Annotated in this window: 53 protein-coding genes and 1 pseudogene (1 of these 54 only partly in view); 26 read left to right on the top strand and 28 right to left on the bottom strand. The window is 64.2% G+C overall.

Annotated elements, in window-relative coordinates:
* The 4 genes in view from FJ417_RS25625 to FJ417_RS25610 are tightly spaced (at most 49 nt apart) and all read right to left on the bottom strand, a layout consistent with a single transcriptional unit that may run on beyond the window.
* Positions 1–730: the 5' portion of an APC family permease gene (locus tag FJ417_RS25625; RefSeq protein WP_140657749.1), read on the bottom strand. Its footprint begins 677 nt before the window's first position; 730 of the gene's 1,407 nt are visible here — the first part of the coding sequence; its start codon is at positions 728–730; the stop codon falls past the left edge of the window.
* Positions 731–742: 12 nt separating this feature from the next.
* On the bottom strand, positions 743–904 hold the full coding sequence (locus tag FJ417_RS25620) for a hypothetical protein (RefSeq protein ID WP_140657747.1): 162 nt from the start codon (positions 902–904) through the stop codon (positions 743–745).
* 49 nt (positions 905–953) lie between these two features.
* Positions 954–1,331, bottom strand: a complete 378-nt coding sequence (locus FJ417_RS25615; RefSeq protein ID WP_140785348.1) for a hypothetical protein — start codon at positions 1,329–1,331, stop codon at positions 954–956.
* An 11-nt stretch (positions 1,332–1,342) separates the two neighbouring features.
* Positions 1,343–1,630, bottom strand: a complete 288-nt coding sequence (locus FJ417_RS25610; RefSeq protein WP_095768768.1) for a hypothetical protein — start codon at positions 1,628–1,630, stop codon at positions 1,343–1,345.
* 284 nt (positions 1,631–1,914) lie between these two features.
* Between FJ417_RS25610 and FJ417_RS25605 the strand changes: the two genes are divergently transcribed.
* The 4 genes from FJ417_RS25605 to FJ417_RS25590 are packed head-to-tail and all read left to right on the top strand — an operon-like array spanning position 1,915 to position 5,699.
* Positions 1,915–3,048 carry an aminomethyltransferase family protein gene (locus FJ417_RS25605; RefSeq protein ID WP_140785347.1) on the top strand — a complete coding sequence of 378 codons (1,134 nt, stop codon included), beginning with the start codon at positions 1,915–1,917 and terminating at the stop codon, positions 3,046–3,048.
* 42 nt (positions 3,049–3,090) lie between these two features.
* Entirely contained in the window at positions 3,091–3,687 is a 597-nt protein-coding gene (locus tag FJ417_RS25600; RefSeq protein WP_140657741.1) for a dimethylamine monooxygenase subunit DmmA family protein, read from the top strand.
* The gene (locus tag FJ417_RS25595) at positions 3,684–4,649 is read left to right on the top strand and encodes a PDR/VanB family oxidoreductase (protein WP_140785346.1); all 966 of its coding nucleotides are present in this window, start codon (positions 3,684–3,686) and stop codon (positions 4,647–4,649) included. Before FJ417_RS25600 ends, FJ417_RS25595 begins: the two co-directional genes overlap by 4 nt.
* A 9-nt stretch (positions 4,650–4,658) precedes the next feature.
* Positions 4,659–5,699 carry a DUF3445 domain-containing protein gene (locus FJ417_RS25590; RefSeq protein ID WP_140785345.1) on the top strand — a complete coding sequence of 347 codons (1,041 nt, stop codon included), beginning with the start codon at positions 4,659–4,661 and terminating at the stop codon, positions 5,697–5,699.
* Between the two features lie 249 nt (positions 5,700–5,948).
* On the opposite strand, the gene FJ417_RS25585 is transcribed toward FJ417_RS25590, so the two are convergent.
* On the bottom strand, positions 5,949–6,671 hold the full coding sequence (locus FJ417_RS25585; protein WP_140657734.1) for an XRE family transcriptional regulator: 723 nt from the start codon (positions 6,669–6,671) through the stop codon (positions 5,949–5,951).
* Between the two features lie 262 nt (positions 6,672–6,933).
* Between FJ417_RS25585 and FJ417_RS25580 the strand changes: the two genes are divergently transcribed.
* Positions 6,934–8,292 carry an NAD(P)/FAD-dependent oxidoreductase gene (locus FJ417_RS25580; protein WP_140785344.1) on the top strand — a complete coding sequence of 453 codons (1,359 nt, stop codon included), beginning with the start codon at positions 6,934–6,936 and terminating at the stop codon, positions 8,290–8,292.
* 73 nt (positions 8,293–8,365) lie between these two features.
* On the opposite strand, the gene FJ417_RS25575 is transcribed toward FJ417_RS25580, so the two are convergent.
* The 3 genes from FJ417_RS25575 to FJ417_RS25565 form a co-directional block, all read right to left on the bottom strand.
* Positions 8,366–9,130, bottom strand: coding sequence for an SDR family oxidoreductase (locus tag FJ417_RS25575; protein ID WP_140785343.1), 765 nt, complete (start codon positions 9,128–9,130; stop codon positions 8,366–8,368).
* 83 nt (positions 9,131–9,213) lie between these two features.
* On the bottom strand, positions 9,214–10,104 hold the full coding sequence (locus tag FJ417_RS25570) for a DUF427 domain-containing protein (protein ID WP_140785360.1): 891 nt from the start codon (positions 10,102–10,104) through the stop codon (positions 9,214–9,216).
* A gap of 2 nt (positions 10,105–10,106) precedes the next feature.
* Positions 10,107–11,765, bottom strand: coding sequence for an ABC transporter substrate-binding protein (locus tag FJ417_RS25565; protein ID WP_140785342.1), 1,659 nt, complete (start codon positions 11,763–11,765; stop codon positions 10,107–10,109).
* A 126-nt stretch (positions 11,766–11,891) separates the two neighbouring features.
* Between FJ417_RS25565 and FJ417_RS25560 the strand changes: the two genes are divergently transcribed.
* Positions 11,892–12,800 carry a LysR family transcriptional regulator gene (locus FJ417_RS25560; RefSeq protein ID WP_140785341.1) on the top strand — a complete coding sequence of 303 codons (909 nt, stop codon included), beginning with the start codon at positions 11,892–11,894 and terminating at the stop codon, positions 12,798–12,800.
* Between the two features lie 6 nt (positions 12,801–12,806).
* Here FJ417_RS25560 and FJ417_RS25555 read toward each other — a convergent pair whose 3' ends face one another.
* From FJ417_RS25555 to FJ417_RS25515, 9 genes are all read right to left on the bottom strand, one after another.
* Positions 12,807–14,840: an ABC transporter ATP-binding protein gene (locus tag FJ417_RS25555; protein ID WP_140785340.1), complete on the bottom strand. Its 2,034-nt coding sequence runs from the start codon at positions 14,838–14,840 to the stop codon at positions 12,807–12,809.
* On the bottom strand, positions 14,833–15,714 hold the full coding sequence (locus FJ417_RS25550) for an ABC transporter permease (RefSeq protein ID WP_140785339.1): 882 nt from the start codon (positions 15,712–15,714) through the stop codon (positions 14,833–14,835). Before FJ417_RS25550 ends, FJ417_RS25555 begins: the two co-directional genes overlap by 8 nt.
* Positions 15,711–16,664: an ABC transporter permease gene (locus tag FJ417_RS25545; RefSeq protein WP_140657718.1), complete on the bottom strand. Its 954-nt coding sequence runs from the start codon at positions 16,662–16,664 to the stop codon at positions 15,711–15,713. Before FJ417_RS25545 ends, FJ417_RS25550 begins: the two co-directional genes overlap by 4 nt.
* 12 nt (positions 16,665–16,676) lie before the next feature.
* Positions 16,677–19,031, bottom strand: a complete 2,355-nt coding sequence (locus tag FJ417_RS25540; protein ID WP_140785338.1) for a molybdopterin guanine dinucleotide-containing S/N-oxide reductase — start codon at positions 19,029–19,031, stop codon at positions 16,677–16,679.
* A gap of 119 nt (positions 19,032–19,150) precedes the next feature.
* Positions 19,151–20,812 (bottom strand): ABC transporter substrate-binding protein, encoded by a 1,662-nt coding sequence (locus FJ417_RS25535; protein WP_140645107.1) that lies wholly within the window; start codon positions 20,810–20,812, stop codon positions 19,151–19,153.
* 237 nt (positions 20,813–21,049) lie between these two features.
* Positions 21,050–22,234 carry a mandelate racemase/muconate lactonizing enzyme family protein gene (locus tag FJ417_RS25530; protein ID WP_140785337.1) on the bottom strand — a complete coding sequence of 395 codons (1,185 nt, stop codon included), beginning with the start codon at positions 22,232–22,234 and terminating at the stop codon, positions 21,050–21,052.
* A 1-nt stretch (position 22,235) separates the two neighbouring features.
* Positions 22,236–23,339: a mandelate racemase/muconate lactonizing enzyme family protein gene (locus FJ417_RS25525; RefSeq protein ID WP_140785336.1), complete on the bottom strand. Its 1,104-nt coding sequence runs from the start codon at positions 23,337–23,339 to the stop codon at positions 22,236–22,238.
* A 26-nt stretch (positions 23,340–23,365) separates the two neighbouring features.
* Complete coding sequence (locus FJ417_RS25520; protein WP_140785335.1) at positions 23,366–24,055, bottom strand: GntR family transcriptional regulator; 690 nt, start codon at positions 24,053–24,055, stop codon at positions 23,366–23,368.
* 97 nt (positions 24,056–24,152) lie between these two features.
* Positions 24,153–24,944 (bottom strand): 2OG-Fe(II) oxygenase, encoded by a 792-nt coding sequence (locus FJ417_RS25515; RefSeq protein WP_246687543.1) that lies wholly within the window; start codon positions 24,942–24,944, stop codon positions 24,153–24,155.
* A 125-nt stretch (positions 24,945–25,069) separates the two neighbouring features.
* On the opposite strand from FJ417_RS25515, the pseudogene FJ417_RS33655 reads away from it, so the two are divergent.
* Together FJ417_RS33655 and FJ417_RS33650 are read left to right on the top strand one after the other, a co-directional pair.
* Positions 25,070–25,180, top strand: a pseudogene (locus tag FJ417_RS33655) (LysR family transcriptional regulator); the annotation flags it as partial.
* A gap of 179 nt (positions 25,181–25,359) precedes the next feature.
* Positions 25,360–25,935 (top strand): LysR substrate-binding domain-containing protein, encoded by a 576-nt coding sequence (locus FJ417_RS33650; RefSeq protein WP_246687545.1) that lies wholly within the window; start codon positions 25,360–25,362, stop codon positions 25,933–25,935.
* Positions 25,936–26,050: 115 nt separating this feature from the next.
* Here the strand turns inward: FJ417_RS33650 and FJ417_RS25505 are convergent, their stop codons facing one another.
* From FJ417_RS25505 to FJ417_RS25495, 3 genes are read right to left on the bottom strand one after another with little or no spacing between them, the layout of a single operon-like run.
* Positions 26,051–27,199 carry an efflux RND transporter periplasmic adaptor subunit gene (locus FJ417_RS25505; protein WP_140785334.1) on the bottom strand — a complete coding sequence of 383 codons (1,149 nt, stop codon included), beginning with the start codon at positions 27,197–27,199 and terminating at the stop codon, positions 26,051–26,053.
* A 35-nt stretch (positions 27,200–27,234) separates the two neighbouring features.
* Positions 27,235–30,432 (bottom strand): multidrug efflux RND transporter permease subunit, encoded by a 3,198-nt coding sequence (locus FJ417_RS25500; protein ID WP_140785333.1) that lies wholly within the window; start codon positions 30,430–30,432, stop codon positions 27,235–27,237.
* Positions 30,426–30,665 carry a hypothetical protein gene (locus tag FJ417_RS25495; protein WP_140705518.1) on the bottom strand — a complete coding sequence of 80 codons (240 nt, stop codon included), beginning with the start codon at positions 30,663–30,665 and terminating at the stop codon, positions 30,426–30,428. The genes FJ417_RS25500 and FJ417_RS25495 overlap by 7 nt, the downstream gene beginning before the upstream one ends.
* A 250-nt stretch (positions 30,666–30,915) precedes the next feature.
* On the opposite strand from FJ417_RS25495, the gene FJ417_RS25490 reads away from it, so the two are divergent.
* Complete coding sequence (locus tag FJ417_RS25490; protein WP_140785332.1) at positions 30,916–31,497, top strand: TetR/AcrR family transcriptional regulator; 582 nt, start codon at positions 30,916–30,918, stop codon at positions 31,495–31,497.
* On the top strand, positions 31,497–32,345 hold the full coding sequence (locus FJ417_RS25485; RefSeq protein ID WP_140785331.1) for a methyltransferase domain-containing protein: 849 nt from the start codon (positions 31,497–31,499) through the stop codon (positions 32,343–32,345). The genes FJ417_RS25490 and FJ417_RS25485 overlap by 1 nt, the downstream gene beginning before the upstream one ends.
* Positions 32,346–32,800: 455 nt before the next feature.
* Here the strand turns inward: FJ417_RS25485 and FJ417_RS25480 are convergent, their stop codons facing one another.
* From FJ417_RS25480 to FJ417_RS25460, 5 genes are all read right to left on the bottom strand, one after another.
* The gene (locus FJ417_RS25480) at positions 32,801–33,823 is read right to left on the bottom strand and encodes a LacI family DNA-binding transcriptional regulator (protein WP_140645099.1); all 1,023 of its coding nucleotides are present in this window, start codon (positions 33,821–33,823) and stop codon (positions 32,801–32,803) included.
* Between the two features lie 88 nt (positions 33,824–33,911).
* On the bottom strand, positions 33,912–34,706 hold the full coding sequence (locus FJ417_RS25475; RefSeq protein ID WP_140645098.1) for an ATP-binding cassette domain-containing protein: 795 nt from the start codon (positions 34,704–34,706) through the stop codon (positions 33,912–33,914).
* Between the two features lie 3 nt (positions 34,707–34,709).
* A complete protein-coding gene (locus FJ417_RS25470; protein WP_140705151.1) occupies positions 34,710–35,696 on the bottom strand; it encodes an ABC transporter permease in 987 nt (328 codons plus the stop codon).
* A 95-nt stretch (positions 35,697–35,791) separates the two neighbouring features.
* Positions 35,792–36,724, bottom strand: a complete 933-nt coding sequence (locus FJ417_RS25465; RefSeq protein ID WP_140657693.1) for a substrate-binding domain-containing protein — start codon at positions 36,722–36,724, stop codon at positions 35,792–35,794.
* 271 nt (positions 36,725–36,995) lie between these two features.
* Complete coding sequence (locus tag FJ417_RS25460) at positions 36,996–38,153, bottom strand: fumarylacetoacetate hydrolase family protein (protein WP_140785330.1); 1,158 nt, start codon at positions 38,151–38,153, stop codon at positions 36,996–36,998.
* Between the two features lie 194 nt (positions 38,154–38,347).
* Here FJ417_RS25460 and FJ417_RS25455 point away from each other — a divergent pair, with 194 nt between their 5' ends.
* From FJ417_RS25455 to FJ417_RS25425, 6 genes are all read left to right on the top strand, one after another.
* The gene (locus FJ417_RS25455) at positions 38,348–39,631 is read left to right on the top strand and encodes an FAD-dependent oxidoreductase (RefSeq protein WP_140785329.1); all 1,284 of its coding nucleotides are present in this window, start codon (positions 38,348–38,350) and stop codon (positions 39,629–39,631) included.
* A gap of 94 nt (positions 39,632–39,725) precedes the next feature.
* Positions 39,726–40,616, top strand: a complete 891-nt coding sequence (locus tag FJ417_RS25450; protein ID WP_140785328.1) for an ABC transporter permease — start codon at positions 39,726–39,728, stop codon at positions 40,614–40,616.
* Positions 40,613–41,431 (top strand): ABC transporter permease, encoded by an 819-nt coding sequence (locus FJ417_RS25445; protein WP_140785327.1) that lies wholly within the window; start codon positions 40,613–40,615, stop codon positions 41,429–41,431. The genes FJ417_RS25450 and FJ417_RS25445 overlap by 4 nt, the downstream gene beginning before the upstream one ends.
* 26 nt (positions 41,432–41,457) lie before the next feature.
* Entirely contained in the window at positions 41,458–42,528 is a 1,071-nt protein-coding gene (locus FJ417_RS25440; protein ID WP_140785326.1) for an ABC transporter substrate-binding protein, read from the top strand.
* A 283-nt stretch (positions 42,529–42,811) separates the two neighbouring features.
* Positions 42,812–43,420, top strand: coding sequence for a cupin domain-containing protein (locus tag FJ417_RS25430; protein ID WP_140785325.1), 609 nt, complete (start codon positions 42,812–42,814; stop codon positions 43,418–43,420).
* Positions 43,421–43,481: 61 nt separating this feature from the next.
* Positions 43,482–44,552, top strand: a complete 1,071-nt coding sequence (locus FJ417_RS25425; protein ID WP_246683131.1) for an ABC transporter ATP-binding protein — start codon at positions 43,482–43,484, stop codon at positions 44,550–44,552.
* Positions 44,553–44,567: 15 nt separating this feature from the next.
* Here the strand turns inward: FJ417_RS25425 and FJ417_RS25420 are convergent, their stop codons facing one another.
* Positions 44,568–45,266 carry a GntR family transcriptional regulator gene (locus FJ417_RS25420; protein ID WP_181167006.1) on the bottom strand — a complete coding sequence of 233 codons (699 nt, stop codon included), beginning with the start codon at positions 45,264–45,266 and terminating at the stop codon, positions 44,568–44,570.
* A gap of 236 nt (positions 45,267–45,502) precedes the next feature.
* On the opposite strand from FJ417_RS25420, the gene FJ417_RS25415 reads away from it, so the two are divergent.
* The 9 genes from FJ417_RS25415 (at position 45,503) to FJ417_RS25375 (ending at position 54,771) form a co-directional block, all read left to right on the top strand.
* Positions 45,503–46,543 carry an ABC transporter substrate-binding protein gene (locus tag FJ417_RS25415; RefSeq protein WP_140785323.1) on the top strand — a complete coding sequence of 347 codons (1,041 nt, stop codon included), beginning with the start codon at positions 45,503–45,505 and terminating at the stop codon, positions 46,541–46,543.
* A gap of 80 nt (positions 46,544–46,623) precedes the next feature.
* Positions 46,624–47,703, top strand: coding sequence for an ABC transporter ATP-binding protein (locus FJ417_RS25410; RefSeq protein ID WP_140785322.1), 1,080 nt, complete (start codon positions 46,624–46,626; stop codon positions 47,701–47,703).
* Positions 47,700–48,623 (top strand): ABC transporter permease, encoded by a 924-nt coding sequence (locus FJ417_RS25405; protein WP_140785321.1) that lies wholly within the window; start codon positions 47,700–47,702, stop codon positions 48,621–48,623. Before FJ417_RS25410 ends, FJ417_RS25405 begins: the two co-directional genes overlap by 4 nt.
* Positions 48,620–49,420, top strand: a complete 801-nt coding sequence (locus tag FJ417_RS25400) for an ABC transporter permease (protein WP_140785320.1) — start codon at positions 48,620–48,622, stop codon at positions 49,418–49,420. The genes FJ417_RS25405 and FJ417_RS25400 overlap by 4 nt, the downstream gene beginning before the upstream one ends.
* A gap of 21 nt (positions 49,421–49,441) precedes the next feature.
* Entirely contained in the window at positions 49,442–51,028 is a 1,587-nt protein-coding gene (gene ggt / locus FJ417_RS25395) for a gamma-glutamyltransferase (RefSeq protein ID WP_140785319.1), read from the top strand.
* 45 nt (positions 51,029–51,073) lie between these two features.
* Complete coding sequence (locus FJ417_RS25390; protein ID WP_140645083.1) at positions 51,074–52,603, top strand: acyl--CoA ligase; 1,530 nt, start codon at positions 51,074–51,076, stop codon at positions 52,601–52,603.
* A complete protein-coding gene (locus tag FJ417_RS25385; RefSeq protein ID WP_140645082.1) occupies positions 52,603–53,589 on the top strand; it encodes a 2-dehydropantoate 2-reductase in 987 nt (328 codons plus the stop codon). The genes FJ417_RS25390 and FJ417_RS25385 overlap by 1 nt, the downstream gene beginning before the upstream one ends.
* A gap of 57 nt (positions 53,590–53,646) precedes the next feature.
* The gene (locus tag FJ417_RS25380; protein WP_140645081.1) at positions 53,647–54,282 is read left to right on the top strand and encodes a 2'-5' RNA ligase family protein; all 636 of its coding nucleotides are present in this window, start codon (positions 53,647–53,649) and stop codon (positions 54,280–54,282) included.
* A 135-nt stretch (positions 54,283–54,417) separates the two neighbouring features.
* Positions 54,418–54,771 carry a nuclear transport factor 2 family protein gene (locus FJ417_RS25375; protein ID WP_140645080.1) on the top strand — a complete coding sequence of 118 codons (354 nt, stop codon included), beginning with the start codon at positions 54,418–54,420 and terminating at the stop codon, positions 54,769–54,771.
* A gap of 94 nt (positions 54,772–54,865) precedes the next feature.
* On the opposite strand, the gene FJ417_RS25370 is transcribed toward FJ417_RS25375, so the two are convergent.
* Together FJ417_RS25370 and FJ417_RS25365 are read right to left on the bottom strand one after the other, a co-directional pair.
* Positions 54,866–55,345, bottom strand: a complete 480-nt coding sequence (locus tag FJ417_RS25370; RefSeq protein ID WP_140785318.1) for an SRPBCC family protein — start codon at positions 55,343–55,345, stop codon at positions 54,866–54,868.
* A complete protein-coding gene (locus FJ417_RS25365) occupies positions 55,342–55,695 on the bottom strand; it encodes a metalloregulator ArsR/SmtB family transcription factor (RefSeq protein ID WP_140785317.1) in 354 nt (117 codons plus the stop codon). Before FJ417_RS25365 ends, FJ417_RS25370 begins: the two co-directional genes overlap by 4 nt.
* A gap of 151 nt (positions 55,696–55,846) precedes the next feature.
* On the opposite strand from FJ417_RS25365, the gene FJ417_RS25360 reads away from it, so the two are divergent.
* Positions 55,847–56,200: an ArsC family reductase gene (locus tag FJ417_RS25360; protein ID WP_140785316.1), complete on the top strand. Its 354-nt coding sequence runs from the start codon at positions 55,847–55,849 to the stop codon at positions 56,198–56,200.
* Positions 56,201–56,298 lie beyond the last annotated feature (98 nt).

Raw genomic sequence — 56,298 nt, 5'->3', positions numbered from 1 at the left:
CGTAGGGCAGGGAGCGCGCCGGCGAGCGCACTTCCTCGGCCGCCTGGGTCGTTCCCTCGATGCCGAGATAATACCAGATACCGAACTGGAAGGCGGCGATCACGCCGATCCAGCCATAGGGCAGCGCATTGGCGGGGGTGACCAGCTCGTTGAGCTTCAGCACCGCGCCTTGCGTCCACGGGCTGACCGAGAAGAACAGGATGACGATCGAGACATAGGCGATCGCGGTGATGACGAAATTGACATTCAGCGTCATCAGCACGCCGCGATAGTTGAGCCAGGCGAGCACGACGATGGTGGCGGCGATGAAGGAATTGTGCGTTAGTCCTTCGACGCCGGCCTTGGCGACGATGGTGTCGCCGAGCAGGATCGCGTCCGACACTTCGAGCATGGTGTAGGCGAACACCAAGAACAGCGCGACGTTGAAGGCCATCAGTGGCCCCACGATATGCTTGGCCTGCGCATATTGGCCGCCGGCGGCGGCGACCGTCGACGTCACCTCCGAGTCGATCATCGCGACCGAGGTGTAGAGCAGTCCGACGACCCAGCAGACGATCAGCGCGGCGAGCGCGCCACCCTTGTCGGCGGAGAAATTCCAGCCGGTGAACTCGCCGACCAGCACGATGCCGACGCCCAGCGCCCACACATGCGCCGGGCCGAGCACCCGAAGCAGCGAGACCCTGTCGCCGTGGATTGTCGTCGTTTGTCCCGTTTCAACCGCAGCCGTCATATCAGTCCCCACTCAGATCCGGTGTTTTTCGGAAACGGCTTCAAGCTCACCTTCACGGGAAGACGTCAAAGTCTCCTCGGAATAGGTCGTATCGACCTTGAACCAGTCGTAGAGCATCCACAGCGCAAGCACGGCCGAGATGGCCCAGCAAACGTAAGACAGTCCCATCCACATGATGTTTTCCCCGGACTCTTTGTCGTCGAAGTCTCTTTGTCGTCGAAGTTTACTTGTCGTCGAACTTCTCGTTGATGACCTCGCGATATTCCCTATCGGAGGCGCGGAACAGGAAGACGAAATAGGCGATCAGCACGATCGCCATGATGATCAGCGTCGGCCAATCGATGATGTAATGGAAGCGGTTCTGGATGATGTCGTGCGCCGTCTCCGGCGTGTAGCCCAGCTTCTCCCAGATCGAGGCCATGGTCGCGTTCTGGCCGAGCGCGTCCCAGGTCTTGGCGTCAAGCGCGTCGATCGACTTCGCCGCCCCGGCAAACCCGAGTTTCAGCGGCAGCCAGAGCGCCACGAAGATTGCGACCACCACGACCGCGATGTCGAAGACCTGTCCGGCCTTGCTTTGCTCCGGCGGGGTATAGCGGGCCATGGTTTCTCCCTTCACGATTGACGGTTGCGGGCGGCGTCGGCGTTCTTGATGTCGAGCCCGTAGATGAAGTCCTTGTCTTCCTTGTAGTGGTTGAGCATGGCGAGGATCGCGGCGGTGTTGAAGATCAGCACCGCGGCGGCTGCAACCGCCACCACGAGCTTGATGCCGCTGTGCGGAATGTATGGCCATGTCATCAGGAGGACGAAGAGGATCGTTGCCCACAGGCACACGATCAGGAGCACGGACCCACGCACGTCGGAACGGTACAGCGCTTCGATGCGCTGCTGCATGTCGGACATCGGTTTTCCCCTTCTGGCGACGTCCGGCCACGCAACCGACCGGGCGTCCACTCTTTCAACAGAGTGAAATTTTTTTCATAAATTCCGCTCGATTCCCGAAATTGTCAAGCCGGATTTACGCATCGTAAACCGTTTGTTCAGGTCAAGAAATTTGCCTGACAATGAAATTATTTGCTTTAAGGGGATTGCAGGGCTTCGCCGTTTGCGGTCAATATTCGACCAAGCTCCGCCACCAAGCAGGAGCAGGGAACGGCAACGACTTAAATCGCACGGAGGACGATCGGATGACGGCATCCTGGAGATTCTCGACCCTGGCGGATCGCCATCGCGCGCTCGGCTCGAAACTCGAGGACTGGAGCGGCATGGGCACCGCCTGGACTTACGACAAGGATGCCGACGCGGAATATGTCGCGATCCGCACCAAGGCCGGGCTCATGGATGTCTCCGGCCTTAAGAAGGTCCACATCACCGGGCCGCACGCTTCGCATCTCATCGACCTCGCCACGACGCGCGACGTCGAAAAGATCTATCCCGGCAAGTCGGCCTATGCCTGCATGTTGAACGAAGCCGGAAAATTCACGGACGACTGCATCCTCTATCGCATCAGCCCGAACTCGTGGATGGTTGTGCACGGCTCCGGCACCGGCCACGAGGAACTGCAGCGCGCGGCGATGGGCCGCGATGTCTCGCTGCGCTTCGACGACAATCTGCATGACCTGTCGCTGCAGGGACCGACCGCCGTTGACTATCTTGCCAAGCACGTGCCCGGTATCCGCGATCTCAACTACTTCCATCATATGCACACGCAGCTCTTCGGTTTCCCGGTGATGATCTCGCGCACCGGCTACACCGGCGAGCGCGGCTACGAGATCTTCTGCCGCGGCCAGGATGCCGGCACGATCTGGGACAGGATCCTCGAGGAGGGCAAGAGCGCCGGCATCATTCCGTGCCGCTTCACCACGCTCGACATGCTGCGCGTCGAGAGCTACCTGCTCTTCTACCCCTACGATAATTCCCAAAAGTATCCGTTCGAGAACGAAGGCCCCGGCGACACGCTGTGGGAACTCGGCCTCGACTTCACCGTCAGCCCCGGCAAGACCGGCTTCCGCGGTGCCGAGGAACACTACCGGCTGAAGGGCAAGGAGCGCTTCAAGATCTACGGCGTCTTGCTCGACGGCAAGGAGCCGGCCGACGAAGGCGCGCCCGTCTACCGCGACGGCAAAAAGGTCGGCGTGGTCACCTGCGCCATGTATTCGCCGCTGGTCGAGAAATCGATGGGCATCGCGCGTCTCGATGTCGACTGCGCAGTCAAGGACACCAAGCTCGAGATCCGCAACAAGAGCGGCTCGATCAAGGCGACGGCGCAGCCCTTGCCGTTCGACGATCCGAAAAAGACCAAGCGGACCGCCAAGGACTGAGGCATCATCAAGCGGGAGGGATTTCGAGGCACGAAGGAAAGAATGGCAGCCAAGACGATCATCAGCCGGCCCATTTACGGAACGCTCTCTCCGCAGCCCGGGAAGCATCACCTGTTCATCGCCGATGCCGAAGGCGCGCTGGCGATAACGGACATGGCCGGCAAGGCTCCGCCCGGCTTCTTCGACGGCGCCGAGATCGTCTTTATTCCCGACCCGGAGGGCAAGCACATCTCGGCGCTTGAGGCGCTGAAGCCGGCTCAGCTCCATCTGCCGCCGTCCTTCGCCAGCCTCCTGCCGCGGCTCAGGCAGACGCTGACCAACGCCCATATGGGGCTGCGTCTCTATCTGGCCGGCACCGAGGGCCTGATCGGCCAGGCCATGCAGGCCGCGCTCGAAGCCGGCATCGACCACACCTCGATTGAGACCGAGCATCGCGGCTCGCTGGCGCGGCGCATGCAGTGCGTGCACTGCAAGGGCATCACCGAGAATGTGACCACGCAGCCGGCCACTTGTTCGCATTGCGGCCTGCTGCTCCTGGTGCGCGATCACTATTCGCGGCGCCTCGCCGCCTTCCAGGGCGTATGCATCAACGCCGAGGATCGCTCCGAGATTCCTCCGATGGAGGAGGCCTTCCCATGAGCACGGGCACCACCAAGCTCGACGTCGTCGTCAGCGACGTCGTTCCCGTCAACGATCTCGTCACCCGCTTCCATTTCCGCCGCCGCGACGGCGAGTTGCTCCCGACCTTTTCCGGCGGCGCCCATGTCGTGGTCGAGATGCGCGACGGCGACCGCACCAGGCTCAATCCCTATTCGCTGATGGGCTCGCCGCTCGACACGCGCGAATACACGATTTCGATCCGGCGCGACGATGTCGGCCGCGGCGGCTCGCTGTTCATGCATAGGTCCGTCAAGCCTGGCCTGGAGATGGTGATAAGCTATCCCGTGAACCTGTTCTCGCTCGATCTGAGAGCAAAAAAACACCTGATGCTGGCTGGCGGCATCGGCATCACGCCCTTCATGGCGCAGACCGCGCAACTGGCAGGGGACGGCGGCAATTTCGAATTGCACTACACCTGCCGCACCGCTTCGCTCGGCACCTATGCCGATGTGCTCCGAGAGCGCTACGGCAACCGGGTCAGGCTCTATCACGACGACCGCGAGGAGCGCATCGACCTCGAGCGGCTCTTGTCCTCGCAGCCGCTCGGCACGCATCTCTATGTCTGCGGCCCAGCCGGCATGATCAACTGGGTGCGCGATCGCGCGGCAAGCCTCGGCTGGCCGCCGGAGACCGTGCATTTCGAGCATTTCGCGGCCCCGCAGCCCGGCGCGCCGTTCGACGTGACCTTGGCCGTCAGCGGCAAGACGATCCGTGTCGGCGAGCAGCAGAGCCTGCTCGAAGCCATAGAGGCAGCCGGCGTCGATCCGCCTTATCTGTGCCGCGGCGGCGTCTGCGGCCAATGCGAGACCAATGTGATCTCGTCCGACGGCAAGTTCATCCACAACGATCACTGGCTGAGCGAGGAAGATCACCGTTCAGGCTGCAAGATCATGCCTTGCGTCTCGCGCTTCGAGGGCAAGTCGCTGGTCCTGGAAAGATAGGAGGCGTCAATGGGCATCACCTTTCGCAAGGAAACTTTTCGCGACGACTTCACCTTCAAGAACAGCCCGGAGCACATCAGGCGCTTTCCGTTCCCGTTCAACGAAGACGCCTACATGTACGCGGTCAACATCGAGCCGCATGTCGTCGGGCCTAAGGGAAGCGTTCTCGAAAACCTGATCGATGTCGACGAGCACTATGTCGCCGAGATGCAGGACCGCGCGCTGGTGCTGGCCGAGGATCCGCTGCGCTGCCAGTCGCTGCCGCATATGACGCTCGCCGGCTGGGACCTGCTCGAGCTTCTGATGGAGCAGCAGGCGCTGGGATATCCCGAGCATTTCACACTGGAGCGAAACGGCGACCGCTGGCGCTGGATCAACCGTCCCCTCGGCATCGACGACACCTTCACCTTCGGCGACACCTCGACGCTGCCCTACGGGCCGATGGAGTACATCACCCGCCAGAGCCAGGGCGATTTCTGCATCCTCGACCAGCGCGACGGCAATCTGTGGATGGATGCCGGCATGGTCACGACCCAGGCCGACTGGTCGCTCGACTTCGACATCGGCATGAATTTCTTCGAATGGCACGCGCCCGTGCCGTTGGCGCATGAGAAGGGCATCTTCACCCGCGCGCTGAAATTCCTCACCAACATCCAGCAGGGCAAGCCGGCCAGGCGCCTCAACTGGACGATGACCATCAATCCGCGCCTCGACACCAGCCCTGAGAATTATCACAAATGGGGTCCGGACCGCGCCACCGTCACGCCCGAAAATGTCGGCGACAAGGTGCATCTGCGCGTCGAATTGCAGAGCTTCTGGCGTCTGCCGCGCTCCAACGGCATCGTCTTCCCGATCCGCTGCTACCTGATCAAGATGGACGAACTGGTGACGCAGCCGAAATGGGCGCGCCGCCTGCACCGCGTCATCCGCGACCTGCCGGAAGAGCTCGCCACCTACAAGGGCCTGACGCGGTATCGGCCGACGCTGGTCGAGTGGCTCTCGAAGCTCGACGACGGCAGCCCGACGTCACCGGGATTCGGGCCGGATTGAACCGCTGATCTCCGCCTTGGGCGCCCCGGCGCCGACGTCGGAGATTGGCCGAAACCCCCATGATGTCGTCATACTCGGGCTTGACCCGAGTATCCATGCCGTGGCCTCGGGTGTAGGGTGCAAGTGCGCGGAATTCCGTAACCGTTGCAACGCTTTAGCGTCGCGGCATGGATTCTAGGGTCTGCGCGCGTCGCTTCGCTCCCTGCTTCGCCCTAGAATGACGAGCGCGGTAAGGGCGGGATCAGCCAATCACCCGGCCCTGTTCTGCGGATAGCAGATGATCGACAGATATCGCATCGGAAGCTGCGTCAGCTCTTCCGGTCCGTGCGGCGCGTCGGCGTCGAAGAACAGGCTGTCGCCCGGCTTCATCGGATAGAGATTGTTGCCGTGCCGGTAAACGACTTCGCCCTCGAGCATGTAGAGGAACTCCATGCCGGCATGCTGGAAGGTCGGGAACACGTCCGAATTCTCGGTGAGCGTGATGAGATAGGGCTCGACGACGACACCGCTGGTGTTGGCGCCGATGTGGCCGAGCAGATTATACTGGTGGCCGGCGCGCGTGCCGCGCCGCTCGACGTCGACGCCTTCGCCGGCCTTGACGAAGACGGCGCTGTGCTCTTCCTCGAAACGGCGGAAGAAGGCGGTCACCGGAACGCCCAGCGCCCGCGACAGCGCCTGCAATGTCGTCAGCGATGGCGAGGTGATGCCGTTCTCGATCTTCGACAGCATGCCGAGCGAAATGTCTGTTGCCGTGGCGAGGTCGGCGACGGTGATGCCGAGCTTCTTGCGGAATGCGCGGACCTCATGGCCGATCGCCACCTCCAGCACCTTCTCGCGCGTGTCGCGGATGGCGTGCGGATTCTGCGTCAGCGGCGTGCGGATCGTGCGCCCGTCCGCCGAAACGCGCTTCGACGGCGCCTTGCCCTTCGCTGCCGCATCGGTGGACCTGGTGCCGGAATTCTTGTTCGCCATGTCGCCCCCGACTCTCGCGGATTTATTTCACTCAAGGTGAACATATGCGGTGGCGATACAAGAGCGCAACCGCGACTGCAAGCCGACGAGTGTCGCTGGGGACCGATGGCTGGGACGCGAACGCCACGGCTTTTGCGCACAAAAACCGTTTCACGCAAACGTCGTTGCCGCAGATGTTTGTTGACAGCACCGAAGACCCAATTACTGTCACTGTGAGTGAAATTTGTTTCGCTGGGGAAATCAAAAAAAGAGGAGGCCCGCAATGAAATCTCGTGTTGCCGTCATCGGCGCCGGACCGTCCGGTCTGGCGCAGCTAAGGGCCTTCAAGTCGGCTGCCGACAAGGGCGCCGAGATCCCGGAAATCGTCTGTTTCGAAAAGCAGAGCGACTGGGGCGGCCTGTGGAACTACACCTGGCGCACCGGCCTCGACGAACATGGCGATCCGGTGCATGGCTCGATGTACCGCTATCTGTGGTCGAACGGCCCGAAGGAATGCCTCGAATTCGCCGACTACACCTTCGAGGAGCATTTCAGCCGGCCGATCGCCTCTTATCCGCCGCGCGCCGTGCTGTGGGATTACATCAAGGGCCGCGTCGAGAAATCGGGCCTGCGCGACTGGGTGCGCTTCAACAGCCCGGTGCGCATGGTGACCTATTCCGACGAGACCGGGAAATTCACCGTCACCGCGCATGACCGCAGCAACGACGTGACCTACTCGGAAGAGTTCGACAACGTCGTGGTCGCCTCAGGCCATTTCTCGGTGCCCAACGTCCCCTTCTTCGAAGGCTTCCTGACCTTCAACGGCCGCATCCTGCACAGCCATGATTTCCGCGACGCCATGGAGTTCAAGGGCAAGGACATCCTCATCATCGGGCGTTCCTACTCGGCCGAGGATATCGGTTCGCAATGCTACAAATACGGCGCCAAATCGATCACCTCCAGCTACCGCTCCAAGCCGATGGGCTTCAAATGGCCGGAGAACTGGAAGGAAGTGCCGCTGCTGCAGAAGGTCGTCGGCAAAACGGCGCACTTCAAGGACGGCACCACCAAGGACGTGGACGCCATCATCCTTTGCACCGGCTACCTGCATTCCTTCCCGTTCCTGACCGACGACCTCAAGCTCAAGACCGCCAACCGGATGTGGCCGCTCGATCTCTATGAAGGCGTCGTCTGGGAGAAGAACCCGAAGCTTTTCTACATCGGCATGCAGGACCAGTTCTACACCTTCAACATGTTCGACGCGCAGGCCTGGTACGCGCGCGACGTCATCATAGGCCGCATCAAGCTGCCGTCGGCCCAGGCGATGGCCGAGCACGGCGCCAAGTGGCGTGCGCGCGAAGAGACGCTGGAAGACGCCGAGCAGATGATCTGGTTCCAGGGCGACTACACCAAGGAACTGATGGACCAGACCGACTATCCGGGCTTCGACGTCGAGGCGGTCAACCACACCTTCATGGAGTGGGAGCACCACAAGATGGAAAACATCATGACCTTCCGCGACAATGCCTACCGCTCGCTGATGACCGGCACCATGGCGCCGGTCCATCATACGCCCTGGCTGCAGGCGTTGGACGATTCCATGGAGAGCTATCTCGAGGTGAAAGGGGTCGCGGCCGAGTAGGACGGCGCTCACGCCAACGCTTCCGATGTGAAATCAAAATGTGTGGGGTGTCTCGCGGGACACTCCACACGATCTACCAGCAAACGTAGCCGCCATCGACGATCAGGTCGAGGCCGGTCACGAAGCTAGACGCGCGGCTGGCCAGGAACACGGTCGGTCCGACCATTTCCTCCGGCGCCGCCATGCGACCCATGGGCGTGTCGCGTTTGAAAACCTTCACTTCTTCCGCCACCTCGGGCCGTTTGTTCATCGGCGTCAACGTGTAGCCGGGGCTGATGACATTGACGCGCAGGCCGCGATCGGCCCACTCCATGGCGAGGCTCTTCGACATGTGGATGACGGCGGCCTTGGAGGAATTGTAATGCGCCTGCGTCAGTCCCCGGTTGACGATTGTGCCCGACATCGAGGCGATGTTGATGATGGAGCCTCTTTGCCGCGTCAGCATCTTGCGCGCTTCAGCCTGGCAGGACAAGAACACGCCCGCCACGTTGACATCGTGAATCTTGCGCCACGTCTCCAGCGACAATGTCTCGGCAGGGTCGGAGCCGGCGATGCCGGCATTGTTGACGGCGACGGTCAGCGCGCCGAGTTCAGCCTCAACGCGATCGATCGCCGTCGCGAGGTCGCTGTCGGAGGTAACCGTGCCGGTCAGCGCCAGCGCTTTGCGGCCAAGTGCTGTGATTCTGTGAGCGGTCTCTTCAAGCCCGCCCCTGGACGCATGGCCGAAACAAGCGACGTCGGCGCCTGCTTCGGCCAGCCCGATCGCGATAGCCTGGCCGATTCCGCTGCCTGCGCCGGTGACCAGCGCGACGTCACCACTCAGCTTGAAGAGATCCATTGTTAGCCCTCCCTGACCGCAGGGAAGGTATGCGCTGAATTATGCCCCGATCAAGCGGTCCTGTGGGCGGGCCGCCTCGCGGCTCAGAAATAGCCGTCCGATGCCGCCGTAGCTTCCTTCGGGATTTCCACCCCGTCGACCAGGATCTTGTCGACCAGCTCATGGTGGAAGCAGACCAGCCCCTTGATCCGCTCGGCCTCGTGCACCGGCTCTGGATAGTACCAGACCAGGTTCTCGTGCCGCTTCTTCGGCGTCGTCACATGGTAATAGTTGGAGATGCCCTTGTAAGGGCAGCGCGAGATGTAGCGGCTGGGCGAAAACATATCGAGCCGGGTGTCCGAGATCGGCAGATAATGCCGCACCGGATGGCCGGTCTCGAACAGGAACACGCCGCGCCGCGAATCGGCCACCTGCTCGCCGTCGAGGATCACCTGCACGCGCCGCGATGAAGGCAGGCAGTCGACGCGGCGGAACGGATCGCGGGCGTGCACGAAGATCTCTTCGTCCTCTTCATACCAGTGGGTCATCTTCGGCCAGTGGAAAGAGATGTAGTCGGCGATCGGCGGACAGCCCTTGACGGGGTCGAGGTAGCGCCAGGCGCCGTCCTCGACCAGCGTGATGCCGGTGTTCAGCGAGTAATGCGTGGCGACGCCCTTGAACGGATCTTCCGTAGTCGTCCGGCTCGGCAGCAGGAACTCTTCCCGCACGTCGCTCATCGGGAAGTAGTATACGGGCAAATGGTCGCTCTCCTGGAACACCAGCGCCTTGGTGGTATCGGCGACGATCATCGGCCCGATCTGCACCCTGATCCGTTTGGGCGATGGCATGGTGAAGGCGACATAGCCCGGTTCGAACTCGTACTGCACGATGTTGTCGAGCACCGGGAAATGCGGCCCGCGGCCGCGCAGATGGGGCTTGCGAATGGTCGTCGTCCTCTTCTCGTCGTTTGCCGCCGGGTTCTTTCGCGCAACCATGGTCATGACGCCACCGATACGCGATCGAGCAGCAGCCCGGCCGCGATCGGCGGCAGGCCGCTGACAGTCTTGCGCACCGGCACCAGAAGGTCCGGGAAATAGCTGAAGATCACAGGCGTCTCGTCCAGCAGCAGCTTCTGGATGTCGGAAGCGGCCTTGCGCTGGGAGTCGAGGTCGAGCGCCTTCAAATAGCTGGCGACCATGCCGTCATAGGTCGCGTTCTTGAAATGCGCCGCGTTCCACGGACCATCGCTGACCAAAGGGCTCTTCAGGAAGACGTTCGGCACGCTGCGATGCGCGTAGTCGGTGATGCCGAGCGGGCTGTCCAGCCAGTCCGACTGGCCGAACACCGCCTTGCCGTAATATTTGTCCTGATCCTCGATGTTGAGCGAGATGCGGGCGCCGATCTCCTTGGCGAAGTTCTGGAACAGTTGCGCGTAGCCGGGAATGTCGGAATAGCGCAGCGTCGTCAGCGTCATGTCGAAGCCGTTGGCGAGCCCCGCCGCTTCCATCAGTTGCTTGGCCTTGGCGATGTCCTGCGTACGCTGCGGCACCGACTTGTCGGTGACCGGGAAGGCCGGCGCGAACGGGCTGTCATTGCCGGTCGCGGCCATGCCGTGGCAGAGTCCGTCGACCAGTTGGGAGCGGTCGATGCACAAGGCCAGCCCCTGGCGCACGCGCTTGTCGGTGAAGGGCGCCATGTCGCAGCGCATATGGAGCTGGCGATGCGCGGTCGAGGCGACGCGCAGCACGGTGATGTCGGGATTGCCCAGCACCACCTGGCTGACGTCGAGCGGGATCGCGTCGAGAACGTCGACCTCGCCCGCCTGCAGCGCCAGGATGCGCGGCTGCACGTCGGCATAGAACTTGAACTCGAGCCGGTCGGGCAGCGCTTTCTCGCCCCAATAGTCGGGATTGCGCACGAAGCTGGCGCCGACCTTCGGCGTGTAGCTTTCGAGCCGGAACGGACCGGTGCCTTCGAAGGTCTTCTCGTAGTCGCCCTTGTAGCTCGCCGGCAGGATGACGGCGTTGTAATTGTCGATCGACACCGAATAGGGGAAGCTGCCGTTCGGCGCGTCGAGATGGAATTCGACCGTGTGGTCGTCGACCTTGCGCGTGCCGCCCTTCGACAGCAGGCCCTTGAACACCGACAGAGCGTTGGACGTGCCATTCGGGTCGGCAAGGCGATCGAAGGTCGCCACGACGTCGTCGGCTTTAAAATCCTCGCCATTGTGGAATTTCACGCCCTTGCGCAGCTTGAAGGTCCACACGCTGCCGTCGGCGTTGGGCGACCAGCTTTCGGCCAGCACCGGCTTCAGCGTCAGGTCCGGCTGCGTCACGCACAGGAACTCGGCCGTCTGGAAAACCAGCTGATAGCTGCCGCTGTCATAGAAGGTGACGGGATCGATGGCGCCGCCCGGCACCGCGACGCCGGCGCGCACCGTGCCGCCTGGCTTGCCTTCGGCACGCGCTTGCGGAGCGCCGAGGCCGATCGCCGAAGCGATGCCGCCGAGGAAAGGCAGCGACAAGCCGAGCACGCTGCCATGGCGCAGGAATTCGCGCCGGCCGATCCTGCCGGCGAGCAATTCGTCGACAGCGGAATTTTCGATTGCACCGAGGGTTTTGCGAGCGGCGTCGATCGTCCTGAAATGCTTCGGCATGGCGGCATTCCTTGTTTGTCGCGGGAACTTTGGCATTTAGGCCACTGTTGACCGCGACCGGAAAGCGATATTTTTTGATTGGAGCCATCGGAATTTTCGATGGCGTCCACTGAAAGGCGAGGAACCATGGACACCGAGAATCTGCGCAGTTTCCTGGAGGTCGCGGCGCATGGCAGCTTCACCGTCGCCGCTCATCGGCTGAACCTCGCCCAGTCCACCGTCAGCGCGCGCATTCGCGGCCTCGAGGAACAGTTGGGCCGCAAGCTGTTCGTTCGCGATAGTGACGGCGTCACGCTGTCGCCGGCCGGCCGGCAGTTCCTGCCGCATGCCTCGACGATCACCCGCACCTGGGAGCAATCGCGCCAGGACATCGCCGTTCCCGATGGCTACGAGACATTGCTGAGGCTGACCGCGCCCGCCTACCTCTGGGACATCATCACTTCGCCCTGGATCGACTGGATGCGCGCGAAGCGGCCGAACGTTGCGCTGCGTCTGGAAGGCAGTTTCCCCGACCTTGCGATCGACCAGATGGCCGAAGGCCTGCTCGACATCTGCATCCTTTATTTGCCCAAGCCGCATCCCGGCATCGTCTATGAGACATTTGCTGTCGATCAGGTGGTGCTGGTCCAGCACGCCGAGCAGCCAGGATCGTGGACCGACAACTACATCCTGATGGACTGGGGGCTGGAGTTCCGTATCGAGCACGACCGTGCCTTTGCCGGGATGGTGAAGCCGGCGATCTCGGCCGGGCTGGTGTTCATCGGCCTGCAACACGTCCTGTCGCAGAAGGCGGCCGCTTACTTGCCGCTCAGCGCGGTGAGCTCGCATATCGAGCGCGGCGAGTTGAAGCGCGTGGAGGGCACCCCGGTGTTCCAGCGCCCGATCTATCTTGCCTATCCCGCGAATCCGGCATCGTCCGATGCTCTCAATATTGCGCTGAAAGGCCTCCGCATGCTGGTAAGGGACTGGTCGGACGCAAGCGGCTTTGCCGAGGGCGACCGCGCCCTCAGCATGGCGGATGCGCCGGTGCCCTGATTGCCGTCAGGCCGTCTCCACGGTCTTCGACCTCTGCAGCCGTGCCAATTCCGCGAAGGGGATATGGCAGCGGATCGTGTGGCCTGGTTGGGCCTCGGTGAGGTCAGGCTCCTGCGTCTCGCAGATGGCGCCGATCTTGCGTGGGCAGCGCGTGTGGAAGACGCAGCCCGTCGGCGGGTTGGCCGCACTTGGGATTTCGCCGTCGAGACGGATGCGCGAGCTCTCGGTGCGGTCGAGTTTTGGAACCGCCGACAGCAGCGCTTCGGTGTAGGGATGGTGCGGGCCGGAAAACACCGCCTCCGACGGCCCGAACTCCATGATGCGGCCAAGATAGAGCACGGCGATCTTGTCGGAGAGATAGCGCACCACGCCAAGGTCGTGCGAGATGAAGATATAGCTGACATCCTGCCTCGACTGCAGGTCGGCCAGAAGGTTGAGGATCGCCGCCTGCACCGAGACGTCGAGCGCCGAGGTCGGCTCGTCGCACACGACGATGCGCGGATCGCCGGCGAAGGCGCGCGCGATCGCCACGCGCTGCTTCAGCCCGCCCGACAGCTGGCGCGGCTTGACCGCGAGATGCCGGTCGGTGAGCCGCACCGAGCGGACGAGCTCTTCCAGGCGTGTATCCAGCGTCTTGCCGCTGAGCCCGCCCAGCCGCTTCAGGGCTCGGCTCAATATATGCCGGATCGAATGCGAGCGGTTGAGCGCCGAGTCCGGATTCTGGAAGACGATCTGCACTGCCTTGACCTGGTCTTCCGAGCGGCTGGCGAGCCGCGGCGCCAACTGCTTGCCCTCGAGCTCGATCGAGCCGCCGTCGTCTGGTGCGACGAGGCCGAGCAGGAGCCGCGCGAAGGTGGTCTTGCCGCTGCCGGATTCGCCGACCAGGCCAAGAGTCTCGCCGGGCCTCAGGCTGACCGAGACGTCCTTGACCGCCCGCAGCGGGCGGCCGTGGCTGGCATAGGTCTTGTTCAGCCCCTCGACCTGCAGCACCGGCGGCGCCTGCTTCGGCGGGACGGCAGCGATCTCGGCGGGCGTGGCCCGCGGCAGCGACTGCGCCTTGTCGTGATAGTGGCAGCGCGACAGCCGGCCGTCGCCGAGCTCGTAGAGTGGCGGCGGCTCGGCGCGGCAGCGTTCGGTGGCCAAAGCGCAGCGGTCGGCGAAGGCGCAGCCCGTGATGGTGGCGCCGATGCCGGGCAGGAAGCCCGGAATGGTGTCGAGCCGGCCCTGGTCCTTGCGCTGGCCGCCGCGCGGCAGGCAGCGCAGCAGCGCCACCGTGTAAGGATGGCGCGGATCGTTGAAGACGTCCTTGGTCGAGCCTTCCTCGACCAGCATGCCGGCATAGAGCACGCCGACGCGGTCGCACATGTTGGAGACGACGGCGAGGTTGTGGCTGATGAACAGGATCGAGGCCGACAGCTCGCGCCGCAACTGCCCGATCAGGTCGAGCACTTCCGCTTCGACCGTGGCGTCGAGGCCTGTCGTCGGCTCGTCGAGGATCAGCATCGAGGGGTCGTTGGCCAAGGCCATGGCGATCGCCACGCGCTGCTGCATGCCGCCGGAAAGCTGATGCGGATAGCGCTGCATGACGCTGGCCGGATCGGAGATGCGCACCCGGTTCAGCATGGCGAGCGCCTTGTCTTGCGCCGCCTGTCCGGTGACGCCGGTAAGCTCGAAAATCTCGGTCAGCTGGCGGCCGATGCGCAGCGACGGGTTCAGCGCCTTGCCGGGATCCTGGTAGACCATCGACACGCTGTCCGCGCGGGCGCGCCGCAGCGCTTCCGCGTCGAGCTTCATCACATCCTTGCCGTCGAGCGCGATCGAGCCGCCGGTGATGGAGCCGTTGCGCGGCAGATAGCGCACCACCGAAAGTGCCACGGTGGATTTGCCGCAGCCGGATTCACCGACCAGCCCGTAGGCTTCGCCGGCCCCGATGGTCAGGTTGACGTTGCGCAGCACCGCCCGGTTGCGGCGGCCGACGCGATAGGCGACCGAGAGGTCCTTCAGCTCGAGCGCGTTGGCGGCTTGGCTAGGCTCAGTCATTGAACGCTCCATGCACGCCGTCGGCCACCAGGTTGACGCCGATCACCAGCGAGGCGATGGCCAGGGCATCGAACAGCACCGTCCACCAGAAGCCGCCGCCGATCATGCCGTAATTGGAGGAAATCGACAGGCCCCAGTCGGGCGAAGGCGGCTGGATGCCGAAGCCCATGAAGGAGAGCGTGGCCACCGCGAAGATGGCGTAGCCCAGCCGCACCGTCGTCTCGACCAGGATCGGCGGGATGACGTTGGGCAGGATCTCGACGAACATGGTGTGCAGCGCGCCCTCGTGGCGCAGCTTTGCCGCGGCCACATAGTCGAGCTCGCGTTCGGCCAGCACCGCCGAGCGCACGGTGCGGGCGATGATCGGCGCGAAGCTCAGGCCGATGACGACGATGACGGTGATCTTCGAGGTGCCGAGCGCGACGATGGCGAGCAGCGCGATGATCACCACCGGGATCGCCATGAAGGCTTCGAGCACGCGGCTGACGATGTCGTCGACGATGCCGCGGAAATAGCCGATGACGAGGCCGAGCGCGGTGCCGGCGATGGTCGCAAGGATGGTGGCCAGCGGCGCTACCGTCAGGATGTCGCGCGAGCCGACGATGACGCGCGAGAACACGTCGCGGCCGAGCTGGTCGGTGCCGAACCAGTGATCGGCCGCCGGCGGCGTCAGCGCGTTGATGATGTCGCTTGCCAGCGGGTCGTAGGGGACGAAGTGCTGGCCGAACAGCGCGCAGACAACCCAGAACAAAAGGATGAAAAGCCCGGTCAGGAAGGTGCCGGACCTGGAGAGCGAATGCAGCACTTCGCCCCAAGGGCTGCGCTGTGCGGTATCGGGCGCCGGCAGGCTGGCTTGGGTGTCTGTCGCGCTCATTGCTCTGCTCCCAGCCGGATGCGCGGATTGAGCACGGAATAGAGGAAGTCGGCGATCAAGGTCGCCACCGCATAGACGATGCCGATGGTGAGGATGCCGGCTTCGAGCATCGGGAAGTCCTTGCCGCGCGCGGCGGTGAAGATCAGCGAGCCGATGCCTTGGTAGCGGAACAGCGTCTCGATCACGACCAGGCCGCCGATGAGATAGCCGGTCTGGGTGGCGATCACCGTGATGGTCGGCAACAGCGCGTTGCGCAGCACATGGCGCCAGATCACCGTGCGCCACGGCAGGCCCTTGAGAACCGCGGTGCGCGTATAGTCGGAATCGAGCGCCTCGATCATGCCGGAGCGCGCCATGCGCGCGATATAGCCGAACAGCACCAAAAACAGCGGCAGCGAGGGCAGGATCAGGTAGTAGAGCTGGGTGAAGAAGCCGGCGCCTTTCGGCCAGGCGGCGGCGATCGGCAGCCAGCGCAGCCACACCCCGAAGATCAGGATCAGGATGATGCCGGTGACGAACTCGGGCAGCACCGTGACCGACAGGCCGCCGAGGCTGATGATGCGGTCGAGCGGCCGGTTGAAATTGAGCGCGGCGATCACCCCGCCGAGGATGCCGATCGGCACCACCAGCACGAAGGCGACCAGCGCCAGCTTCATCGAATTGCCCAAGGCATCGATGACGAACGGCGCCACCGGCGCGCGGAAGACATAGGAGGTGCCCATGTCGCCGTGCAGAAAATTCCAGATCCAGCTGCCATATTGGATGAGCAGCGGCCGGTCGACGCCGAGCGAATGGTTCAGCGCATCCACCGCGCGCTGGTCGGCGAACGGCCCCAGAATGGCCCGCCCGACATTGCCAGGCAGCACCTGGCCGCCAAGGAACACCATGACGCTGAGCAGGAACAGCGTGACGAGCGACAGTGCCAGGCGCCGGACGAGGAAAGCTAGAATGGCAGCGTCTCCTTACGAAAGACCTTTGCGCCCAGCCGAGCCGGATGCATCGGACAAGCTCATAGTGGCAGGCGGATCGAAGGCTGTCACGGGCGGAACGGCTCCCGTAAACCGCGACACCTGAACCAGCGTCGAATTGCAGGTCGGCGATTGCGCAAGCCGCGACGTGCCGCGATCGGGCGTCAGCACATTCGGATTGCCGTGCTTTTCGAGGCCCTCCGGCTCGCCCGGCCGGGCCGGATCGAACCAGGCGCCGGTCGGCAACTGCACCACGCCGGGGATCAGATTGTCGGTGAGCACGGCGCCGGCGAGGCACGATCCGCGATCGTTGAAAACTTTGACCACCGCGCCGTCCACGATGCCGCGTGCCGTCGCGTCCTCGCGATTGATCAGCAGCGGCGCGCGGCCCGCGACCTTGTTCGCCCGGCTGACTGACCCATGGTCGTACTGGCTGTGCAGCTTGTCGGCCGGCTGCGGCGACAAGAGATGCAGCGGAAAATTCTCCGCCAGGCCGGCATTGCCCAGCCACTCCCGCGGCTCGCGCCATACGGCGTGGCCGGGGCAGTCGTCATAGCCGAACGACTCGACCGTCGCCGAGAAAAGCTCGATGCGTCCGGACGGCGTCGCCAAGGGATGCCGCTCCGGATCGGCCCGGAAGGCGCCAAGGAAGGTCTGCGACGTCACCGAGCGCGCAAGCTCGGCATGGCCGTCCTGCCAGAACCGGTCGAAGGGCGGCATCTTCACACCGGCCGCGCCGGCATTCTCCACGGCTTGGCCGTAGAGATACCGGATCCATTCGTCGGCGCCGCGCCCTTCGGTGAAGGCATCGCTCGTGCCGAGCCGCACTGCCAAATCGGCGAAGATGGCAAAATCGTCGCGCGCCTCTTCGAACGGCTCGATCGCCTGCTTCATGGCGACGATCAGGTTTTCACGGTTCGAGAAGGCGAGGTCGTTGCGCTCCAGCGCTGTCGTCACCGGTAGCACGATGTCGGCATGACGCGCCGTCGCCGTCCAGAATTGCTCGTTGACGATCACCGTTTCAGGCCGCCGCCAGGCCTCGACCAGACGGTTGAGATCCTGGTGGTGATGGAACGGATTGCCGCCGGCCCAGTAGACGAGCCTGATGTCGGGATAGGTCAGCGCAGCGCCGTTGAAGTCGAACGATCCGCCTGGATTGAGCAGCATGTCGGCCATGCGCGCGACAGGGATGAAATGCGCCACGGCATTCTTGCCTTGCGGCACCGAAGGCCAGCGGAATCCCATCTCCGGCCTGCCGGCGCCATTGGTCGAGGAATAGCCGAAGCCGATGCCGCCGCCTGGCAGCCCGATCTGGCCGAGCAACGCGGCGAGCGTGATCGCCGCCCAATAGGGCTGCTCGCCATGATCGGCGCGCTGCAGCGACCAGCTGACCATCAGCATGGTGCGCTTGGCGGCCATCTCCTGGGCCAGTGCATCGATCGTTGCCGCGTCGACGCCGCTGAGTTTCGCCGCCCATGCCGGATCCTTCGGCTGGCCGTCGCTTTCGCCCAGTATATAGGCACGCACTGTCTGGAAGCCGGTGCAGTAGCGCTCCATGAACGCCTCGTCGTGCAGACCCTTGCCGATCAGCGCATGGCAAAGCGCCAGCATCACGGCGGTGTCGCTGTTCGGCCGCAGCGGCAGCCATTCGGTGTCGATGCCACGCGGCGCGTCGTCGCGCACCGGCGAGACATTGATCAACCGTGCGCCATTGGCGACGGCGTTGCGCAAGGCCGCCGACGCCTCGTGCCGCGCCGAGCCGCCGCCCTGCACCTGCGTGTTGCGCCATGGCAGCCCGCCGAAGGCGACAATAAGCTTGGCGTGCCGTTCGATCCCGTCCCAGGTGGTGTGGTTGCCGGTCAGCGCATCGGTGCTGCCCAGCACATGCGGCAGGATGATCTCGGCCGCGCCATAGGAATAACTCAGCACCGAGCCGGTATAGCCGCCGATCGTGTTGAGGAAGCGGTGGACCTGGCCCTGCGCATGGTGGAAGCGCCCGGCGCTCGCCCATCCATACGAGCCCGCATAGATCGCGCTGTTGCCATGCGTCGAGCGAACGCGCTCCAGCTCAGCCGCCACGATGTCCAGCGCGACTTCCCAGGACACTTCCACGAAGGGCTCGTCGCTTCGCCGGCTTGCCGGGCTGGACCTGTCTCCCTCCAGCCAGCCGCGCCTGATGGCCGGGCGGGCGACGCGCAGCTCGCCTTGCACCGTGCCGAGCATCGATCGGCCAATCGGCGACGGGTCGGGATCGCCGCTCCACGGCTCGACGCCGACGAGCCGGCCGTTCTCGGCGCGGATCTCGTACGTCCCCCAATGCATGGTGGTGAGCAGGGTTGCGGTTCCCATGGGACGCATCATCCAGCCACGACGGTCGGGGCAGGGTGCCTTGTCGCCCTGCTCCGACCGGCCGCGAACCGCCAGCCCCCTTCGAGACTGGCGGTGCGGGATCTATGCTTGCCTCATGCTCAGCCTTTCGACGCCTTCTCGAGGAACAACTGCGACATGGCGGTGGGCTGCACGCCTGCCACGCCTTTCGCCGTCGCCGTCAGGTAGTCGTAGAAATAACCGAAGATGACCGGCGTTTCCTCGAGCAGCAGCTTCTGGATCTTGCCGGCGGTGGCCTTCTGCGCCTCGAGGTCGAGGGCCGCGATATAGCTCGCCGCCATCTGGTCGTAGTCCTTGTTCTTGAAGTGGGCGGCATTCCAGGTGCCGTCGCTCTTCAAGGGTGCCGCCAGATAGACGTTGGGCACGCCGCGGTGGCCGTAATCGGTGATGCCCATCGCCGAATCCAGCCAGTTCGACTTGCCGAACACAGCATCGCCATAATAGGCGCTCTGGTCCAAGATGTTGAGCTCGAGCTCGATGCCAATTTCCTTGACCCAGTTCTGGATGAGCTGGGCGTATTCCGGGATTTCCAGATAGCGCTCGGTGGTGAGCGTCATCTTGAAGCCCTGGCCGGCGCCCGCCGCTTCCATCAGTTGCTTGGCCTGGGCGATGTCCTGCTTGCGTTGCGGCACGCTGGTGTCCGTCGAAGGGTAGACAGGGGCGAACGGGCTATCGTTGCCGAGTGCCGAACGCCCTTTCATCAGGCCGGCGGCGAGCTTTTCACGGTCGAGGCAGAGCGCGATGGCGCGGCGCACGCGAGCGTCCTTGGTCGGGCCCTCGTCGCAATGCATATGCAGCTGCTGATGCGCGGACGACTTCAGGCTGATGACGTCGACATTCGGATCGTTCAGCACCGCGACGCCCGCCAGCACCGGCATCTGGTTGATGATGTCGATCTGGCCGCCCTGCAGCGCCAGGATCTGCGGCTGGATGTCGGTGAAGAAGGTGAATTCGGTGCGGTCCGGCAGAGCCTTTTCGCCCCAGTAGTCGTCGTTGCGCACGAAGGAGGCGCCGACCTTGGGCGTGTATTTTTCGAGCTTGAACGGCCCGGTGCCGTCGAAGCTCTGCTCGTAGCCGCCCTTGTAGCTCGCCGGGATGATGACGGCGTTGTAGTTGTCGGAGGACAGCATGTAGGGGAAGTTGCCGTTCGGCGCATCGAGGTGGAATTCGACGGTGTAGTCATCGACCTTCTTCGAGGCGCCCTTCTGCAGGATACCTGTGAATACCGACAGCGCGTTGGACGAGTTTGCCGGATCGGCGAGCCGGTCGATGCTGGCCACCACGTCGTCGGCCTTCATCTCGCCGCCCGAGTGGAATTTCACGCCCTTGCGCAGCTTGAAGGTCCACACCGTGCCGTCGGTGTTCGGCGACCAGCTTTCCGCCAGTGCCGGCTTCAGAACGAGGTCCGGACCGTCGACGCAGAGGAATTCCGCGACCTGTTGCATGACGAGCAGGCCACCGGCGTCGGCGATGGTGACCGGGTCGATCGCCGCTGCCGGCACGCTGCTGCCGACGCGGATGGTGGCGCCGGGCGCGCCGGCGCGAGCGAGCGAGGGTGCCGCGCCGAAGCCGGCGGCCATGCCGATGCGGCCGAGCAGCGGCAGCGACAGGCCGAGCAGGCTGCCGTGGCGCACGAATTCGCGGCGGCTGATGCGGCCGTCGATCAGGCCGTCGATGAGGTGGTTTTCGAGTGGCGTCCGGCCGCGCCGGATGAGATCGAGAATGCGATAGTTCTTGCTCATGGGTCTAAGCCCTTTCCCCAGTTGTTATGGTTGGCGGGTGCATTCCAGTAGACGAGTTCCGTGGAGTTCTCCGGTCCAGGCACTCGGTATCGGTCGATATACAGTAGCATGCGGTTCCGACCGGTCCATCCGCTCCTTGGGACGGAAAAGTCAGATTTTCTTGATGGATTGTCTGTCGGCCAGGCGCCTCGTGGCCGCCCTTTTTTCGATAAGTGCTGTTTGCTTTTCGACATCCTCCTAATTCAGCGGCAATCTGCGGTAGGTCCCGGGCTTTTCCGGGTCGTGATATTTGTTGCAGGGGCCGTTTTCGACGAAGTCGCGATGGCAGGCGGCAAGCCCTTCCCGCGATAGCGTGACCCCGAGGCCGTGGCCTTCAGGCACCCGTACGACGTTGTTTTTCGGCGCGAACGGGCCTTCCTTGATGATGTCCATCGGCTGCATGCGAAACAACGACTGGTTGGGCTCCCTGATCCAGCCGAGCGCGGCGCACAGATGCAGGTAGCAGGCGCTGCCGATGCCGGTGTCGCCGCTGTAGCACCAGTAATCGATGCCGGCGTGCTCGCAGGCGCCGACGAAGCGCAGCATCCGGTTGATACCGCCATGCGCCGTCGGGTTGCCGACGAAGGCGTCCGGAACCTTCAGCTCAATGGCGCGGGCAATGTCGATGTTATGGGTCGAGAACGGGATCGAGGTGTGGCGGCGAAGCTCGCGCATCTCCTCGTTGGTCGCCACCGGATCCTCCCAGTTGCGCACGCCGAGCTCTTCCAGCGGCCGCGTCAACTGCCTGGCGGTCGCCAGCGAATAGGCCTGGTTGGAATCGATGCGGATCATTGCATCGTCGCCAAGCTTCTTGCGGATGAGCTCGACCATCTTCAGCGAAACTTTCGGATCGTGCGTCGAGAACTTGCCCTCGAAGAAGGTCGTGCCGTGGCGCTCGTTGAGTTCGACGCAGTAGTCGGCGACTTCTTCCGGCGTCTTCTCGCCTTTCACCTTGGCTCCATCGCCGCGCAGCGAAAAATAGTCGGTGAAGGGAATGTCCTTTCGCACCGCACCGCCGAGCAACTGATAGAGCGGCTGCTTCCAGGCCTTGCCGCGCAGGTCCCACAGCGCCATCTCGATGGCGCCGAAGGCCATGATGCGGGTGCGGTCGTTGGTCGATTGCACGCCGCTCCAGAAGGGCAGGCAGACTTCCTCCGCTCCGGCGATGTCGAAGGCGTCGCGCCCGGCAAGCCTCGGCGCCAGCACGTCATTGATGACGGCGGCCGCGCCTGGCGTCGGCGCCTCGCCGATGCCGACAAGTCCGTCCTCGGTCTCGACCTCGACGATGGTCGGCGAGAAGCCGTCGAGCTCGCCGAAGACCCAGACATAAGGGGCCTCCAGCCTGTAATTGATGGGTGTTGCCTTGACGCGCCTGATCTTCATTTCAGCCGATCTCGAAGAAGGGTTCGCCGAGCAGGCCCGGGTCTACGTCGATGCCGAGGCCGGGGCCGTCGGGAATGCCCATATGGCTGCCGGTCACCGGTGGAGCATTCCTGGCCGTGCGCACAGTCACCCATTCGTGGAAAGCGATGGCATGCAGCCGGCGCTCTTGCGGCGTCGACAGCGACAGATGCGCCATGGCCGCGGTGTCGATCTCGGCGCCGCCCGTATCCTCGACTGTGATCATGAAGCCGAGATCGACGGCGACGTCGCGGATCAGCCTTGTCTGCGTCACCCCGCCCAAGCGCGAAATCTTCAGCGTCAAACCGTCGGCGGCACCCCTGCGGTGGATCTCCAGCATCTCGCCCAGCGAAGTGACGGATTCGTCCAGCACCATCGGCTTGTCGAGCATGCGGCGCACCGACATGTTCTCCTCGATGGTCGTGCAGGGCTGCTCGAACGTGTAGTCGATGCCGCGCGTGGCGTCGGCGAACTGCCGCGCCTGGTAAGGCGTCCAGCCGGCATTGGCGTCGCAGAAGATCACCGTGCCCTTCGGCACGGCGGCGGCCACCGCCGCGATCCGCTCGATGTCGTCATGCACATTGCCGCCGACCTTGACCTGCAGGCGCCGGCACCCTTCGGCGATGATCCGCTTGGCCAGCGCCGCCATCTGGTCGAGCGTGCCGTGGGTGACGACCCGGTAGGTCTCCGCCATGTCGCTCTCGCGCCCGCCGAGCATCGTCACCAGAGGCACGTCGGCCGCGCGAGCGGCCAGATCCCAGCACGCCATGTCGAGCGCGGACTTGATGTAGGGATGGCCCTTGAACACCGTGTCCATCAGCCGGCCGATGCCGGCCAGCCCGCGCGGATCCTGGCCGATGAGATGCGGCGCGATCTCCGGCACGCCCGCGCGTGTTCCCGCCGGAAACGCGGCCGAATAGAAATTGCCGAGCGGCGCCATCTCGCCCCATCCGGTCACGCCGCTGTCGGACGTGATGGCGACGATCACCGCGTCGAAGCAGTCGGCGACCCGCCCCTTCGACATGCGGTAAGGCCCGTCCACGAAGGGCTGGACGACATGATAGGCCTTGATGCTCTTGATCTTCATGTTCGTGTCCGTTGTCCGTACGTCTGTCAGTTCTTCGATGCGCGCTTTTCGAGGCCGCGCGCATAGGCAAGAAGTTCTTCGAAATCGAGGCCGATATGCTCGCGCGCATGGCGTTGGGCGGCCCGCATGTCCGCGCCTTTGAGCAGCGCCACATAGGTTTCGTGCACATCCTCGGCCGGCACCGGCTCGTTGCGGGCGCGCTGGTGCAGGGCGAAATACATCTGCAGCCGGCTGGTCAGGCGCTGCCAGGTCTCCAGCAGCACCGAATTGTCGGCCCATTCGTAGATCAGCCCGTGCAGCTGCAGCGCCATCTCGATCTGGCGCGTGGTGTCCTTCGCCCGCGTCGCCTGCTTCACCGCTTCATGGCGGCGGTCGAGCTCGTCGAAGAAGCGCTGGTCGCGCTGCGGCCAGGTCTTCTCGATGGCGAACTCGTCCAGCACCTGGTTCAGGGAATAGGCGTCGACGATATCCTTGGCGGTGACCTCGATGACGAAGGTTCCGGCATAGGAGATGCTGGTCAGGATGCCTTCCTGCACCAGCTCGCGCATCGCCTCGCGCAATGGCGCGCGGCTCACCCGCATCTGTTCGGAAATCCTAAGCTCGTTGAGCTTTTGCCCCGGTTCCAGCTGTCCAGTCAGGATGGCGCGCCTCAGCAGGGCGACGATCTCCGCCCTGCGCGTCGTATCCGCGATCGGACTGAAATCCGGCTTTGCCATGTGTCGACTCCCGAGAGGAACTTCTGCAAGACAAGCAGATTGTCGACAATCTAACAAGAGCCGATTTCCGTGAATTCCGGATTTTGAACCTGCAGCCTCAAGCCGCTCGCCCGTAGAAGCCGATCCGCTCCTCATCGGTGAACATGACGCCAGGACGTTCGTAATAGGAAAACACCGCGATCATGCGCTCGCGGTTGCCTTCGACGGTGGTCACGCGGTGCGCGGTGTTCTTGCCGCGGAAGACGTTGAGCGTGCCGGCATTGATGCGCAGGATCTTGGCTTCGGGATCGCGTCCCTCGAGCAGCTTGGCCACGCCGTCATAGTTCGGGTTGTCGTCCGAGCGCAGGTCGGTGCGGTATTCGAAGTCGCCGCCGACCTCCGGGGCTTGCAGCAACAACGTCGTGGTGAATTCCGAGCGGTCGAAATGCCAGTTGAGCGCTTCGCCGGCGCGGTAGCCCATGACATTGGCGCGGGCCAGCGGATCCTGCATGACATGCAATTGCGGCTTGTCCATCGTCGCCGCCAGGAATCGCGCCAGCGGCGCGTATTCGTAGATTGAAAGCACGGTGCTGCCGGGAATCTGGTCGGCGCAGACCGTATGGCTGATCGTCTCGACCTTGCGCAGCGCCGGATGGTCCGGCGAAAGCTCCGGGATCGACGGCTTGAAGTAGATGTTGTGCATGCGCCTGTGGACATGCGAGCGCGTGTCCATTACCGGCCGGATCTCGGCGACCGCCTTTTCGGCAATGCCCGGGCGCAGGAACCTTTCCAGATTGAACATGCCGTTTGCCGCCAGCGCGGCCTTGGACTCGTCCACCAGCCGCTGCCATTCGGCACTGCCCTCGCGGTCGAGCGGGTAGCGGTCCAAGTCGAGAATGTTTTCGATCATAGCGTCCTCCGAAATCCGAGGTCACTACACGGCAAGGAAATCTTTGCCGCAACGCGGAAAATTGTTAGGCTCTCCCAAGAAAAACTTTCGAGGGAAACGTGGACAAGCTTCCGCCATTGAACGCGATGAGGACTTTCGAGGTCGCTGCGCGCGCCGGCAGCTTCACGCTCGCCGCAAGCGAGCTCGGTGTGTCGTCGGCCGCGGTCAGCCAGCAGATCCGCAACCTGGAAGACTGGTTCGGCAAGCAGCTCTTCATGCGCAACGGCAATCGCATCGCGCTGACCGATGCCGGCCACGCTATCTATCCGCAGACGGCGCACGCGCTGGGCGAGATCGCGGCGGTCGGCCGGCGCATGCTGGAAGGCGGCTTGCGCACGCGCCTCGTGGTGAGCGTGCCGTTCTCGCTGGCCGAGCTGTGGCTGGCGCCGAGGCTTGGCGTGCTGCTCGACGGTTTTCCGCGGATGGCGATCGATGTCCGGGTCGAGGACGATCCCGTCGACGTGGTGCGCCAGAACATCGACCTGCGCATCTCTTATGGCGACTACCACTATCCGGCGTTGAAGATGGTGCGGCTCGTCATGACGAGGTGCTGCCGGTCGCCGCGCCCGATTTCTGGCAGCGTCACGGCAATGGCGCCGCCAGCTTGGCGGACGTGCATGAGAGCCACTTCATCCACACCAATTGGGGGCCGAACTATGCCTCGCACCCGAGCTGGGCGGACTGGTTCGCCGCCGCCGGCGGCAGCCGCGCGCCGGACCCTTCGCATGGCCGCCGCGTCGGCCTGTCCAGCCTGGCGATCGGCGCGGCGCGGCTGGGGTTGGGGGTAGCCCTGGGACAAAGGGTGATGGCGACCGCGGATCTCGAAGCCGGCCGATTGATCGCGCTGTCGTCCGTCTCGGTTCGTCTCGGCCAGCCCTATTGCGCCTTCATGCTGCCGGCGAAGGCGGAACGCGCGGATGTTGCGGGATTGGTCGCGCTGCTTGGCAAGTAATTCCACTAAGCCGCGCACGGAGCCAGCGTCGGGAGCCGCCTGAGCCCTCATAGCAAAACGGCGCCCTCGACGTGGGTGTCGAGGGCGCCGTCGGACCGGAAACTGATGGGGGTTATCAGCTGGCCGGTTTCGGTTGCGGCAAGGGAGAAACCGGCATTCCGGGTCCGATTTTCTGCAGATTGCCCGTGATCACCTGATCGGTCTCGGAGATGCCTGAGGTCACGGAAATCAGGTCGCCATCGGTAGGCCCAAGCGACACCAGCTTCTGGTCGACGGTGTTGCCCTTGCCGATGACATAGAGGTACTTGCCGAGCTGGCTGGAACCCAGCGCTACCTGCGGCACCATCAGCGTGTTGGGCTGTTCCTTCACATGCAGGCGCACCCGCACATACTGTCCCGGCAGCAGCGTGAACTTGGCGTTGCCGATCGTGGCGCGCGCCGTGATCGTGCCGGTCGAGTGGTCGATCGTGTTGTCGATGAAGGTGAGCTCACCCTTCTGGCTGGGCTGGGTCTCGCCAGGCAGGAGCACGTCGACGGCGATCGGACCGTTGGCCTTCGCCTGCTCGATCTGGACGAGGTCGGTCTCGCTCGGATTGAAGGTCACATAGATCGGATCGAGCTGCACCAGCGTGTTGAGCACCGTTCCGGCGACGCTGACCAGCGTGCCGACCGAGGCCTGGTTGCGGCCGATACGACCCGGGAACGGCGCCTTGATTTCGGCATAGCCGAGATTGAGCTCGGCCGTCCGCACCGCCGCCTGGTCGACGGCAAGGGCGGCTTGCGCCGTGCGCAGATTGCTGGTGCGCTGGTCGAAACTGTCCTTGTCGAGGTAACCGGCCTTGGCAAGATCGGTGCCGCGGCCGAGATTGGATTTTGCATAGTCGAGCGTCGCGGTATCGCGCTGCACCTGGGCCTTCGCCTGGTCCAGCGCGGCCTGATAGTCATCGGGCGCGATTCGGTAGAGCATATCGCCCTGCTTGACGTCGCTGCCGTCGGCCGCGGTCTGTTCCTGCAGATAGCCCGGCACGCGCGCCTGCAGCGTGATGCTGCGGATCGACTCGACCCGCGCGGCGTAGTCGAGATAGATCGGCAGCGTCCTTTTCACGACATTCACCACCGGCACGGGCATGACGAAGGCTGCCGGCGCGGGCGCGGCGCCCGCCGTGCCTCCGCTGAGATTGCCCATGTCGAGCAGGTGGACACTTGCCACCGAGATCGCGCCCAGCGCGACGGCCGTCCCCAAAGCGATTTTCCATCTACGCATTTTGATCTCCAATCCTTATTCAGCCGCTTGGCGAGCTATTCAGCCGCCTGGGCCAGCGGCTGAAGCGCCGGCTCGGCGGTCGGTTCAATTTCTTCTGGCCGAGGGGCCTCGTGGTGGCCCTTGGCCGGTTCCTTTTCGCCGCGTTCGCGCAACTGCTCGATCACCGCGTAGAAGACCGGCACGAAGACCAGCGACAGGATCGTCGCCGCCACCATGCCGCCGAAGACGGTGGTGCCGATCGACTGACGGCTGGCCGCACCTGCACCGGTCGCGAACATCAGCGGCAGCACCCCGAGGATGAAGGCGAAGGCCGTCATCAGGATCGGCCGCAGGCGAAGCCTCGCGGCTTCCATCGCCGCTTCGACGATGGTGAGCCCTTCCTCGCGCCGGCGTCTGGCGAACTCGACGATCAGGATCGCGTTCTTGGCCGCCAGGCCGATCAGCATGACGAAGCCGATCTGCGAGTAGACGTCGATCTGCATGCCGCGCAGCAGGAGCACCACGAAGGCGCCGAACAGGGCGAGCGGCACGGCGAGCAGCACCATGAAGGGCATCGCCCAGCTTTCATACTGCGCCGCCAGGATCAGGAAGACGAAGACGATCGCCAGCCCGAACACGACCGAAGCGATCGATCCGGCCTTGAGCTCCTGATAGGTGATGCCGGTCCACTCGTAGCCGAAGTCGCGCGGCAGCACGTTCGCCGCCGCCCGTTCCATGGCCGCCACCGCCTGCCCGGACGAGAAGCCGGGGGCAGCGCCGCCATTGATCAGGGCCGAGGCATTGTTGTTGTAGTGCGGCACGGTCTCCGGACCGACGATCGGCACCAGCCTGCCCAGCGTGCTCAGCGGCACCATGCCGCCCGACGCATTGCGCACATAGAGCCGCGAGATGTCGGTGGCGTCGGCGCGCGCGTCTTTGTCGGCCTGAATGGTCACGCGGAAGGTGCGGCCGAACAGGTTGAAGTCGTTGACATAGAGCGAGCCGAGATAGATCTGCAGCGTGTTGAACACGTCCGGCAGGTTGAGGCCGAGCAGCTTCGCCTTGCTGCGGTCGAGGTCGTAGTTGAACTGCGGCGTCGAGGTCGAGAAGGACGAGAACAGCTGTTGCGGGTTGAGCTCCGGCTGCTTGCGCGCTTCTGCGATCAGCGCCTGCGTGACATCGTTCAGCGCCGCACTGCCGCGTCCGGAGAGATCCTCCACCTGGAACTCGAAGCCGCCGGTGGTGCCTATGCCGGGGATCGAGGGGGGGTCGAAGGACAGCGCGAACGCATCCGGCATCTGCAACAGCTTGCCGCGCACCTGCTCGACCAGTTTCGACGCGCTCTGGTCTGGGCCGCGTTCGTCCCATGGCTTGAGGATCGCGAACTCCACCGCCGAGTTCGATTGGGCGGCGCTGGTCAAAAAGTTCAGGCCGCTGATCGAGCCGACGATGTCGACGCCGGGCGTGTTCTGCAGGATGTCGCGCGCCTTCTGCGCCACCGCATCCGTGCGTTCGAGCGAAGCGCCGTCCGGCAGCTGGATGACGACGAAGAAATAGCCCTGGTCTTCGACCGGCAGGAAGGTCGAGGGCAGTTTCTGCCAGACGAAATAGGTGGCGACCAGACCCGCCGCAAACAGGCCGAGCATCGCCCAGCGCAGCTTGATCAGGATGCGCACGCCATGCGCATAGGCATGCGACAGCCAGTCGAAGCCGGCGTTGAACCAGCGGAACAGCACGAACTGGGTCTCGCCGCGATGGCGCAGGAAGGCGGCGCTCAGCGCAGGCGACAGCGTCAGCGAGTTGAAGGCGGAAATGCCGACAGAGATCGCGACTGTCAACGCGAACTGGTTGTAGAGCCGGCCGGAGACGCCAGGGATGAAGGCGACGGGAACGAACACCGCCATCAGCACCGCCGTGGTGGCGATGATCGGCCCGGTCACCTCGGCCATCGCCGCGCGTGTCGCGGCAAGCGGCTTGAGCCCGGCCTCCAGCTGTCGCTCGACATTCTCGACCACGACGATAGCGTCGTCGACCACAAGACCGATCGCCAGCACCATGCCGAGCAGCGAGAGCATGTTGAGCGAGAAGCCCAGCATATACATGATCGCCAATGTCGCGATCAGCGAGACGGGAATGGCGATGGTCGGGATGATCGTGGTGCGCCAGCTCTGCAGGAAGATGAACACCACCGCCACGACCAGCACCAGCGCTTCGCCGAGCGTGATCAGCACGTCATGCATCGAAGCCGACACGAAGCGCGTCGTGTCGTAATGCATGGCGTAGTTGACACCCTTTGGGAAGCGCTGCGACAGCTCCTGCATCTTGTCCTTGACCCGCTGCTGCAGGTCGAGGGCGTTGGAGCCGGGCATCTGGTAGACGGCCAAAACCACTGTCGGGTCCTTGCCGAAGAAGGCGGAGGAAGAATATTGCAGCGCGCCGAGCTCGATGCGGGCAACGTCGCGCAGGCGCGCCAGCGAGCCGTTCTGCGAATTGGCGCGCACGACGATGTCGCCGAATTCCTTCGGGTCGCTGAGCCGGCCCACCGCGTTGACCTGCATTTCGAAGGCGGTGCCGGCGGGCGCCGGCGACTGGCCGATCTTGCCGGCCGCCACCTGCACGTTCTGCTCGGCGATCGCGTTCTGCACGTCGACGGCGGTGATGCCGAGATTGGCAAGCTTGTCCGGGTCGAGCCAGACGCGCATCGAATAGCGGCGCTCGCCGAAGATCTGCACGTCGCCGACGCCGGGCAGGCGCTTCAGCGGATCGACCACCTGCAGATAGGCGAGGTTGCTCAGCGCCACCGGATCGACCGAGCCGTCCGGCGAGGTGAGGTCGACGATCAGCACGAAATTGGGGTTTTGCTTCTTGATCGTCACGCCGCCCTGGTTGACGATGGCCGGCAGGGAGGATGCCGCTTGCGAGACGCGATTCTGTACGTCGACGGCCGCCGTGCTCAGCGGATAGCCGACGTCGAAGGTGATGGTGATGGTCGAGGAGCCGTCATTCGAGCTCGTCGACGACATGTAGGTCATGCCTTGCACGCCGTTGATCTGCTGCTCGAGCGGCGTGGTGACCGTATCGGCCACGACCTGCGCGCTGGCGCCCGGATAATGGGCGCTGACCACGACTTGCGGGGGCGTGATGTCGGGGAACTGCGAGACCGGCAACAGGAAATAGGCGATCGCACCGGCGAGCACCATGATGATGGCGATCGCCGAGGCGAAGATCGGGCGGTGGATGAAGAAGTTCACCATGATGCGGACGCCTCGCCGAACGGTTTCGCGAAATGGCGCAGGCGCCGGGCCCGGCCGGAGCCGGAATCCGCCAGGAAGGAAGGCGGGTCATCGTCGCCCGGCGCCTGTTCCGCCGCGCGTGAGCGCAGCATCCGTTCGAAGGCTTTGGGGTCGATCCCGTCCGCCTTCATCACCAGCCGGATCATCGGATCCCGGATGGCTTCGTCGATCGTCAGGTCTTTGCGCTTTTGCATAGGAGCGGCTCCTTGCTCGGCCCGCATCGATTGATCACGGGCCGCTTTTTCTCGTTCTTCACCGGCCGAAGCCGCATGACAGGCAGGTTTTGCGTCCTATCTCACTCTGGCAGGGCTATCGGAGGCCTTGTCGTTTGACGGCGAGCGATACAGGTGTTACCAGTAAGTAACATGCTGGAAGTTACAGACCGGTAACACCCTAGTCAAGAGGTGGCGACGGTTTTTTTGGAAACGACGAAAGGAGATCATCATGACTGACGGCGTCGCGGAGCGTTCCCGCCCCCGGGATCGAATCCTGGAGACGGCGCAGGACATGTTCCACAAGCACGGCATCAAGGGTGTTGGCGTCGACGCCATCACCGAGGCTGCCGGCACGAACAAGATGACGCTTTACCGTCACTTCGAATCCAAGGACGAATTGATCGTCGAATGCCTGCGCGCCACGGCGGCGAAGGCGTCAAGGATCTGGGACGAGTTCGAGGCCAAGCATCCCGGCGACAAGCTCGCCCAGTTGTATGCCTGGGTTCAAAAGGCTTCCGAACTGCTCAGCGCCGACAGCCGCGGCTGCGACATGGCCAATGCCGCCGTCGAGCTCACCGAGATCGATCACCCGGCCAGGCGCGTCATCAAGGAACTGAAGGAGGCCCAGCGCGAGAAGCTGGTTGCGCTTTGCCGCGATGCCGGCATCGGCCAGGCCGAGCTGCTCGCCGACACACTGTCGCTGCTGCTCGAAGGCGCGCGCGTTTCGATGCAGAGCGTCGGCGCCGAAGGCCCGAGCGCGCAATTCGTGCGCATGGCCGAAAGCCTGATCGCCTCGTTCCGGGCGCGCTGATGTCTTCGCCTCATCCTGACTCTGTGATCCTGTCTCAGAATCAGGCACCCAGCCATGCAATGGGTCAGGCAAGTTTTCCGGAGATGTATGAGCGCTGGCTCGTGGGTCCTCTCTTTCGCCCTTGGGCCGAAGTGACCTTCGAAGAGGTAAGGCTGTCCCCAGGCCATCGTGTCTTGGACATCGCTTGTGGCACAGGGATAGTTGCGCGCGTTGCCAAGGAACGGCTTGGTGCCGCCGGCTATGTTGTCGGCATCGACATCAGCCCGGATATGCTCGCCGTCGCGCGCACCGTGGCGCCGGACATCGACTGGCGCGCCGGCAATGCCAGTGCGCTGCCGCTCCGCGACGGAGAGCAGTTCGACGTGGTCGTCTGTCAGCAGGGTCTGCAGTTCGTTCCCGACAAGCCCGCTGCGGCGGCGGAGATGCGGCGAGCGCTGGCGCAGGGCGGCATGTTGGCGGTTGCCACTTGGCGGTCCGATGAGGAAATCCCCTTCTTTCGAGAACTCCGCCGCGTCGCCGAGCGACTCCTCGGCCCAATCGCAGACCTGCGCCACAGCTTTGGGAACTCGGCGCCGCTCGAGGCGCTGCTCCGGGACGTCGGCTTCCACGACGTGCGATCAAGGACAATATCGCGTATCATACGCTTTGAGGACGGCGCGCCCCTCCTGCGATTGAATACGATGGCGCTGGTCGGCATGAGTGCTGCCTGCAAGGCAATGACCGATCAGGAACGCAAGCGCGTTGTGGAGGACATCGTGAGCGGGAGCGCTGCCGTGCTGCAGTCCCACTCCGATGGATCGGGAGTCGCTTTCGAACTCAGCGCCAACCTGGCGACAGCCAAAGCCTAGAGCAATTCAAGGAAAAGTGTGAGCGGTTGGGCTCGGCGCCTTCGCCGTAACGTCAGATGGACGCTCGCGCCACGGGGCTGGCGCCGCCTCCGCATCATCGCCGTGCGGGCAAAGAAAAAGCCCGCTGCCGGGAGGAGGTGGCAGCGGGCTTGATTTCGAATACGGCACGGGAGGAGGTGTACCGTACTCAGCGTCGGCATCACATCTGGGAGGAGGAGACGGCCGACACCCAGACAAATACGGGCTGCCTAACGATTCGGCAATTGCGAAACCTGCATAGCTGGTGTGCAGAATTGCGGGATCAATCGTCAGACAAATGCTAAAGCGCGTCGCGCTGAAGCGGATTCAGGCGACGCGCTTTAAGCCTGTGTTTTCATGCGTGTCGTTATCGCAAAACCGCTGCGCACTTTTGCGCGACATGCATTAAGGCCGCCTTCGTGCGCCCACCCACTGGTTTATTGCACCGGCACGTTTTCCTTGAAGATCAGCCGCGGCTCGATGAACTTTTTCGTCAGATAGGGCGCCGACGAGGCGATGGATCCGAGCAGGCGGATCACCGACTGCTCGGCGATCAGCCGCGCATTCTGGTCGATCACGACGTCGGCGAGATCGTCGACGAGATAGCGGCGCGTTTCCTTGGTCAGGTCGTGGCAGATGAAGACCGGCTTCTTGCGCGGCTTGACCTCGAGCAAGGCCTTGGCCACGCCGGACCGTCCGGCGCCGACGCAGTAGATGCCGAGCAGGTCCGGTTCGTTGTGCAGCGCCTTGATGGTCGCGCGGTAGCTGGCGTCCGGGTCGTCATTGCTTTCGGCGGCGCTTGAGACCGTGAGGTTGGGAAACTCCTCGCTCAGCACCGAACGAAAACCCATCTCGCGCTCCTCGTGGCCGCGATAGGAGCGCGAGCCGACCACCATCGCCAGATGTCCTGTACGGCCGCCGAGGAAGCGGCCCATCAGCAGCGCCGCGGTGCGGCCCGCCACCCGATTGTCGATGCCGACATAGGCCGAGCGGGGTGCCGCCGGGACATCCGAGATCAGCGTGACCAGCCTGATCCCGGCATCGACCAGCTCGCGCAGGATGTTGCGCGTGCGCGGGTGGTCGACGGCGATGACGCCGACACCGTTGGCTTTGAGCGACAGATTCTCCACCGCGCCTTGCAGCGCGCCCGGCGAAATACCGGCAAGGTTGTGGATGCGGCAGGAGGCGACCAGCGGCAGGCGTGCCGCATAATCCTCGATGTGATGCGCAAGATCGGCCATGAAGCCGTTGGACCCGATCGGCAGGAAGAATTCCAGGTGCGCCGGCTTCGACGGCAGCACGACTTGATCGAGCGTCGGCAGATAGCCGAGCTGCTTGGCCGCCTCCATCACCCGCTGCCGGTTGGCAGCACTTGCCCCTGGCCGGTTGTTGAGCACCCTGTCGACGGTCGCGGTCGACAGGCCGCAGCTTCTGGCGATGTCGGCTACCGTGGCTTTCATGAGTCCAGTCATAGGATGGGAAGCGAGCCCCTGTCAGGACAATTCAACGTCAGGCCAACCGACGCCGAGCCAAATCGATGCCAGACCGTCAGCCATGCCGCTGCGGGCCGTCGGAAATCGCGTCCCGGATCTCCTTGTCCGACATGCCGGTGATGACGCGCTCGACCTCGGCGACCGTCGTCTTTTTCGGATCGATGTCGTCGGCCACCACCTTGCCCCGGCGCATCACCACGATGCGGTCGACCACCTGGAAGACGTGATGGATGTTGTGCGCGATGAAGATGCAGGAGTGCCCGGAATCACGGGCGCTGCGCACGAAGCTCAGCACGCCTTGCGTCTCGGCGACGCCGAGATTGTTGGTCGGTTCATCGAGGATGATGAGATCGCTGTCGAAATGCATGGCGCGCGCGATCGCCACGGCCTGCCGCTCGCCGCCCGACAGCGAGCCGATCGGTGTCGTCGGCGGGATATTCTTGGTGATGCCGACCTGCCTGAGCAGGTCGCGCGCCACCGCGTTCATTGCGTCCTGGTCCATGCGGTTCAGGAAGCGCGGCGCCCTGATCGGCTCGCGCCCGAGGAACAGGTTGCGCGCGATCGACAACTGCGTGACGAGGGCCGAGTCCTGGTAGATCGTCTCGATGCCGTGGGCGATGGCGTCGCTGGTGCTGCGCAGCGTGACCTTCTTGCCGCGGATGAAGATGTCGCCGCTGGTCAGCGGCACGGCGCCCGACAGCACCTTGATCAGCGTCGACTTGCCCGCGCCGTTGTCGCCGAGCAGGCCGACGATCTCCTTTTCGTTGACGTGGAAATTGGCGTCCACCAGCGCCTGCACGCGCCCGTAGGACTTGCGGATGTTTTCCATGCGGATCAGCGGTTCGGCCATGGTTCAGGTCCCTGCCTGGTGCCGGCGTTCGAGCCAGGAGTGCAGCGCCATCATGCCGAGGATGATCGCGCCGATGAAGATGTTGTAGGCGAGCCCCGGCACGCCGATCAGCACGATGCCGTTGCGCATGACGCGCAGGATCAGGATGCCGAGCACCGTGCCGATGATGGTGCCGCGTCCGCCGGTCAGCGCCGTGCCGCCGATCACCACCATGGCGATGACTTCGAGCTCGTAGCCGGTGCCGCTGTTGGGGTTGGCGGCGGACGTGCGCAGCGACGAGATGACGCCGGCGAGCGAGGCCATCACCGCCGACAGGATGAACAGGCCGACCTTGACGCGGTTGACGTTGACGCCGCGCGCGCGCGCCGCGTTCGGATTGCCGCCGGCGGCCTGGATCCAGTTGCCGGTGCGGCTCTGCGTCAGCACATAGCCGAGCACGATCGCGGCGCCGATGAACCAGAACAGCGAGGCATAGATTCGGAACGGGCCGACATAGAAGTCGCCGACCAGGATATTGGCAAGCCAACTGCCTTCGGCGCTCCAGGTGCGCTGCGGGAAGCCGTCGGTGATGAACAATGCCGTGCCGCGCACGACCAGCAGCATGCCGAGCGTCACCAGAAAGGACGGGATCTTGAGCTGCGTGACGAACCAGCCATTCACCAGCCCGACCAGGGCAGCGACGATCAGCGCGATCAGCAGGCCCATCTCCAGCGAAGTGACGCCGCTGTTGAAGAGCGTCCACATCAGCACCGGCGAGAAGCCAAACAGCGAACCGACCGAGAGGTCGAATTCTCCGGATGTCATCAGCAAGGTCATTGCCAGCGCGATCAGGCCGAGCTCGACTGTGAAGGCCAGGATGTTCGAAATGTTCTGCGGCGACAGGAAGTCGGGATTGATGCCCCAGAAGACGACGAGCTCGACGACGAGCAGCACCAGCGGACCGAATTCCGGCCGCGCGACAAGGCGTTGGACGAAGGAATGGTTTTCCATTGAACCCGCGACGTAAGCGCGGCCGTCCGATGGGGACGGCGCGGGGAGAAGGAAAAACGGTCGCGACAGGGTGTCGCGCCCGTTTCGCTTGAGGATTATTTGCCGGACAGGATCTTGTCGTAGACGCCGGCGGTGTCCTTCTCGTAAAGCGCGCCGGTGATGACGTTGAAGCCCGGGGGGATGCCGCTGGCGGCCATGTTGGCCATCGACAGCGCAATATAGCTGGTCGCCTGCGGGTCCTGCCACTGCCCGGCATTGACGTAGCCGTTCAGCACTTCCTGTGTGGTGTCGAGCGAGTTGCCCCAGCCGACGACTGGGATTTCGCCCGGCTTGACGCCGACCTGATCGAACACGCGCTTGATCGAGCCGGTGACGAGATCGCCGAGGCCGATGATCGCCTTCACCTTGCCCTTGTGCGCGGTGAGGTAGTCGACCATGCGGTTGATCGCTTCGGCTTGGTCGAGCGTCGCCTCGGTCACCTCATAGGTGATGCCGGCCGGCTCGAACACGCTCTTGATGCCTTCTTCTTCCTGCACGCCATAGGTGGCGCCGGGGATCTCGACCGGCATCCAGACGAAGTCGCCCTTCTTCACCAGGCCCTTGTCGACCAGATACTGCGCCCAGTGCTTGCCGAAGGTGACGTTGTCGCCGCCCACATAGGCGTTGAAGTTGGCTTTCGGATCGGGCGTGTTGAAGTTGATGATCGGGATGTTGGCCGCGCGGGCTTCCTTGACGATCTCGACCAGGCTGCCCGGATCGGGGCTGGTGGTGGCGATGCCGTCGGCCTTGGCCGCGATCGCGGCGCGCACGGCTTCCTGCTGGGACGCGACGTCGCCATTGTGGAACGAGGTGTTGACCGTGTTGCCCGTGTCCTTGGCCCATTGCTTGGCTCCGGCCAGGAAATAGGTCCAGACCGGATCGGCCGGGCCGCCATGCGAAATCCAGTAGAACGTCTTGGCCTCGGCCATCGCCGGAATGGCGAGTGCCGCGATCAAGCCAAGCACGAGTAGTCTTAGCCGCGAAAGCATTCGATTTCCTCCCATGTTGAAACTCTCCTCCTGGATCAGCGCGATGCGACCTTGGAACCCGCATCTCCTGCCAGCGCCGACCGGAACGTCCAGAGCATTCTCTTTTTCGGGCGGTGGCAAGCCTCCATCGTCAGTGGATGTTGGCACAGGCGCGCACGCCATCACCAATCCCATCAGATTGCATCAGCAACGGTGATATTCGTTGGGCAAGCGGCACCATCGACCATCCGCTGCACGGTGGCCTCCAAGCAAACGCCCTTCTGGTGCGGCGTTAGAGAAGGCCCGCCTTGGCCAGGTCGCGCATCAGGTGGCTGGCGCCGTAGGTCCAGTGCGGGCAGTCCGGCGACAGGCGCACGCGGTTGGTGAGCGCGCCGAGCTTTTCCGACGAGATGGTGACGATGTCGCCGACCTTGTGGGTAAAGCCCTTGCCCTTCTCGCCGCGATCCTTCGACGGCACGAACATGGTGCCGAGATAAAGCGCCAATCCGTCCGGATACTGGTGATGCGGCCCCATCGCGGCCTTGACCAGCTCTTCCGGCGAGCGGCTGATTTCCGCCATCGAGCTCGCGCCCTGCAGCGAGAAGCCGTCCTCGCCCTCGACGCTGAGCCGCACCGTGGCGCGCTTCACGTCGGCGATGGAAAACGTCTCGTCGAACAGCCGGATGAAGGGGCCGAGCGAAGCGGAAGCATTGTTGTCCTTGGCCTTGCCGAGCAGCAGCGCCGAGCGCCCCTCGACGTCGCGCAGATTGACGTCGTTGCCGAGCGTGGCGCCGACGATGCGCCCCGAACTGTCGGCGATCATGGCGATCTCCGGCTCCGGATTGTTCCAGGTGGAGACCGGATGCAGTCCGACATCGGCGCCGAAGCCGACCGAGGCCATAGGCTGGCATTTGGTGAAGATCTCGGCATCCGGGCCGATCCCCACTTCCAGATATTGCGACCAGGCCCCGCGCGAGATCAGCTTGGCCTTGATCTCCATCGCCTCCGGCGAGCCGGGCTTGAGCTTCGACAGGTCGTGGCCGATCAGCCCGGCGATGTCGGCGCGGATGGCGTCGGCTTTTTCGGCCGAACCGCGCGCCTGTTCCTCGATGACGCGCTCGAGCAGGCTGACGACGAAGGTGACGCCGGAAGCCTTCACCGCCTGCAGGTCGACGGGCGAGAGCAGGATCGGCTTCTTCGCATCGCGTTTGTCTTCGAAGCTGTTGGCCGCGATCTCGGCGATCGCGCCGATCACCTTGCCCTTGGCCGAGCGCAGATAGCCGGCCGGATCCTTCAGCTCGCAGACATCGCGCACCGTGGGCGCCGCGCTCGAGGTGACGTCGATGACCTGGCCGTCGCGCACCGTGACCACCAGCGGATGAGTAGCTTCGCTTGTCCTGGCGCGGCCGACGAAGAGGCCGTCGGCGGGCAGGCGGGTCGGATCGGTCATGGTGATGCTTCCTCTCAACTGTCGCGCGGCACTTTCCCCGGATTTGGGTCAAACGTCCATGCCGTTTGTAGCCCGGTTCGTGGGCCAGTTGTCCCTGTCATCAAAAGCGTAGCCGGCTGGCCCATCGAAACGCGCTTTCAAATTCATGAAATCAACAATAGGATTTTCACGAAGCTCCAGCGCCGAGGTGATCTTTGCCCGCAGCCTTTTCCGATCCGATTTGGCAAAGGCCGCAGGCTGCCCCGGCATTTCAATCGGGCTTGTCGGCTGGCGGCACGCTCGACGCGGTCATCGTCGGCGGCGGCATCATGGGACTATCGACGGCGCTGCATGCGGCGCGCGAGGGGCTTTCCATTCAGGTGCTTGACGCCGGCGCGATCGGGCAGGGCGCTTCGGGCCTCAATGGCGGCCAGGTCATTCCAGGTCTCAAATACGATCCGGAATGGCTGCTCGGGCATTTCGGCAAGGAGCGCGGCGAAGCCCTGGTGGAATTCGCCGCCGCGACGGCCGACGCCGTGTTCGATGTGATCCGCGACGAGAAGCTGGCGGTGCCGTTCACGCGCAACGGCTGGATCCAGGCGGCCCACACCGAAACCGCTTTGACCGCGGCAGCGAACCGGGATCGCCAATGGCGCTCGCGCGGCGCCGACGTCGAGCTGCTCGACAAGGCAGGGATCGCGGCGATGACCGGCGCCAGGGGCTATCTCGGCGGCTGGCTCGACCGCCGCGCCGGCGTCATCGATCCGCTGTCCTACACGATGGAATTGGCGCGCGTCGCCTCGGCCGCCGGCGTGAAGATCGCCGAGCAGCAAAGGGTGGTGAAACTCGCCAAGGAGGCCGGCGTCTGGCGGGTTTCGACGCAAGGCGGCGCCGAATTGCGCGCCAGGTCGGTCGTGCTCGCCACCAACGCCTATACGGACGGCCTGCTGCCTGGCCTCGCACAGACGATCGTGCCGCTGCATTCCTTCCAGATCGCCACCGCGCCGCTGCCGGCGGACCTTGCAGCCAGCATCCTGCCGGGCGGGCAAGCCGTTTCCGATTCCCGTCGCATCCTCGTCTACTATCGCCGGAGTCCCGATGGCCGGATGGTGCTGGGCGGCCGCGGCCGCATGGCGCTGCCCTCCGGCCCTGCGGACTGGGCGCATTGCGAACGCGCGCTCACCCGCCTCTATCCGGCGCTCGCGGGCGTCGCCATCGAAAAGCGCTGGTTCGGCCGCGTGGCGCTGACACCGGATCATCTGCTGCATCTGCATGAGCCGGAGAAAGGTCTGCTCGCAGTCGTCGGCTGCCAGGGCAGGGGCGTCGGCCTGATGAGCGCGCTGGGCAAGCGCATGGCGAATTACCTCGCGAGCGGCGATGCCAGGCAATTGCCGTTCCCGCTGTCGCCGATCAAGCCGATCCCGTTCCACGCTTTCCGCCAAGTCGGCGTCGCCGCGGCGATCACCTGGTACCGGATGCTCGACGCGTTCGAGCGCTGACCCCGAACGCGTGCGGCGCACAAGCGATTCAGCTTGACAGTTTCAGAAATATGAAAAATCATTGGGTTATTTCAGAATTTCGATGGACAGTTCGATGTCGTCGACCATCGCTGCAACGCGGCCCCTGCCGGAAAACCGCATCTCGCCGGTGTTTCGCTTCGCCATGCTGCTGCCGGGCGGACTGGTCACCTTCTTCCTGATCCTGTTCGCGCTTGGCCTGGTGGTCTTCCTCGCCTTCAGGGGCAATGACGGCTCGCTGCTCGGCGTCGGCCTGACGGCGGAGAATTTCGTCACCGTCGCTACCGATCCGCTCTACTGGACGGTGACGCTGCGCTCGCTGGTCATCGCCGGCCTGGTCACGCTCGCCACCGTCGCCACCGCCTATCCCGTCGCCTATTACCTCGCCTTCCACGCCGGCCGGCGGCGCAACCTGCTGCTCTTCTTGGTCACGTTGCCGTTCTGGACCAGCTATCTGCTGCGCGTCTTCGCCTGGAAGATCGTGCTCGCCTATAATGGCGTTCTGAACTCGGCCTTCATCGAGACCGGCCTCTGGTCACAGCCGACGCTTGCCTTCCTCAACACGCCGGCAGCGGTGGTGGTGACGCTCGCCCATGCCTACGCGCCTTTCGCAATCCTGCCGATCTATGTGGCGCTGGACACCATCCCGAAATCGTTGCTCGAAGCCGCATCCGATCTCGGCGCGCGGCCCTTCACCTGCTTCCGCCGCGTCGTGCTGCCGAATTCCATGCCGGGCGTGCTGGCGGCAGCCCTCGTCGTCTTCGTGCCGACGGTCGGCGATTATGTGACGCCGGCCATGGTCGGCGGCCCGGCCAGCACCATGATCGGCACGCTGATCCAGTCGCAGTTCGGCAAGGCCAATGACTGGCCGTTCGGGGCGGCCCTCTCAGTCTGCGTCATGCTGGTCATCCTCTGCGTGGTGCTCGCCGCGCGCGGCGCCGACCGCAGATTTGGCAGTCGCACATGAGCGCCCGGGCTGACACCACCAGCGACGGCCGCTGGCTCGGCCTCTATGTGCTTGGCTATCTCGTCTTCCTCTATCTGCCGGTGCTGCTGATCCCGCTGTTTTCCTTCAACAACTCCATCCAGGCGGCGTTTCCGCTGCGGGGCTTCACGCTCGAATGGTACCGCACGCTCTACGGCAACCCGGCGCTTTCCGGCGCTTTGGCCAACAGCCTGGTCATCGGCGTCATCGCGGCCTCCGGCGCGACGCTCTGCGGCATCACCGTCTCCTATATGGACCTCTATGGCCGCTCGCCGCTCGCCGCCACGATCAGCGCCATCGCCCGGCTGCCGATCCTGATCCCCGGCGTCATCGTCGGGATTTCGCTGTTGATCCTGGTCAACCTCATCGGCCTCGGCCCGTCGCGCGTTTCGATCGTGCTTGGCCATATCCTCGTCGCGCTGCCGACGACGGTGGTGGTGATGCGCAGCCGCTTCGCCGCCATCCCGAAGACGATCCGCGAAGCGGCGCTCGACCTCGGCGCTTCCGACTGGACGACGTTCCGGCGCGTCATGCTGCCGCTCAGCCTGCCAGCCGTGCTGTCGGCTTTCATGCTCTCCTTCCTGATTTCCTTCGACGAGTTCATCGTCGTCTTTTTCCTCGCCGGCACCGAGCCGACGCTGCCGCTCTACATCTGGAGCCAGCTGCGCTTCCCGCGCTCGCTGCCAACCGTGATGGCGCTCGGCACGGTGATCCTCACTGTCTCCTTCATCATCGCCGGCACAGCCGAAATCCTTCGCCATCGCGGTCTTGGAACTGCGCGCCGCAATCCAGCCTGAACCACAACAAGAAGAGGAGAACGAAAATGACATTCCACCTGAAATCGATCACCGCACACAAAGCCCGGGCGGGCCTTGCCGCGCTGGCGCTCGCGCTGTCGTCGACGGTCGCTCTTGCCGCCGACAAGCTGCAATATTTCACCTGGTCGGGCTATGAGCTGCCCGACTTCAACAAGAGCTTCCTTGCCGCGCATCCCGACGGTGTCGAGGCGACGATCTTCGGCGATGACGACGACGCCTTCACCAAGGTCAAGGCCGGCTTCCGCCCCGACATCGCTCACCCCTGCTACGACAAGGTGGCGCGCTGGAACAAGGAAGGCCTGCTTCAGCCGATCGACACCAAGCGCATCAAGAACTGGGATTCGATCTTCCCGGTGTTCAAGAACTTGCCCGACCTGCAGGCCGGGGACGGCAAGGTCTGGATGGTGCCGTGGGACTGGGGCAACACCTCGATCCTCTACCGCACCGATCTGGTGAAGAACCCCGAGGCGAGCTGGAACCTTCTGTGGGACAAGCAATATGCCGGCCGCATGGCGACCATCGACGCCGTGCACGACACGCCGATCGTCGCCGCCCTCCTGGTGGGCGTGAACCCTTTCGACATGACGCCGGACCAGATGGACAAGGTGGCCGAAAAGCTGCGCGAGCAGCGGCCGCTGCTGTCGAGCTACACCACCGACATGACCTCGGTCGAGCAGGCTCTGGCGAGCGGCCAGCTGGTCGCCGCCATGACCTGGAATGCGTCGGCAACTTCGCTCAAGAAGCAGGGCGTTCCGGTCGAGTTCATGAAGCCGAAGGAAGGTATGCTGACCTGGGCCTGCGGCTTCGTCATGCTGAAGGAGGCCAAGAACGTCGATCTCGCCTATGACTTCATCAACAGCCGGCTCGACGCCGACTCGGGCAAGTTCCTGATCCAGTCCTACGGCTATGGCAGCTCGCTCTCGACCGCCTTCGCCGGCGTGTCGAAGGAGGAACTCGACAAGCTGCAACTGCCAGCGGACCCGGACGTGATGCTGAAGAGCACCATCTTCACCGGTCCGATGAAGCAGAATGACGATGTGGCCAAGATGTTCGAGAAGGTGAAGGCCGGGGGTTGAGCGATTAATTGCCGAAGTTTTGCGCTGCCCCTCACCTGCCTGCCGGCATCCTCTCCCCGTATAGTGACGGGGAGAGGGGCGCTGTCGCCGGCGGTTTCGCCAATCACCTCGTCGCAGGACTGGCGCCAGCGTTGCGGCCAGTTCCTTCTCCCCGTCACTATACGGGGAGAAGGAACTGGCAGGGCGATGAGGGGCAGTGCCAGCGTCCGGCAGGATAAGAAACTTAATAATGAGGCCGGCTTGGTCAATTGCCGGCCTAATTGACTGCAACGAGGACCATTGCATGGACATTCTCGACGAAGCGGCGGCGAAGCCGAAAGACGATGCCGATATCCGCGTCGGCCGGCGCGTCCGGGCGCTCAGACTCGAGCGCAAGCTGTCGCTGGCCGAACTCGCGGCCAAGGCCGGCATCTCCATCGGCGCGCTCAGCCAGATCGAGCGCGGCATGTCCTCGCTGCGCGTCAAGGTGATCTGGCCGCTCGCCGCCGCGCTCGACATCGAACCGTCGGCGCTGATCGCCGACGGCAACGAAGCGGTCAACGACCTCTATTGCGTGCGCGCCGACAAGCGGCGCGCGATCCCGGTGAAGTCCGAAGGCATCGCCAAGGCGCTGCTGTCGCCGCCTGCCGCGACGCTCACCGGCATGCTGGTCACGGTCGAGGCCGGCGGCGGCACGGCGGAAGCCTATGCCCATGCCGGCCATGAATTCGGCTTCGTGATGACGGGCGAGGTCGAACTGGTGGTGGGCGCCACGACCTATGTGCTGAAAGCCGGCGACAGTTTTGCCTTCAAGAGCACGCTGCTGCACGCCTTCCGCAATCCTGGCGCCGAGCGCTGCCAGATCCTGTGGGTCAACACGACAAAACCGTCAGAGGTGCGCGATGGCGCCTGATGCCTCAGAGCAATTCCAGGAAAAGTGTGAAGCGGTTTTCCGTCCGGAATTGCGAGAACCATTGGTTCGGCTGCAGAAAGTCTCGAAAGTCTTTCCGGGTGGCGTGGTCGGCCTCGATGCCGTCGATCTGGATATCGCCAGCGGTGAGTTCCTGACCTTGCTCGGTCCATCCGGCTGCGGCAAGACGACGAGCCTGCGCGTCATCGCCGGCTTCGAAAGTCCAACCAGCGGCAATGTCCTGCTCGATGGCCGCGACATCACCGGGCTGCGGCCCTTCGATCGCCCGGTCAACACCGTCTTCCAGGACTATGCCTTGTTCCCGCATATGGACGTCGCGGCCAATGTCGGCTTCGGCCTGTCGCTGCGCAAACTCACCGGCGCCGAGCAGGCAAAGCGGGTCCGCGAGGCGCTCGACATGGTCGGCCTCGCCGACAAGCTGCGTGCCCGTGTGTCCGAGCTTTCCGGCGGCCAGCGCCAACGCGTCGCTTTGGCCCGCGCCATCGTCTGCGAGCCGCGCGTGCTGCTGCTCGACGAGCCGCTGTCGGCGCTCGACGCGCATCTGCGCGAGCAGATGCAGGTCGAATTGAAGCGGCTGCAGTCGCGGCTCGGCACCACCTTCGTCATGGTCACCCACGATCAGACCGAGGCGTTGTCGATTTCGGACCGCATCGTCGTCATGAACAAGGGCCGCATCGAGCAGACTGCTGCGCCGGCGACGCTCTACGACCGGCCGGCGACGCGCTTCGTTGCTTCCTTCATCGGCACGATGAATTTGCTGCAGTCACGCTTCCTCGGTCGCGACGGCGAGCGGCTGCGCTTCGCCGCAGGTGAGTTGCCGCTGGAGGCTACATCCGACAGCGGCGAGACGCCGGCTGCCGGCGACACGCGCACCATCGGCGTGCGGCCGGAGGATCTTCTGGCTGCCGGTGAAGCCGCCGAGGGAACCGCGCCGGCACGGGTCAGCGGCGTCGTCTTCCATGGCCGCACGCTGCGCCTGCATGCCGAACTGGATGAGGGGACCGCGATCGTCATCGATGCCCCGCGCCGTGCCGGCGGTTCACAATTCAGCGTCGGCGACGTGGCGCATGTCAGCCTGCGGCGCGGCGCCAACTGTCCCATGCTTTCCAACTGATGCGATAGCGTTGGTTCAAGACGCCTTGGCGAAGAATCCCTGATAATCGGACTTGGCCTGCAGCAGGCGCAGGATGTTCTCGCGCGAGCCGCGCACGTGCGAACGGGCGCGCTCGCCGGCCAGCGTGACATCGCCGGCGCAGATCGCGTCGACGATGCCGGCATGTTCCTCGCGGGTGAGCTTCCATTCGTCCAGCCACAGAAGCTCGGTCCAGACATATTGCTGGCATTTGTCGAGGATGCCGCAAAGCATGCCGTGCAGCATCTCGTTGCCGCTGATCTCCGCGATCACCCGGTGCAGGTCGATGCCGACCTGCAACTCCTCGAATTTCTCCCTGGTGCTGCGATCCGGGATCGCCGCCAGCCGCTCGCATTCGGCGAGCATGTCGCGCAGTTTCGCCTTGTCGGCGGCGGTCGCGTTGGCTGCCGCCAGTTCGGTTGCGCGCCCGTCGAGCAATTCGCGGATGTCGAAAGCCTCGCGGAACATGGTGAGATTGAACTCTGCCACCACATAGCCCTGGCGCGGCCGCCCTATCACCAGCCCGTCGCGCTCCAGACGGTTGAAGGCCTCGCGCACCGGCGTGCGGCTCACCTTCAGGCGCTCGGCGATCTCATTTTCCGTCACGCGGCCGCCCGGCGGGATCTGGCCGGTGATGATCAACGCCTTCAGCGCCTCGAACACCGAGTCGCGCAGCGTGTTCTTTCTCTCCTTCAAGCGTTCCGTCTCCAACGTTGCGTCACGGATTCGCGAGCTTAGTTCGTTTTAGGGCAGGCTTGAACAGGAGCATCTCGCCGGAGGCAATTGCTGCCCGCGGAACGGTCGTCCTCTACCGCAACCAAAAAACGCGAAAACCCGAGTTGACATCGGCCTCCGAAAAAATACACTCAAAATTGTATACAAATTCGCATACCAAATCAACGATAACGGGAACACCGGTTGGAGAAGCGAAAATGACGAAGAGACTTTGTATTCACGGCATGGCCGTCGCCGGCCTGCTGGCCATAGTCGCCGTTCCGGCCTCGGCCGCCGACACCATCACCGTCGCCTCATGGGGCGGCACCTATCAGGAAGCGCAGACCAAGGCCTTCTTCGATCCGACGGCCAAGGAACTCGGCATCACTATCAAGCAGGACACCACCAACGGCCTCGACGACGTGCGCCTGCAGGTCACCGGCAATGCCGTCAAATGGGACATCACCGAGCTTGGCGCCGACGAATGCGCGCGCGGCTCCAAGGAAGGTCTGTTCGAAAAACTCGACTACAACGTCATCGACAAGAGCGGCATCAACCCGAAGCTTGTCCACGACGACTGGGTCGGCATCTCCTACACCTCGGTGGTGCTGATCTATCGCACCGATGTCTTCGGCGACAAAGGCCCGAAGACCTGGGCCGATTTCTGGGACGTCGAAAAATTTCCCGGCCGCCGCGCGCTTTCCGGCAGCCAGTCGACCGAAACGCTGAGCGTTGCGGCACTCGCCAAGGGCATTCCGATCGACAAGGTCTATCCCGTCGACATCGACGGCGCGCTGCAGTCGGTGGACAAGATCCGCGGCCACATCGATGCCTGGTGGACATCCGGCGCGCAGGCCATGCAGCTCGTCAAGGACGGCGAGGTCGACATGGCCAGCATCTGGAACGGCCGCGCCGGCACCTTGAAGAAGGAAGGCGCGCCCGTGAGCTTCTCCTTCGACCAGGGCGTGCTCACCGCCGACTGCATGGTCATCCCGAAGGGCTCGAAGAACAAGGACATCGCGATGAAGGCGCTGGCCAAGTTCGTCAGCCCCGAGTTGCAGGCCAATTTGCCGCTCTATGTCGACAATGGCCCCGCCAACGAGAAGGCCTTCGAGACCGGCAAGATCCCGCCGGAGCGCATCAAGGACATCAATTCCGCGCCCGAGAACGTCAAGAAGCAGGTGCTGCAGGATCCAGCCTTCTGGCGCGACACCCTCGTCGAGGCGACCGAGAAGTTCAACAACCTGATCCAGCAATAGCGATCCTGTTGGAGCGGCGTCGGCGAGACGCCGCTCCGCATCGTTTCGCGAAAAATGATCCGGAGTTGAAGGAGATGCTCTTGTCTCTCGCGCAGACCGCGCTTCCCATCGGTATCAGCGGTATCGAGAAGCGCTTCGGCGGCGTGTCCGTGCTGCATGACCTCGGCCTCGATGTCGCCGCCGGCGAATTCCTGACGCTGCTCGGGCCGTCCGGCTCGGGAAAGACGACGCTGCTGATGATCCTGGCCGGCTTCGTGCGGGCCAACGCCGGCTCCATCATGGTCGGCGGCGAGGAGATCATCACCATGCCGCCGCACAAGCGCAACATCGGCATGGTGTTCCAGAACTATGCGCTGTTCCCGCATATGAACGTCTTCCACAACATCGCCTTTCCGCTGAAGCAGCGCCGCGTGTCGACGGCCGAAACGGCCGAGCGTGTCGAGAGGGCGCTGGACCTCGTGCAACTCAAAGGCCTCGGCGAGCGCCGCGTCGACCAGCTCTCCGGCGGCCAGCGCCAGCGTGTGGCCTTGGCCCGCGCCATTGTCTTCGAGCCGCGCATCGTGCTGATGGATGAGCCGCTGTCGGCGCTCGACAAGAGCCTGCGCGAGCATATGCAGATCGAGCTGCGCAACCTGCACCGAAGGCTCGGCATGACGACGGTCTACGTCACGCACGACCAGCGCGAGGCGATCACCATGTCGGACCGCGTCGCCGTCATGAATGCCGGGAGCATCGAGCAGATCGACCAGCCCGAAGCCCTTTACGCGAAGCCGAAGACCAAATTTGTCGCCGGCTTCATCGGCGAATCCAGCTTCATTCCGGTCGAATGCCGCAATGGCGGCGTCTGGCATGAAGGCAGCAAGCTGCGCATGAAGGATCCAATGCCGTCCTCGGGCCGGCACCTTATGGTGGTGCGGCCGGAAAAGCTGCGCGTGATCGCTGGCGAACCCGCAGGCGACGTCAATGCGCTGCCGGCAATTGTCGGCGATGTCATCTACCAGGGCGACAGCTTCGTCTGCTACGCGACGCTCAGGGATGGGCGACAGGTGACGTTGCGCGACTATTGCCGTTCCGACGTGCTGGCGAAACTGCCGGCGCCGGGCGAGCCGATAACGCTCGGCATCGACGCCCAGGACGTCGTTCTGGTGGCAGACCAATGAGCCTCGCATCCGCCGGTTTCGATCATGTCGGCAGGTCTGATCGCGCGCTCAATGCCGATGCGCTCAACGCCGACGCGCGACGGGAGGCGCGTGGCCTGCTCGCGCTTCTGTCGCCCGGGCTGCTTCTGGTCTTCGCCGTCATCATCGTGCCGATCGGCTGGCTGTTCTGGCTGTCGCTGTTCGACGAGGCCGGCCAACTCAGCGCCGCCAATTACGCGCGCTTTTTCGAGCAGACCTCCTACATCAAGACCTTCGTCACCACCTTCAAGGTGGCCTTCGTCGTTACCGGCGCCTGCGTGCTGTTCGGTTATCCGCTGGCCTATATGCTGTCGCAGCTGCCGCGCCACGCCGCCGGGGTCTGCCTGGTCTTCGTCATCCTGCCGTTCTGGACCTCGGTGCTTGTGCGCACCTATGCCTGGCTGGTCATCCTGCAGCGCAAGGGCCTGGTCAACAGCTGGCTGATCGACCTCGGCGTCATCGGCCAGCCGCTGCCGCTCGCCAACAATTTCGCCGGCGTGGTCATCGGCATGACCCACATCATGCTGCCCTTCCTGGTCCTGCCGCTCTACGCGTCGATGAAGAGCATCGACACCGACTGCCTGCGCGCCGGCATGAATCTCGGCGCCAGCCCGGCCGCCACTTTCCGGCAGATTTTCCTGCCGCTGTCGCTGCCCGGTCTCGCCTCGGGCGTGGTCATCGTCTTCGTGCTGTGCCTCGGCTTCTTCGTCACCCCGGCGCTGATGGGCGGCGGCAAGGTGATCATGTGGGCGATGCGCATGGAGCAGACCGCCAGCCTCTATTCCAACTGGGGCGCGGGCGCCGCGCTCGGCGTCGTGCTGCTTGGCGTCACGCTGGCGCTGCTCGGCCTCTTCCAGTGGCTGCTCGGCGCCCGCGCCACCGGGGTCTGGAGCCAGCGATGAGCATGGAAAACGCCCTGCCCATCTCGCATCGGCAACGCCTGTGGCTCTACGCGCTCGGCGGGCTTGTCATGCTGTTCCTGATCGCGCCGTCGGTGATCATCGTCATCATGTCCTTCTCCGGTTCGACGCTCTTGCAGTTCCCGCCGCAGGAATGGTCGCTGCGCTGGTATGAGAGCTATTTCGGCTCCGTCGAATGGCGCGACGCCACCATTGTGTCGGTCAAAGTGGCGGTGATGACGGCGGTCGTCTCAACCCTGCTCGGCACCGCCGCGGCCTACGCCATCAGCGCCCGCACGCTGCGGCTGACCGGCGCGATCAACGCGCTGCTCACCGCCTCGCTGATCATCCCGGTCATCCTGATCGGCATCGGCACTTTCTTTCTCTATGCCCGCATCGGCCTCAACAACACGCTGACCGGCCTCGTCATCGCGCACACGGTGCAGGCGCTGCCGCTGGTCGTGCTGACCGTGCTCTCGGGCTTGCGGTCCTATGACATGAACCAGGAGATGGTCGCGCGCAGCCTCGGCGCCGGCCGCTTCTCCGCCTTCTTCCAGGTGACGATGCCGCAAATAAGATTCTCCATCGTCTCGGGCGCGCTGTTCGCCTTCATCACCTCCTTCGACGAGGTGGTGGTGTCGCTGTTCATCTCCGGCGGCGAGACCACGACGCTGACGCGCCGCATGTTCAATGCGCTGCGCGACCAGATCGATCCGACGATCGCCGCCATTTCGACTTGCCTGATCGTGCTATCGATCGTCTTGTTGTCCGCTGCCCAACTTTTCGGCCGCGGACGTTGATTCAGGGATACCCAGAACCGCATGCGTGACTTCCAGTTTCCCGGCCGCTCGCCAGTCCGCGCCACCGAGGCCATGGCCGCGACCTCGCATCCGTTGGCGACGCTTGCCGCGATCGACATGCTGCGCTCCGGCGGCAACGCGATGGACGCCGCGGTCTGCGCGGCCGCGGTGCAGGCCGTGGTCGAACCGCAATCGACCGGCATCGGCGGCGACTGCTTTGTCCTCTATTGCCCGAAGGGCGACGGCAACGTGCTGGCCTTCAACGGCTCGGGCCGGGCACCCGGGGCCGCGACGGTCGACTGGTACCGGGACAAGGGATTCAGCGAACTGCCGAAACAAGGCCCGCACGCGGTCACCGTTCCCGGCGCCATCGACGCCTGGTGCCGCTTGTTGGAGGATCACGGCCGCAAGGGTTTGGCCGACGCGCTCGCTCCGGCCATTCGTTACGCGGAAGAAGGCTATGTCGTGCACGACCGCGTCGCCTTCGACTGGGAGGATCCCGAGACCGACCTGTCGGCCGACGAGGTCGCGACGCGCATCTTCCTGCCGGGCGGCAAGCCGCCGAAGGCGGGTGACGTCCATCGCCAGCCGGAGCTGGCTGAGACGCTGCGCGTCATCGCAAGGAAAGGCCGCGCCGGTTTCTACGAGGGTGCGGTCGCGGACGATCTGGTCGGGCGGCTTCGCGTGCTCGGCGGCCTGCATACACTCGACGATTTCGCCGCCACCAAGGGCGATTACCGGACCCCGGTCAGCACCTCCTATCGCGGTTACGATATCCACCAGATGCCGCCGAACAACCAGGGCCTCACCGCGCTTCTGATGCTGAACCTGCTCTCGGGCTTCGAGCTGGGCAAGCTCGATCCGGACGGCGCCGCGCGCCTGCACCTCGAGATCGAGGCGGGCCGGCTCGCCTACCAGGACCGCGATGCGTTTTTCGCCGATCAGGATCATGTCGACGTGCCGGTCAAGGCGCTGCTTTCCGGCGCCTATGCCGATCGCCTGCGCGCCGCGATCGATCCCGAGCGCGCCATGACCGATCTGCCGCGTCTCGACCTGCCGGGCAGCGACACGGTCTATATCAGCGTCGTCGACCGCGACCGCAATGCGGTCAGCTTCATCAACTCGACCTATTATTCCTTCGGCAGCGGCGTCGTCGGCCCGAAGACCGGCGTCGTGCTGCAGAACCGCGGTTCCAGCTTCCGCCTCGATCCGAAGCACCCGAACGCAATCGCGCCGGGCAAGCGGCCGATGCACACGATCATGCCGGGCATGATGACGAGGAACGGCCGCGCCATGATGCCCTTCGGCGTGATGGGCGGCGGCTATCAGCCCTTCGGCCATGTCCATGTGCTGACAAACATGATCGACTTCGGCATGGACCCGCAGCAGGCGATCGATGCCGCGCGGGTGTTCTACAACCACGACGTCGTCGAGGCCGAGCGAAGCGTGCGCACCGAGACGATCGAAGGCCTCCGCCGGCTTGGTCACAAGGTGGTCGAGCCCGGTCATCCGCTGGGCGGCGGGCAGGCGGTGCTGATCGATTGGGAAAAGGGCACGCTGACCGGCGCGTCCGATCCGCGCAAGGACGGCCTGGCGCTCGGATATTGAGCAGCGCTGGACATCGGCCGATCGTTCGAAACATAGTCTGGAACCATGACAAACAGCGAAAACGCCACCGATCTCGCCCATCGCCTTGCGCCTGGCGCCGACGACGCGCCGGCCATCGCCGCGCCCGAACGGACGGCCCTTTCGCATGGCGGACTGCGCCGCCTGATCGGCGATACCGTGGCGGGGCTCAACGCGCTGGGCATCGGCCGCGGCGACCGTGTCGCCATCGTGCTGCCGAACGGTCCGGAAATGGCGACGGCTTTCATCGCCGTTGCTGCGGCCGCGTCCACCGCGCCGCTCAATCCGGCCTACCGCGCCGACGAGCTCGATTTCTATCTGAGCGACATCGGCGTCAAGGCGATCCTCGTCGGCAGGGACGAGCAGGGCCCTTCGGTCGAAGTCGCCGGGCGCCTCGGCATCCCGGTGCTGCGGCTGGCGGCGCCGCAAGGCGCGCCGTCCGGCGTGTTCACGATCGAGGGCGATCCCGCCGGGCCGCCGGTCGCCTCGGGCCTGGCCGCCGACGGCGATGTCGCGCTCCTTCTGCATACCTCCGGCACCACGTCGCGTCCGAAACTGGTGCCGCTCAGCCACGCCAATCTCGCGGCGTCGGCAACGCATATCGGCGCGACGCTCGGCCTGACGCCAGCCGACCGCTGCCTCAACATCATGCCGTTGTTTCACATCCATGGCCTGATCGCCGCGGTGCTTTCCTCGCTCGCCGCCGGCGGCAGCGTTTTCTGCACGCCGGGTTTCAACGCGCTGCGTTTCTTCCAGTGGCTCTCCGAAGCCAAGCCCAGCTGGTACACCGCCGTGCCCACCATGCACCAGGCGATCCTGCCGCGCGCCGCCCGCAACCCCGAGCAACTCGCCGAGGCGAAGCTGCGCTTCATCCGCTCGTCGTCGGCTTCGCTCCCGGCGCAAGTGATGGCCGAGCTCGAATCCACCTTCGGCTGCCCGGTGGTCGAGGCCTACGGCATGACCGAGGCCGCGCACCAGATGGCGTCCAACCGCCTGCCGCCCGGACTGCGCAAGCCCGGCAGCGTCGGCGCGTCGGCGGGACCGGAAATCGCCGTCATGGCGCAGGACGGGCGGCTGCTCAAACCCGGCGAGATCGGCGAGATCGTCATTCGCGGCCCCAACGTCACCGCCGGCTATGAGAAGAACCCGGACGCCAACGCCAGCGCCTTCGCTCATGGCTGGTTCCACACCGGCGACCAGGGCGTGCTCGACGAGGACAGCTACCTGCGCGTCACCGGCCGGCTGAAGGAAATCATCAATCGCGGTGGCGAAAAGATTTCGCCGCTCGAGGTCGACGAAGTGCTGATGGACCATCCGGCGGTGGCGCAGGTCGTCACCTTCGCCATGCCGCATGACAAGCTGGGTGAAGAGGTAGCATCCGCTGTCGTGCTTCGCGAAGGCCAGAGCGCCAGCGAGGCAGACATTCGCGGCTTTGCCTCGACGCGGCTCGCCGATTTCAAGGTGCCGCGCAAGGTGCTGATCCTCGACGAGATCCCGAAGGGCGCGACCGGCAAGCTGCAGCGCATTGGGCTGGCGGCCAAGCTCGGTCTCGGCTGATGCGCATCACTGTCTTCGGCGCCGGCGCCATCGGTGGCTATCTCGCCGCGAAGCTCGCGATCGCCGGCTCGGTCGATCTGTCGATCGTGGCGCGCGGCGCGCATCTGGAGGCGATCGAGGCCAACGGCCTTCGCCTGATCGAGGACGGCAAGGAAACGGTGGCGCGGGTCAGGGCGGCGGCACGTGCCGAGGAACTCGGCGTGCAGGACTATGTCGTGCTGGCGCTGAAGGCGCATTCGCTGGCGCCGGCGCTCGATCAGATCGCGCGGCTGCTGGGCGAGGGGACAGCCGTCGTCACCATGCAGAACGGCGTGCCCTGGTGGTATTTCCACAAGGCCGGCGGCGCGCTCGAAGGCTCGCGGCTCGACGCGGTCGATCCTGGCGGTGCGATCTGGGATCGCATCGGGCCGGAGCGGGTCATCGGCTCGGTCGTCTATCCCGCCGTCGAGGTCGACGCGCCCGGCCTGATCCGCCATGTCGAGGGCGCGCGCTTTTCGCTGGGCGAACCGTCGGGCGAGAAGAGCGAGCGAGCCACCGCGCTTGCCCGCGAAATGGTCAAGGCCGGGCTGCAGGCGCCGGTGCGCGAGGACATCCGCTCGGAGATTTGGGTGAAGCTTTGGGGCAATCTTTCCTTCAACCCGATCTCGGCGCTGACCGGCAGCACGCTTGCGGCCATCGTTGCAGACGAATCCACCCGCGCCGTCGCCCGCGCCATGATGCTGGAGGCGCAGGCGATCGGCGAGAGCCTCGGCGTGCGTTTCCTCATCCCCGTCGACCGGCGCATCAAGGGCGCAGGCGATGTCGGCGAGCACAAGACCTCGATGCTGCAGGATCTCGAACGCGGCCGCCCGATGGAGATCGACGCGCTGGTTACCGCCGTGCAGGAGCTCGGGCGCCTGACCGGCCAGCCGACGCCGACCATCGACACCGTGCTGGCGCTGGTACGGCGGCTGGCGATCGAGCGCGGGTGTTATTCTCCCTTGTAGGTTGTTCCTGATTTGTTCTAATCTGATCCTTTGGACGATATCCGAAAGGGATCAGCCATGAACGAACAACCGTGGTTCGGGATCGGCAGGAATGGGCAGGCTTTTTTTCGTTGGGACGAGCCCAGTCAGGAGCCCAACGACCGACTGTTCTTCGCCATCCTTCTCGAAGAGATGATTGCTCGTATGCTGGCCTCACGAGCCGTGACTTGGCAGCGGGAGTTAGGGCTCGGCGGAAAGCTCATTCGAACCAGGCATCTGCATATTTCGCTTGTCATGCTCGGCGATCACGATGGATTGCCAAGATCTCTGGTCGACGCCGCTTGCTCGGCAGGCTCTCTCGTCCGAGCTCAAGCCTTTGATGTGTCGTTTGACCGTCTGTCGGCCTTTGGTGGCGGCGCTCTCGTTCTGCGCGGCAGTGACGGCGTTCCCGCATTGCAGGCCTTCTGGCGAGCGCTCGCCGCTGTGCTATCCGACAGCCCGTTTAAGCCGCTTGTCGGGAAGTCGATCGAGCCGCACGTCACATTGCTGCGTGACAAAGTGCGTGTTCCGAAAGTCAATGAGCGGCCAATTGAGCCGATTGGTTGGACCGTGCGCGAGTTCGTGCTGATACACAGCTTCCTGCGTCAGGACCGCTATCAGGTCATCAGACGCTGGCAATTGAACGGTCAGGATGACGCGCATGCTGTCATGTGAGCATCTCAAATCGTCTTTAGCGTCAGCGCGCAGGCCTCGCCATGCTGACAGGAATTGTCACCTGCGAAGCGACCGAGCCGTGGCGGGCGAACGATCGATACCTACTTGATGTCTGGTCCAAACCGGGAGGATCCCATGACCACTGCCGAAATTGCCAAGGACTTCACCGAACTCCTCAAGCAGGGCGACAGCCATAGCGCCGCCGCGAAATACAATGCCGACGACATCGTAAGTTACGAAGCCATGGAAGGCCCGATGGCCGTGTGCAACGGCAAGGAAGCCGTCAAGCAGAAGGGCGAGTGGTGGGAAGCGAACCACGAGGTCCATGGCGGCTCGGTCGAGGGTCCCTATGTCAATGGCGACCAGTTCGCCTTGCGCTTCAGCTTCGACATTACGCCCAAATCCACCGGCGAACGTGTCAAAATGGACGAGGTCGGCCTCTACACGGTCAAGAACGGCAAGATCAGCGAAGAGCGTTTTTACTATTGAGGCCGATGCGCTGAGGCTTTTTGCTTCCTTTCGCTCGTAAATTTGAAATCAGGGATGGCGACCGCGCTGATATTCCGGTCGCCATGCCGGCTTCTCAAATCGTCTTCACATACTGAGCCAGTTGGTCGGCCACCGTGCCCCAGCCGTCGAAGAAACCCATCTCCTCGTGGCTGTTGCGCGTCGCCTCGTCGCGGTGGATGGCGATGGCGGTGTAGCGCGTGCCTTTGCCTTCCGGTGTCAGGGTAATGACCGCGGTGATGAACGGCTCGCCCGACGGCCGGTAGCCCGGCAGCAGCGCGTCGGTCCACACCAAGCGTTCGTTCGGCACGATCTCGAGATAGCAGCAATGGCGGTCGCTCACCTCCTTGCCGTCGGGCGACTGGATGCGCGTGCGGAACAGGCCGCCCGGTCTGAAGTCGATCTCGCAATCGGTGATGACCCACGGTTTTGGCGTGAACCACTGCTTGACGTGCTCCGGCGTCGTCCAGGCGCGCCACAGCAATTCGCGTGGCGCATCGAGAAAGCGCTCCAGCGTCAGGTCCAGTTTCGGGTTCGGCTTGAACGGATAGCTCACTTTTCACTCTCCTTGAGGCTCATCACATAGGCGTCGAACTGGTCGAGGCGGCGCTCCCACAGCGCGCGCTGTTCGGCGAGCCAGTTTTCCGCAAGCTTCAGCGGCTCGGGCGAAAGACTGTAGGTTCTGACTCGGCCGGTCTTTTGCGACTGCACCAGCCCGCAGCCCTCCAGCACCTTGAGATGCTCGACGAAGGAGGGCAGGGCCATCTCGAACGGCTCCGCCAGTTCGCTGACCGAGGCCGGGCTTCTGTTCAGCCGCTCCACGACACCCCGGCGCGTCGGATCGGCAAGCGCGCGAAAAATGCCGTCGATGGGCGGCGGGCTCTGGCTGGCGGTATCGAGGCTCATCATTGGCTCTCGGTCCTGGGCGTTGCGAATAATACTTAGGAAAAAACCTTAGTGTTGGCAAGAGCCAAAAACGAGCCGTCGTGAAGCGCTGGCAAAGCTGCTGCTGCGGGCCTAGGATTCGCTCAGATTCGCAAACCCACCGAGGCCTGCCTTGTCCATCACTATGTACGGCATCACCACCTGCGACACGATCAGGAAGGCGCGCGTCTGGCTGGAGAGCCATGACGTGCCGTATCGCTTTCATGACTACCGCGCCGAAGGGATCGAGGCGGAAAGGCTGAACGGCTGGGTCGGCAAGGTCGGCTGGGAAAAGCTGCTCAACAAGGGCAGCACGACGTTCCGTGAGCTGACGGAGGCGGACAAGGCCGGGCTGGACGAGAAGAAGGCGAAGAAGCTGATGCTCGCCAAGCCGACGATGATCAAGCGGCCGGTGCTGGAGGTTGGTGAGCGGATTTTGGTAGGGTTCAAGCCGGAGGTCTATGAGGAGGCGGTTGGCGGAAAGTAGTCGCTAAGAACCCTCCCTCTTACGTCGAGTTCCTTCGCCCCCCTCTCTGTCCTGCCGGACATCTCCCCCTCAAGGGGGAGATCAGCCGTCACGTCGGC

It is taken from the genome of Mesorhizobium sp. B3-1-7, from assembly GCF_006439385.1.
Classification (GTDB): Bacteria; Pseudomonadota; Alphaproteobacteria; order Rhizobiales; family Rhizobiaceae; genus Mesorhizobium.
This window is presented reverse-complemented; position numbering and strand designations above follow the sequence as displayed.

Bases quoted from the DNA above. Each gene is read 5' to 3' on its own strand.
- FJ417_RS25620 (WP_140657747.1), bottom strand. From the start codon at position 904: ATGTGGATGGGACTGTCTTACGTTTGCTGGGCCATCTCGGCCGTGCTT.
- FJ417_RS25615 (WP_140785348.1), bottom strand. From the start codon at position 1,331: ATGGCCCGCTATACCCCGCCGGAGCAAAGCAAGGCCGGACAGGTCTTC.
- FJ417_RS25610 (WP_095768768.1), bottom strand. From the start codon at position 1,630: ATGTCCGACATGCAGCAGCGCATCGAAGCGCTGTACCGTTCCGACGTG.
- FJ417_RS25605 (WP_140785347.1), top strand. From the start codon at position 1,915: ATGACGGCATCCTGGAGATTCTCGACCCTGGCGGATCGCCATCGCGCG.
- FJ417_RS25600 (WP_140657741.1), top strand. From the start codon at position 3,091: ATGGCAGCCAAGACGATCATCAGCCGGCCCATTTACGGAACGCTCTCT.
- FJ417_RS25595 (WP_140785346.1), top strand. From the start codon at position 3,684: ATGAGCACGGGCACCACCAAGCTCGACGTCGTCGTCAGCGACGTCGTT.
- FJ417_RS25590 (WP_140785345.1), top strand. From the start codon at position 4,659: ATGGGCATCACCTTTCGCAAGGAAACTTTTCGCGACGACTTCACCTTC.
- FJ417_RS25585 (WP_140657734.1), bottom strand. From the start codon at position 6,671: ATGGCGAACAAGAATTCCGGCACCAGGTCCACCGATGCGGCAGCGAAG.
- FJ417_RS25580 (WP_140785344.1), top strand. From the start codon at position 6,934: ATGAAATCTCGTGTTGCCGTCATCGGCGCCGGACCGTCCGGTCTGGCG.
- FJ417_RS25575 (WP_140785343.1), bottom strand. From the start codon at position 9,130: ATGGATCTCTTCAAGCTGAGTGGTGACGTCGCGCTGGTCACCGGCGCA.
- FJ417_RS25570 (WP_140785360.1), bottom strand. From the start codon at position 10,104: ATGGTTGCGCGAAAGAACCCGGCGGCAAACGACGAGAAGAGGACGACG.
- FJ417_RS25565 (WP_140785342.1), bottom strand. From the start codon at position 11,765: ATGCCGAAGCATTTCAGGACGATCGACGCCGCTCGCAAAACCCTCGGT.
- FJ417_RS25560 (WP_140785341.1), top strand. From the start codon at position 11,892: ATGGACACCGAGAATCTGCGCAGTTTCCTGGAGGTCGCGGCGCATGGC.
- FJ417_RS25555 (WP_140785340.1), bottom strand. From the start codon at position 14,840: ATGACTGAGCCTAGCCAAGCCGCCAACGCGCTCGAGCTGAAGGACCTC.
- FJ417_RS25550 (WP_140785339.1), bottom strand. From the start codon at position 15,714: ATGAGCGCGACAGACACCCAAGCCAGCCTGCCGGCGCCCGATACCGCA.
- FJ417_RS25540 (WP_140785338.1), bottom strand. From the start codon at position 19,031: ATGGGAACCGCAACCCTGCTCACCACCATGCATTGGGGGACGTACGAG.
- FJ417_RS25535 (WP_140645107.1), bottom strand. From the start codon at position 20,812: ATGAGCAAGAACTATCGCATTCTCGATCTCATCCGGCGCGGCCGGACG.
- FJ417_RS25530 (WP_140785337.1), bottom strand. From the start codon at position 22,234: ATGAAGATCAGGCGCGTCAAGGCAACACCCATCAATTACAGGCTGGAG.
- FJ417_RS25525 (WP_140785336.1), bottom strand. From the start codon at position 23,339: ATGAAGATCAAGAGCATCAAGGCCTATCATGTCGTCCAGCCCTTCGTG.
- FJ417_RS25520 (WP_140785335.1), bottom strand. From the start codon at position 24,055: ATGGCAAAGCCGGATTTCAGTCCGATCGCGGATACGACGCGCAGGGCG.
- FJ417_RS25515 (WP_246687543.1), bottom strand. From the start codon at position 24,944: ATGATCGAAAACATTCTCGACTTGGACCGCTACCCGCTCGACCGCGAG.
- FJ417_RS25505 (WP_140785334.1), bottom strand. From the start codon at position 27,199: ATGCGTAGATGGAAAATCGCTTTGGGGACGGCCGTCGCGCTGGGCGCG.
- FJ417_RS25500 (WP_140785333.1), bottom strand. From the start codon at position 30,432: ATGGTGAACTTCTTCATCCACCGCCCGATCTTCGCCTCGGCGATCGCC.
- FJ417_RS25495 (WP_140705518.1), bottom strand. From the start codon at position 30,665: ATGCAAAAGCGCAAAGACCTGACGATCGACGAAGCCATCCGGGATCCG.
- FJ417_RS25490 (WP_140785332.1), top strand. From the start codon at position 30,916: ATGACTGACGGCGTCGCGGAGCGTTCCCGCCCCCGGGATCGAATCCTG.
- FJ417_RS25485 (WP_140785331.1), top strand. From the start codon at position 31,497: ATGTCTTCGCCTCATCCTGACTCTGTGATCCTGTCTCAGAATCAGGCA.
- FJ417_RS25480 (WP_140645099.1), bottom strand. From the start codon at position 33,823: ATGAAAGCCACGGTAGCCGACATCGCCAGAAGCTGCGGCCTGTCGACC.
- FJ417_RS25475 (WP_140645098.1), bottom strand. From the start codon at position 34,706: ATGGCCGAACCGCTGATCCGCATGGAAAACATCCGCAAGTCCTACGGG.
- FJ417_RS25470 (WP_140705151.1), bottom strand. From the start codon at position 35,696: ATGGAAAACCATTCCTTCGTCCAACGCCTTGTCGCGCGGCCGGAATTC.
- FJ417_RS25465 (WP_140657693.1), bottom strand. From the start codon at position 36,724: ATGCTTTCGCGGCTAAGACTACTCGTGCTTGGCTTGATCGCGGCACTC.
- FJ417_RS25460 (WP_140785330.1), bottom strand. From the start codon at position 38,153: ATGACCGATCCGACCCGCCTGCCCGCCGACGGCCTCTTCGTCGGCCGC.
- FJ417_RS25450 (WP_140785328.1), top strand. From the start codon at position 39,726: ATGTCGTCGACCATCGCTGCAACGCGGCCCCTGCCGGAAAACCGCATC.
- FJ417_RS25445 (WP_140785327.1), top strand. From the start codon at position 40,613: ATGAGCGCCCGGGCTGACACCACCAGCGACGGCCGCTGGCTCGGCCTC.
- FJ417_RS25440 (WP_140785326.1), top strand. From the start codon at position 41,458: ATGACATTCCACCTGAAATCGATCACCGCACACAAAGCCCGGGCGGGC.
- FJ417_RS25430 (WP_140785325.1), top strand. From the start codon at position 42,812: ATGGACATTCTCGACGAAGCGGCGGCGAAGCCGAAAGACGATGCCGAT.
- FJ417_RS25415 (WP_140785323.1), top strand. From the start codon at position 45,503: ATGACGAAGAGACTTTGTATTCACGGCATGGCCGTCGCCGGCCTGCTG.
- FJ417_RS25405 (WP_140785321.1), top strand. From the start codon at position 47,700: ATGAGCCTCGCATCCGCCGGTTTCGATCATGTCGGCAGGTCTGATCGC.
- FJ417_RS25400 (WP_140785320.1), top strand. From the start codon at position 48,620: ATGAGCATGGAAAACGCCCTGCCCATCTCGCATCGGCAACGCCTGTGG.
- ggt (WP_140785319.1), top strand. From the start codon at position 49,442: ATGCGTGACTTCCAGTTTCCCGGCCGCTCGCCAGTCCGCGCCACCGAG.
- FJ417_RS25390 (WP_140645083.1), top strand. From the start codon at position 51,074: ATGACAAACAGCGAAAACGCCACCGATCTCGCCCATCGCCTTGCGCCT.
- FJ417_RS25385 (WP_140645082.1), top strand. From the start codon at position 52,603: ATGCGCATCACTGTCTTCGGCGCCGGCGCCATCGGTGGCTATCTCGCC.
- FJ417_RS25380 (WP_140645081.1), top strand. From the start codon at position 53,647: ATGAACGAACAACCGTGGTTCGGGATCGGCAGGAATGGGCAGGCTTTT.
- FJ417_RS25375 (WP_140645080.1), top strand. From the start codon at position 54,418: ATGACCACTGCCGAAATTGCCAAGGACTTCACCGAACTCCTCAAGCAG.
- FJ417_RS25365 (WP_140785317.1), bottom strand. From the start codon at position 55,695: ATGAGCCTCGATACCGCCAGCCAGAGCCCGCCGCCCATCGACGGCATT.